Origin of the sequence: Pseudarthrobacter sp. NPDC055928, from assembly GCF_042270935.1 — a bacterium.
Lineage (GTDB): Bacteria > Actinomycetota > Actinomycetes > Actinomycetales > Micrococcaceae > Arthrobacter.
The window spans coordinates 115,343-172,404 of the sequence record NZ_JBHJZH010000009.1 but is presented as its reverse complement, the minus strand read 5'-3'; the positions used below and the strand labels follow the sequence as shown (position 1 = coordinate 172,404).

Annotated in this window: 56 protein-coding genes and 1 tRNA gene (2 of these 57 running past the window's edge); 36 read left to right on the top strand and 21 right to left on the bottom strand. The window is 63.8% G+C overall.

What is annotated here, in order from left to right; genetic code table 11:
• From ACFC25_RS13165 to ACFC25_RS13065, 21 genes are all read left to right on the top strand, one after another.
• A protein-coding gene (locus ACFC25_RS13165) for an organic hydroperoxide resistance protein (protein WP_376045756.1) crosses the window boundary here: on the top strand, nt 1–228 show its 3' portion. 204 nt of this gene lie to the left of the window's left edge; 228 of the gene's 432 nt are visible here — the last part of the coding sequence; its start codon lies beyond the left edge, outside the window; the stop codon is at nt 226–228.
• Nucleotides 225–1,247 carry an NADP-dependent oxidoreductase gene (locus tag ACFC25_RS13160; protein ID WP_337346673.1) on the top strand — a complete coding sequence of 341 codons (1,023 nt, stop codon included), beginning with the start codon at nt 225–227 and terminating at the stop codon, nt 1,245–1,247. The genes ACFC25_RS13165 and ACFC25_RS13160 overlap by 4 nt, the downstream gene beginning before the upstream one ends.
• A gap of 288 nt (nt 1,248–1,535) precedes the next feature.
• Complete coding sequence (locus ACFC25_RS13155; protein WP_337346672.1) at nt 1,536–2,642, top strand: BMP family ABC transporter substrate-binding protein; 1,107 nt, start codon at nt 1,536–1,538, stop codon at nt 2,640–2,642.
• A gap of 178 nt (nt 2,643–2,820) precedes the next feature.
• Nucleotides 2,821–4,446 carry an ABC transporter ATP-binding protein gene (locus ACFC25_RS13150; RefSeq protein ID WP_337346671.1) on the top strand — a complete coding sequence of 542 codons (1,626 nt, stop codon included), beginning with the start codon at nt 2,821–2,823 and terminating at the stop codon, nt 4,444–4,446.
• Nucleotides 4,439–5,812 carry an ABC transporter permease gene (locus ACFC25_RS13145; protein ID WP_376045751.1) on the top strand — a complete coding sequence of 458 codons (1,374 nt, stop codon included), beginning with the start codon at nt 4,439–4,441 and terminating at the stop codon, nt 5,810–5,812. The genes ACFC25_RS13150 and ACFC25_RS13145 overlap by 8 nt, the downstream gene beginning before the upstream one ends.
• Nucleotides 5,809–7,134: an ABC transporter permease gene (locus tag ACFC25_RS13140; protein WP_376045748.1), complete on the top strand. Its 1,326-nt coding sequence runs from the start codon at nt 5,809–5,811 to the stop codon at nt 7,132–7,134. Before ACFC25_RS13145 ends, ACFC25_RS13140 begins: the two co-directional genes overlap by 4 nt.
• 5 nt (nt 7,135–7,139) lie before the next feature.
• Nucleotides 7,140–7,559, top strand: a complete 420-nt coding sequence (locus tag ACFC25_RS13135; protein WP_337346668.1) for a cytidine deaminase — start codon at nt 7,140–7,142, stop codon at nt 7,557–7,559.
• The gene (locus tag ACFC25_RS13130; RefSeq protein WP_376045745.1) at nt 7,556–8,869 is read left to right on the top strand and encodes a thymidine phosphorylase; all 1,314 of its coding nucleotides are present in this window, start codon (nt 7,556–7,558) and stop codon (nt 8,867–8,869) included. The genes ACFC25_RS13135 and ACFC25_RS13130 overlap by 4 nt, the downstream gene beginning before the upstream one ends.
• A gap of 5 nt (nt 8,870–8,874) precedes the next feature.
• The gene (locus ACFC25_RS13125; RefSeq protein ID WP_337346666.1) at nt 8,875–9,534 is read left to right on the top strand and encodes a DedA family protein; all 660 of its coding nucleotides are present in this window, start codon (nt 8,875–8,877) and stop codon (nt 9,532–9,534) included.
• A gap of 179 nt (nt 9,535–9,713) precedes the next feature.
• Nucleotides 9,714–10,442 (top strand): DedA family protein, encoded by a 729-nt coding sequence (locus tag ACFC25_RS13120; RefSeq protein ID WP_337346665.1) that lies wholly within the window; start codon nt 9,714–9,716, stop codon nt 10,440–10,442.
• Between the two features lie 39 nt (nt 10,443–10,481).
• A complete protein-coding gene (locus ACFC25_RS13115) occupies nt 10,482–11,627 on the top strand; it encodes an adenosine deaminase (RefSeq protein ID WP_376045741.1) in 1,146 nt (381 codons plus the stop codon).
• 61 nt (nt 11,628–11,688) lie between these two features.
• Nucleotides 11,689–12,285 (top strand): MazG nucleotide pyrophosphohydrolase domain-containing protein, encoded by a 597-nt coding sequence (locus ACFC25_RS13110; protein ID WP_337346751.1) that lies wholly within the window; start codon nt 11,689–11,691, stop codon nt 12,283–12,285.
• A 130-nt stretch (nt 12,286–12,415) separates the two neighbouring features.
• Nucleotides 12,416–13,696, top strand: a complete 1,281-nt coding sequence (gene eno / locus ACFC25_RS13105; RefSeq protein WP_337346663.1) for a phosphopyruvate hydratase — start codon at nt 12,416–12,418, stop codon at nt 13,694–13,696.
• 156 nt (nt 13,697–13,852) lie between these two features.
• A complete protein-coding gene (locus tag ACFC25_RS13100) occupies nt 13,853–14,515 on the top strand; it encodes a septum formation initiator family protein (RefSeq protein WP_337346662.1) in 663 nt (220 codons plus the stop codon).
• Between the two features lie 27 nt (nt 14,516–14,542).
• Complete coding sequence (locus tag ACFC25_RS13095; protein WP_376045737.1) at nt 14,543–15,214, top strand: DUF501 domain-containing protein; 672 nt, start codon at nt 14,543–14,545, stop codon at nt 15,212–15,214.
• Nucleotides 15,211–16,158 carry an exopolyphosphatase gene (locus ACFC25_RS13090; RefSeq protein WP_376045735.1) on the top strand — a complete coding sequence of 316 codons (948 nt, stop codon included), beginning with the start codon at nt 15,211–15,213 and terminating at the stop codon, nt 16,156–16,158. The genes ACFC25_RS13095 and ACFC25_RS13090 overlap by 4 nt, the downstream gene beginning before the upstream one ends.
• Nucleotides 16,159–16,232: 74 nt before the next feature.
• Complete coding sequence (locus tag ACFC25_RS13085; protein WP_337346659.1) at nt 16,233–17,606, top strand: S8 family serine peptidase; 1,374 nt, start codon at nt 16,233–16,235, stop codon at nt 17,604–17,606.
• Between the two features lie 49 nt (nt 17,607–17,655).
• Nucleotides 17,656–19,152, top strand: a complete 1,497-nt coding sequence (locus tag ACFC25_RS13080; RefSeq protein WP_337346658.1) for an FAD-dependent oxidoreductase — start codon at nt 17,656–17,658, stop codon at nt 19,150–19,152.
• A 136-nt stretch (nt 19,153–19,288) separates the two neighbouring features.
• A complete protein-coding gene (locus ACFC25_RS13075; protein ID WP_337346657.1) occupies nt 19,289–20,233 on the top strand; it encodes an ACT domain-containing protein in 945 nt (314 codons plus the stop codon).
• 20 nt (nt 20,234–20,253) lie between these two features.
• A tRNA-Leu gene (locus tag ACFC25_RS13070) sits at nt 20,254–20,327 on the top strand.
• 224 nt (nt 20,328–20,551) lie between these two features.
• A complete protein-coding gene (locus ACFC25_RS13065) occupies nt 20,552–21,904 on the top strand; it encodes an ABC transporter substrate-binding protein (protein ID WP_337346656.1) in 1,353 nt (450 codons plus the stop codon).
• 135 nt (nt 21,905–22,039) lie between these two features.
• Here the strand turns inward: ACFC25_RS13065 and ACFC25_RS13060 are convergent, their stop codons facing one another.
• The 4 genes from ACFC25_RS13060 to ACFC25_RS13045 are packed head-to-tail and all read right to left on the bottom strand — an operon-like array spanning nt 22,040 to nt 26,261.
• Nucleotides 22,040–22,813 (bottom strand): ABC transporter ATP-binding protein, encoded by a 774-nt coding sequence (locus ACFC25_RS13060; RefSeq protein WP_337346655.1) that lies wholly within the window; start codon nt 22,811–22,813, stop codon nt 22,040–22,042.
• A complete protein-coding gene (locus ACFC25_RS13055) occupies nt 22,810–23,925 on the bottom strand; it encodes an ABC transporter ATP-binding protein (RefSeq protein ID WP_337350057.1) in 1,116 nt (371 codons plus the stop codon). The genes ACFC25_RS13060 and ACFC25_RS13055 overlap by 4 nt, the downstream gene beginning before the upstream one ends.
• 17 nt (nt 23,926–23,942) lie before the next feature.
• Nucleotides 23,943–24,911 (bottom strand): branched-chain amino acid ABC transporter permease, encoded by a 969-nt coding sequence (locus ACFC25_RS13050; RefSeq protein ID WP_337346653.1) that lies wholly within the window; start codon nt 24,909–24,911, stop codon nt 23,943–23,945.
• Between the two features lie 9 nt (nt 24,912–24,920).
• On the bottom strand, nt 24,921–26,261 hold the full coding sequence (locus ACFC25_RS13045) for a branched-chain amino acid ABC transporter permease (RefSeq protein ID WP_337346652.1): 1,341 nt from the start codon (nt 26,259–26,261) through the stop codon (nt 24,921–24,923).
• 444 nt (nt 26,262–26,705) lie between these two features.
• Between ACFC25_RS13045 and ACFC25_RS13040 the strand changes: the two genes are divergently transcribed.
• Nucleotides 26,706–27,626: a Bax inhibitor-1/YccA family protein gene (locus ACFC25_RS13040; protein WP_337346651.1), complete on the top strand. Its 921-nt coding sequence runs from the start codon at nt 26,706–26,708 to the stop codon at nt 27,624–27,626.
• Nucleotides 27,627–27,733: 107 nt separating this feature from the next.
• Here ACFC25_RS13040 and galK read toward each other — a convergent pair whose 3' ends face one another.
• The 3 genes from galK to ACFC25_RS13025 are packed head-to-tail and all read right to left on the bottom strand — an operon-like array spanning nt 27,734 to nt 30,974.
• Complete coding sequence (gene galK, locus ACFC25_RS13035) at nt 27,734–28,921, bottom strand: galactokinase (protein ID WP_376045727.1); 1,188 nt, start codon at nt 28,919–28,921, stop codon at nt 27,734–27,736.
• Nucleotides 28,918–30,090 (bottom strand): galactose-1-phosphate uridylyltransferase, encoded by a 1,173-nt coding sequence (galT, locus tag ACFC25_RS13030; RefSeq protein ID WP_376045724.1) that lies wholly within the window; start codon nt 30,088–30,090, stop codon nt 28,918–28,920. Before galT ends, galK begins: the two co-directional genes overlap by 4 nt.
• Nucleotides 30,087–30,974, bottom strand: coding sequence for a DeoR/GlpR family DNA-binding transcription regulator (locus ACFC25_RS13025; protein WP_376045721.1), 888 nt, complete (start codon nt 30,972–30,974; stop codon nt 30,087–30,089). Before ACFC25_RS13025 ends, galT begins: the two co-directional genes overlap by 4 nt.
• A gap of 137 nt (nt 30,975–31,111) precedes the next feature.
• On the opposite strand from ACFC25_RS13025, the gene ACFC25_RS13020 reads away from it, so the two are divergent.
• The 4 genes from ACFC25_RS13020 to ACFC25_RS13005 are packed head-to-tail and all read left to right on the top strand — an operon-like array spanning nt 31,112 to nt 35,329.
• On the top strand, nt 31,112–32,071 hold the full coding sequence (locus ACFC25_RS13020) for an aldose 1-epimerase family protein (RefSeq protein WP_337350052.1): 960 nt from the start codon (nt 31,112–31,114) through the stop codon (nt 32,069–32,071).
• A 39-nt stretch (nt 32,072–32,110) separates the two neighbouring features.
• Entirely contained in the window at nt 32,111–33,475 is a 1,365-nt protein-coding gene (locus ACFC25_RS13015) for an AI-2E family transporter (protein ID WP_376045718.1), read from the top strand.
• A gap of 3 nt (nt 33,476–33,478) precedes the next feature.
• Nucleotides 33,479–34,717 carry a threonine ammonia-lyase gene (ilvA, locus tag ACFC25_RS13010; RefSeq protein ID WP_337346645.1) on the top strand — a complete coding sequence of 413 codons (1,239 nt, stop codon included), beginning with the start codon at nt 33,479–33,481 and terminating at the stop codon, nt 34,715–34,717.
• A 6-nt stretch (nt 34,718–34,723) separates the two neighbouring features.
• The gene (locus tag ACFC25_RS13005; RefSeq protein ID WP_376045714.1) at nt 34,724–35,329 is read left to right on the top strand and encodes a rhomboid family intramembrane serine protease; all 606 of its coding nucleotides are present in this window, start codon (nt 34,724–34,726) and stop codon (nt 35,327–35,329) included.
• A gap of 65 nt (nt 35,330–35,394) precedes the next feature.
• Here ACFC25_RS13005 and greA read toward each other — a convergent pair whose 3' ends face one another.
• Complete coding sequence (greA, locus tag ACFC25_RS13000; RefSeq protein WP_337346643.1) at nt 35,395–35,889, bottom strand: transcription elongation factor GreA; 495 nt, start codon at nt 35,887–35,889, stop codon at nt 35,395–35,397.
• Between the two features lie 153 nt (nt 35,890–36,042).
• Nucleotides 36,043–36,501, bottom strand: coding sequence for a DUF4307 domain-containing protein (locus ACFC25_RS12995; protein ID WP_337346642.1), 459 nt, complete (start codon nt 36,499–36,501; stop codon nt 36,043–36,045).
• Between the two features lie 109 nt (nt 36,502–36,610).
• On the opposite strand from ACFC25_RS12995, the gene mca reads away from it, so the two are divergent.
• A complete protein-coding gene (gene mca, locus ACFC25_RS12990; RefSeq protein ID WP_376045711.1) occupies nt 36,611–37,516 on the top strand; it encodes a mycothiol conjugate amidase Mca in 906 nt (301 codons plus the stop codon).
• A gap of 102 nt (nt 37,517–37,618) precedes the next feature.
• Nucleotides 37,619–37,960, top strand: coding sequence for a hypothetical protein (locus ACFC25_RS12985; protein WP_376045708.1), 342 nt, complete (start codon nt 37,619–37,621; stop codon nt 37,958–37,960).
• A gap of 9 nt (nt 37,961–37,969) precedes the next feature.
• On the opposite strand, the gene ACFC25_RS12980 is transcribed toward ACFC25_RS12985, so the two are convergent.
• Nucleotides 37,970–38,692 (bottom strand): hemolysin III family protein, encoded by a 723-nt coding sequence (locus ACFC25_RS12980; RefSeq protein WP_376045705.1) that lies wholly within the window; start codon nt 38,690–38,692, stop codon nt 37,970–37,972.
• A gap of 151 nt (nt 38,693–38,843) precedes the next feature.
• On the opposite strand from ACFC25_RS12980, the gene ACFC25_RS12975 reads away from it, so the two are divergent.
• Nucleotides 38,844–39,605: an isoprenyl transferase gene (locus ACFC25_RS12975; protein WP_337346749.1), complete on the top strand. Its 762-nt coding sequence runs from the start codon at nt 38,844–38,846 to the stop codon at nt 39,603–39,605.
• A gap of 248 nt (nt 39,606–39,853) precedes the next feature.
• Nucleotides 39,854–41,284 carry a PhoH family protein gene (locus ACFC25_RS12970; RefSeq protein WP_376045702.1) on the top strand — a complete coding sequence of 477 codons (1,431 nt, stop codon included), beginning with the start codon at nt 39,854–39,856 and terminating at the stop codon, nt 41,282–41,284.
• Nucleotides 41,285–41,396: 112 nt separating this feature from the next.
• Here the strand turns inward: ACFC25_RS12970 and ACFC25_RS12965 are convergent, their stop codons facing one another.
• On the bottom strand, nt 41,397–42,044 hold the full coding sequence (locus tag ACFC25_RS12965) for a GNAT family N-acetyltransferase (protein WP_376045699.1): 648 nt from the start codon (nt 42,042–42,044) through the stop codon (nt 41,397–41,399).
• A 70-nt stretch (nt 42,045–42,114) separates the two neighbouring features.
• On the bottom strand, nt 42,115–42,909 hold the full coding sequence (locus ACFC25_RS12960) for a hypothetical protein (protein ID WP_376045697.1): 795 nt from the start codon (nt 42,907–42,909) through the stop codon (nt 42,115–42,117).
• 59 nt (nt 42,910–42,968) lie between these two features.
• Between ACFC25_RS12960 and ACFC25_RS12955 the strand changes: the two genes are divergently transcribed.
• The gene (locus tag ACFC25_RS12955) at nt 42,969–43,526 is read left to right on the top strand and encodes an A24 family peptidase (protein WP_337346636.1); all 558 of its coding nucleotides are present in this window, start codon (nt 42,969–42,971) and stop codon (nt 43,524–43,526) included.
• 94 nt (nt 43,527–43,620) lie between these two features.
• Nucleotides 43,621–44,091 carry an NUDIX domain-containing protein gene (locus tag ACFC25_RS12950; protein WP_337346635.1) on the top strand — a complete coding sequence of 157 codons (471 nt, stop codon included), beginning with the start codon at nt 43,621–43,623 and terminating at the stop codon, nt 44,089–44,091.
• A gap of 272 nt (nt 44,092–44,363) precedes the next feature.
• On the opposite strand, the gene ACFC25_RS12945 is transcribed toward ACFC25_RS12950, so the two are convergent.
• From ACFC25_RS12945 to ACFC25_RS12935, 3 genes are all read right to left on the bottom strand, one after another.
• Nucleotides 44,364–45,785 carry a class II fumarate hydratase gene (locus tag ACFC25_RS12945; protein WP_376045693.1) on the bottom strand — a complete coding sequence of 474 codons (1,422 nt, stop codon included), beginning with the start codon at nt 45,783–45,785 and terminating at the stop codon, nt 44,364–44,366.
• Between the two features lie 86 nt (nt 45,786–45,871).
• A complete protein-coding gene (locus ACFC25_RS12940) occupies nt 45,872–46,486 on the bottom strand; it encodes a carbonic anhydrase (RefSeq protein ID WP_337346633.1) in 615 nt (204 codons plus the stop codon).
• 9 nt (nt 46,487–46,495) lie between these two features.
• A complete protein-coding gene (locus ACFC25_RS12935) occupies nt 46,496–47,176 on the bottom strand; it encodes a DUF4245 domain-containing protein (protein WP_376045786.1) in 681 nt (226 codons plus the stop codon).
• 228 nt (nt 47,177–47,404) lie between these two features.
• Here ACFC25_RS12935 and glpX point away from each other — a divergent pair, with 228 nt between their 5' ends.
• On the top strand, nt 47,405–48,427 hold the full coding sequence (gene glpX / locus ACFC25_RS12930) for a class II fructose-bisphosphatase (RefSeq protein ID WP_181037131.1): 1,023 nt from the start codon (nt 47,405–47,407) through the stop codon (nt 48,425–48,427).
• 101 nt (nt 48,428–48,528) lie between these two features.
• Here glpX and ACFC25_RS12925 read toward each other — a convergent pair whose 3' ends face one another.
• From ACFC25_RS12925 to ACFC25_RS12905, 5 genes are all read right to left on the bottom strand, one after another.
• Entirely contained in the window at nt 48,529–49,497 is a 969-nt protein-coding gene (locus ACFC25_RS12925; RefSeq protein WP_376045690.1) for a lipid II:glycine glycyltransferase FemX, read from the bottom strand.
• 3 nt (nt 49,498–49,500) lie between these two features.
• Nucleotides 49,501–50,751, bottom strand: coding sequence for a mannose-6-phosphate isomerase, class I (gene manA / locus ACFC25_RS12920; RefSeq protein WP_337350045.1), 1,251 nt, complete (start codon nt 50,749–50,751; stop codon nt 49,501–49,503).
• Between the two features lie 63 nt (nt 50,752–50,814).
• The gene (locus ACFC25_RS12915; protein WP_376045687.1) at nt 50,815–52,461 is read right to left on the bottom strand and encodes an LCP family protein; all 1,647 of its coding nucleotides are present in this window, start codon (nt 52,459–52,461) and stop codon (nt 50,815–50,817) included.
• Nucleotides 52,462–52,472: 11 nt separating this feature from the next.
• Nucleotides 52,473–53,060 (bottom strand): 5-(carboxyamino)imidazole ribonucleotide mutase, encoded by a 588-nt coding sequence (gene purE / locus ACFC25_RS12910; RefSeq protein WP_337346629.1) that lies wholly within the window; start codon nt 53,058–53,060, stop codon nt 52,473–52,475.
• Complete coding sequence (locus tag ACFC25_RS12905) at nt 53,057–54,253, bottom strand: 5-(carboxyamino)imidazole ribonucleotide synthase (RefSeq protein WP_337346628.1); 1,197 nt, start codon at nt 54,251–54,253, stop codon at nt 53,057–53,059. The genes purE and ACFC25_RS12905 overlap by 4 nt, the downstream gene beginning before the upstream one ends.
• A gap of 174 nt (nt 54,254–54,427) precedes the next feature.
• Between ACFC25_RS12905 and ACFC25_RS12900 the strand changes: the two genes are divergently transcribed.
• The gene (locus ACFC25_RS12900; protein ID WP_337350043.1) at nt 54,428–55,000 is read left to right on the top strand and encodes a GtrA family protein; all 573 of its coding nucleotides are present in this window, start codon (nt 54,428–54,430) and stop codon (nt 54,998–55,000) included.
• Nucleotides 55,001–55,043: 43 nt separating this feature from the next.
• Here ACFC25_RS12900 and ACFC25_RS12895 read toward each other — a convergent pair whose 3' ends face one another.
• Complete coding sequence (locus tag ACFC25_RS12895) at nt 55,044–55,739, bottom strand: TIGR03089 family protein (protein ID WP_376045682.1); 696 nt, start codon at nt 55,737–55,739, stop codon at nt 55,044–55,046.
• 410 nt (nt 55,740–56,149) lie between these two features.
• On the opposite strand from ACFC25_RS12895, the gene ACFC25_RS12890 reads away from it, so the two are divergent.
• Complete coding sequence (locus ACFC25_RS12890; RefSeq protein WP_337350041.1) at nt 56,150–56,695, top strand: WhiB family transcriptional regulator; 546 nt, start codon at nt 56,150–56,152, stop codon at nt 56,693–56,695.
• Between the two features lie 11 nt (nt 56,696–56,706).
• Nucleotides 56,707–57,062 carry the 5' portion of a glycosyltransferase family 2 protein gene (locus ACFC25_RS12885; protein WP_376045679.1) on the top strand. 2,992 nt of this gene lie beyond the right edge of the window, so the window shows 356 of its 3,348 coding nt (coding positions 1–356); it begins with the start codon at nt 56,707–56,709; the stop codon falls past the right edge of the window.

The window sequence follows — 57,062 nt, the reverse complement described above, 5'->3', positions numbered from 1 at the left end:
GAGCGTGCCGATCTCACCGATTCGGCGGTGGCTGCCAAGATCCATTTCGGGGCACTGGAGGACGGCATTGGTTATGGCCTCGCAGCGGAACTGGAAATTGCTGTCCCTGCCGTTGACCTCGCCACGGCCGAAAGCCTGGTAGCCAAAGCGCACCAGATCTGCCCCTACTCCAACGCCACCCGCGGAAACATGACGGTGGACATCAAAATCCTGGAGTTCGCAGCATGAGCACAACAACTGCACTACCCACATCCACCCGTGAAATCCACCTGGCATCGCGCCCCGCCGGACGCCCCGTTCCGGAGAACTTCCGCTTGGCCGAGGCACCGCTGCCGGCGCTCAAGGAGGGCCAGATCCTGGTCCGGAACCTCTACATTTCGGTGGATCCCTACATGCGCGGACGCATGAATGACGTCAAGTCCTACTCCGCGCCTTTCGCACTGGATGCAGCGCTCGACGGCGGTGCCGTTGGTGAGGTCATCGCGTCCAGGGCCGAGGGACGGAAGGTGGGTGACGCCGTCGTCCATCAGCTGGGCTGGCGCGAATACGCCGTCCTGGACGCAGACAAAACATCCGTTGCCCGCACCGACCTCGCGCCGGCGTCGGCGTTCCTCGGGGCCCTGGGCATGACCGGCCTGACGGCGTATGCCGGACTCCTTAAGGTGGCGGACTTCAAAGCCGGGGATGCCGTGTTCGTTTCCGGTGCCGCTGGTGCTGTGGGGTCGCTCGTGGGTCAGATTGCCAAGGCGATGGGCGCTTCCCGGGTCATCGGCAGTGCGGGAACCCCCGAAAAGGTTGCACGGCTCCTGGAGCTGGGCTTCGATGCTGCGTTCAACTACCACGACGGGCCCGTGCGGGAGCAGCTCGAAATGGCCGCCGGAACTGCAGGCATCGACGTGTATTTCGATAACGTGGGCGGTGAGCACCTGGAGGCAGCGCTGGCGGTCCTGAATGTCGGCGGCCGCGTGGCCATGTGCGGCGCCATCGCCCAATACAACTCCACCGAGCCCACACCGGCTCCGCGCAACCTCATGCTCGCCATCGGCAAGCAGCTCACCTTGCGCGGGTTCCTGGTGGGCGGACAGCGCCAGCACGGACCGGAGTTCTTCGAGAAGATGTCGGCCTGGCTGGCGGACGGTTCGGTCCGCTACGACGAGACGGTGGTGGACGGACTGGAGAACGCTCCGCGGGCCTTCATGGACCTCCTGGACGGCGCGAACACCGGGAAGATGCTGGTTCGCCTCTAGCGCCGTCCTCCAGGACAGACGAACACTTGTGGCCCCGTTCCGACGGGGCCACAAGTGTTTCATCCGCCCCATATAGGCGTGGTACCTACTGCTTGGTAACAAAATCTCAACAATCTTCGGGATCGGCCCGGGATGTGTTACCGGTAGTGGCGCAGGCCACTAAAGTAGCTTTCATCAGAGCGCTTCGGCGCAGTGCTGCGGACCGTCAGTGAAAACAGAATTTCAGGGTTGAAACAGACACTCATTGAATTCCCGTCGTAGCGCATCTCTCTTCATCCTGGAGGAATCTTGAAGACATCACTGCGTGCACACCTCAAACGCGGTTCAGTCGCAGGCGTGGCCACTGTGGGTGCTACCGCACTCCTCTTGACCGGCTGCGGTGCGCCTCCCGAAGCCGGGAGCCCCACCGCGACGGCCAGTGACTACACCGGCTGCATCGTCTCGGACTCCGGCGGATTCGATGACCAGTCGTTCAACCAGTCCTCATACGAGGGCTTGAAGAAGGCACAAGCCGATCTGGGCATCAAGATCAACCAGGTCGAGTCCAAGACCAATAACGACTTCGAGCCGAACCTGCGGGCGATGGTTGCAGCCAACTGCGACCTCACCTTGACGGTCGGATTCCTGCTCGGCGATGCCACCAAGGCCCAGGCCGCGGCCAACCCGAACAGCCACTTCGCCATCATCGACTTCGGCTACGACCCGCCCATCAGCAACGTCAAGCCGATCATCTACGACACCGCCCAGGCAGCGTTCCTGTCCGGTTACTTGGCCGCAGGAACCACCAAGACCGGAAGCGTAGCCACTTTCGGGGGCCGGAAGATCCCCACCGTGACCATCTTTATGGACGGCTTTGCCGATGGCGTGAAGTACTACAACGAAAAGAAGGGCGCGGACGTCAAGGTCCTTGGCTGGGACAAAGCCACCCAGGACGGCAGCTTCACCGGCGACTTCGAAAAGCAGGACAAGGGCAAGCAGCTCACCCAGAACTTCCTGGACCAGGGAGCTGACATCGTTATGCCCGTCGCCGGTCCGGTAGGCAAGGGTGCGGGCGCGGCTCTCATGGAGGCTAAGGCTGCGGGCAAGGACGTCAAGCTTATCTGGGTTGACTCCGACGGCTTCCTGACCGCACCGGAATACAAGGACATCATGCTTTCCTCGGTCATGAAGCTAATGGGCGACGCCGTTGAAACCGTGGTTAAGGACGACAAGGACGGTAAGTTCACCAACACGCCCTATGTTGGCACCTTGGCGAACGACGGCGTCCAGCTGGCACCTTTCCACAACTTCGACGCCGAGGTCCCGGCTGAGCTGAAGTCCGAGCTGGACCAGCTCAAGAAGGACATCATCGACGGCAAGCTGAAGGTCGAGTCGGCGGCAAGCCCCAAGGCTTAGCCACCTTCACTGAGCGCCACCCCCGGATGGTCATCGACTGGCCGGGCGGTGGCGCTTTTTGTTGGAGTTCGCTGGTCCGCGAGACCGCCCACGCAGGACTGCACGCACTAGGCTGGTGCTGCAGCCACATATCCCGTCCGGTGGGGATTCACCGGACGCTTCGAGATTGGTCAGAGTTTTGAAACTTGAACTCAGAGGGATCACCAAACGTTTCGGCTCCCTGCTCGCCAACGATCACATCGACGTGGTGGTTGAACCCGGACAGATCCATTGTCTGCTGGGCGAGAACGGGGCCGGCAAGTCCACCCTGATGAATGTGCTGTACGGGCTCTACGAGCCCACCGAGGGCGAAATCCTCATTGACGACAAACCAGTTTCCTTCCGCGGCCCCGGCGACGCCATGGCTGCCGGCATCGGCATGGTGCACCAGCACTTTATGCTCGTTCCTGTCTTCACGGTTGCCGAGAATGTAGCCCTTGGCGCGGAATCCACCAAGGCGGGCGGCTTCCTTAACCTGGACGACACCCGGCGCAAGATCAGGGAGATCTCGGACCGCTACGGATTCGACGTCGATCCCGATGCCCTGGTGGAGGACCTCCCGGTGGGCGTGCAGCAGCGGGTGGAAATCATCAAGGCGCTGGTCCGCGACGCCAGGGTCCTCATCCTCGACGAACCGACGGCGGTGCTGACGCCACAGGACACCGATGAGCTGCTGGACATCATGCGCCAGCTCAAAAGCAGCGGAACCTCGATTGTCTTCATCTCGCACAAACTCCGTGAGGTCAAGGCGGTGTCCGATACCATCACCGTGATCCGGCGCGGCAAAGTTGTGGGCAGCGCTGACCCTGCGGCCCCCACGGCGGAATTGGCATCGATGATGGTCGGCCGGGCTGTCAGCCTCACCCTGGACAAGGCTCCCGCCAAGCCCCAGGAGAAGACCTTCCAGGTCAAGGACCTCACCGTCATTGCCCCGAGTGGCCAACACGTAGTAGACGGCATCAGCTTCGACATCGCCCGGGGCGAGATCCTGGCGCTGGCAGGGGTCCAGGGAAACGGGCAGACGGAACTGACCGAGGCCATCCTTGGCCTGCAAGATCGGGTTCACGGCTCGATCATGCTCGACGGTGAAGAACTCCTGGGCCGCAGCGTCAAAGATGTCCTCAACTCCGGCGTCGGTTTTGTTCCGGAGGACCGCTCGGTGGACGGCCTGATCGGAACGTTCTCCATCGCAGAGAACCTCGTCCTGGACCGTTACGACCAGCCCCCGTTCGCCAAGGGGATCAGCATGAGCCCGGCGAAAGTCCTAGAGAATGCGAAGACGCGGATTGGCGAGTTCGATGTCCGCACCGAGTCAGGGTCCCTGGCTGCAGGGACCCTGTCCGGAGGCAACCAGCAAAAAGTAGTCATGGCCAGGGAACTCTCCCGGCCTTTGCGATTGTTTATCGCCTCCCAACCCACACGCGGTGTTGATGTTGGTTCGATCGAGTTCCTGCACAAACGGATCGTTGCCGAACGCGACCACGGAACGCCTGTGCTGATCGTGTCCACGGAGCTGGACGAGGTCATGGAACTCGCCGACCGGATTGCGGTCGTTTATAAGGGCAAGCTCGTGGGCATAGTCCCTTCGGGCACAGGCAGGGACGTCCTCGGCCTCATGATGGCCGGGATATCGCCGGAGGACGCTACACCAACGGACACTGCGCTCGCAGGGAAGCTGCCCGCAGAAAACGGGCGCCGGGAAACAGGCACCACTGAGACCCCACCAACCTCCACCGCCAGCGCCGAAGGAGGCGACCATGTCTGAGAAGCACCCCCGCAAACACGCGGCTGACCGGCCTGCTGAGAAACCCCTTGAGGAAAGTCCCGCTGCCGAGGAAACTGCCGCGGTTGTCGCCCTGGATACTGCCGGGGGAGCCATGGAACCTTCGGCGGTTCCGGCCACGGCGCAGAGCGGCAAGCTGCCTGGCGGTCCCGAGACACTGGCCCGGCGGATCTTCACCGGCAGCGGCATGGTTTCCCTGCTGGCTGTGCTGCTTGCCCTCGTCATCGGCGGCCTGCTGATAGCAAGCACCGATGAGCGGGTGGGCGCGACCTCCACGTACCTGTTTGCCCGCCCCACGGATTTCCTCTCCGCTGTCTGGACCGCGGCCACTGGCTCCTATGTCGCCCTGTTCCAGGGGGCGATCTTCAACCCCATGGCTTCCAGCGTGGCTGTCCAGTTTGCCCCGCTGATGGAGACCCTCACCATTGCGACGCCCTTGATCACCGCTGGCCTGGGTGTAGCCCTGGCATTCCGCGCGGGCCTCTTTAACATCGGTGCCCAAGGCCAGATCGTCATGGCAGGCATCCTTGCCGCGTGGGTTGGCTTCGCGCTGCACCTCCCGGTGGGACTGCACCTGCTGCTGGTCCTCGTAGCCGGCATCGTGGGCGGCGCACTGTGGGGCGGGCTGGTGGGGCTCCTCAAGGCCCGGACAGGCGCCCACGAGGTCATCGTGACCATCATGTTCAACTATGTGGCGCTGTACTTCCTGGGATATCTGCTGAACACGCCGGCCTTCCAGCGACCGGGCGAATCCAACCCCATCTCGCCCATCTTGGACGCCACCGCGGTATACCCCCAAATCCTCGGCTCACAGTACCGGCTGCACCTGGGCTTCATCCTGGCCATCGCCGCAACCATCCTGGTCTGGTGGCTCCTCAACCGTTCCACGGTCGGCTTTGAATTCCGGGCCGTGGGGGCAAACCCCAAGGCGGCCCAGACAGCCGGCATCAACGTGTCGCGCTCCACCATCCTGGTGATGGCAATCGCGGGAGCCCTGGCCGGCATGTCAGGGGTCGCCCAGGTGGCAGGCACGGAAAAGGTCCTGACCGACGGGGTGGCTGCCACTTACGGCTTCGACGCGATCACCGTTGCGCTGCTGGGACGTTCGACGCCGTGGGGCACCTTCGCGGCGGGCTTGCTGTTCGGCGCCTTCCGCGCCGGCGCCGTGCAGATGCAGATCCAGACCGGAACCCCCATCGACATCGTCCTGGTGGTCCAGTCCCTGATCGTCCTCTTCATCGCGGCCCCGCCGCTGGTGCGGGCCGTCTTCGGGCTGAATCCACGGCGCAGGAAGCCGGCTAAAGCCGGCAGGTCCCAGCAGGCAGCAACCACCGGAGGCGCAGCATGAGCACAACAGCAACCTCGCCCCTGCCAGGAAAACGCGAGCCTGGAACCCCGCAGGCCGCCAACCGGTCCCAGAGAGTCTCGGCCAAGCCAGTGACATGGAAGACCCCCGTGATGCTGGCGCTCCTGGCACTCGTCGCCTTTGTCTTCTTTGGCCTCTTGGGACCCAACCAGACTGCCGAGTTTGGCATTTCCACCGGCAGTGACTTCTTCCAGCTACCGGCCCTCGAAGTGCCCGCGTTCCTTGGCGGCTTGGTGCTTTCGGTGATCCTGCTGGGGCTCGCGGCGTATGCGGTCTTCCTCAAAACGAAGGACCAGGCAGCACCGGCCTGGCTGCCCATCACCTTCACCGTACTCTTCGTGGCAGCCTTCCTGATCTGGGTGGTGGGCGGAGCCCGTACGCCCAGCATTTCGCTTGCGGGCCTGATCGCCGGATCCGTCACCCTTGCAGTACCGCTGGTGTTCGGATCCTTGTCGGGGGTCCTGTGCGAACGCGTCGGCGTGGTCAACATAGCCATCGAAGGGCAACTCCTCGGCGGTGCGTTCACGGCCGCCATGGTGGCGACGATGACCAGGAACCCCTTCCTGGGCCTACTGGCCGCAGCAGTGGCGGGTGCCGTCGTCTCCATGGTCCTGGCGCTCTTCAGCATCAAGTACCTGGTCAACCAGATCATTGTGGGTGTTGTCCTCAACGTCCTGGTGTCCGGCCTCACCGGCTTCCTGTTCAGTACCGTCATGCAGGCCAACAAGGCCCAGTTCAATTCGCCCGTGGGCCTGGACAACATCGAAATTCCGGTGCTGTCCGGTATCCCGATCATTGGGCCCATCCTGTTCAAGCAGACGCTGGTGGGCTACCTGATGTACGTCGCGGTCATCGTCGTCTGGCTTGGCCTCTTCAAGACCAAATGGGGGCTAAGGGTCCGTGCAGTGGGCGAACACCCGCAGGCGGCGGACACCCTTGGCATCAAGGTCAACGCCACGCGTTTCTGGAACGTCACCATCGGCGGCGCCATCGCGGGCATCGGCGGATCGTTCTTCACCCTGGTGGCGATCGACAGCTTCACTAAGGAGATCTCCGGCGGTCGCGGATTCATTGCCCTGGCCGCGTTGATCTTTGGCCGGTGGAACCCCATTGGAGCTTTCTTTGCCGCCCTGCTGTTCGGCTTCGCGGACAACCTCCAGAGCATCGTGACTATTATCGGGACCCCCGTGCCCAGCCAGTTCATGGCCATGCTGCCCTACCTGGTGACCGTCTTCGCCGTCGCCGGACTGGTGGGACGTTCCAGGCCGCCGGCGGCCAGCGGCATCCCGTACGTCAAGGGTTGACGGCCATGGAGACCCCTGCGAAGGGCACGAACCCCGTTGACTGGCCGGCGCTTGAAGCGGCCGCAGTGGCCGCCATGCACAACGCCTACGCGCCGTACTCGAAGTTCCATGTCGGGGCCGCGGCCCTTACCGACGACGGACGCATCGTCAGCGGCTGCAACGTGGAGAATGCCAGCTACGGACTGTCACTCTGCGCCGAATGCGCGCTGGTAGGCAACCTGCACATGACGGGAGGCGGTTTGCTTCGCGCCTTCTATTGCGTGGACGCCTCCGGCCACGTGCTGATGCCGTGCGGCCGCTGCCGCCAGTTGCTCTATGAGTTCCGCGCTCCCGGCATGGAGCTGATGACCACCCAAGGCATCAAGACGATGGACCAGGTGCTGCCCGATGCATTTGGCCCCCAAAACCTGGAGGACTGGACGTGACCGAAAGAACTGACGCGTTCGACGCCGTCGACATCATCCGCACCAAGCGGGATAAAGGCGTACTGAGCCCCGAGCAGATCGACTGGACGATCGACGCCTACACCCGCGGTGCAATAGCCGACGAACAGATGGCGGCACTGAACATGGCCATCCTGCTGAACGGCATGAACCGGGCGGAGATATCCCGCTGGACCGCTGCCATGATTGCCTCGGGGGAGCGGATGGACTTCTCCGGCCTGCGGCGGCCCGACGGCGGTGTGAAGGCTACGTCCGACAAGCACTCCACCGGCGGCGTGGGCGACAAGATCACCCTCCCGCTGGCGCCGCTCGTAGCCGTTTTTGGCGTGGCGGTACCACAGCTGTCCGGCCGCGGCCTGGGCCACACTGGCGGCACGCTGGACAAACTGGAGTCGATTCCCGGCTGGCGGGCAGACCTGAGTAACGACGAGATGATGGCCCAGCTCCAGGATGTAGGCGCCGTGATTTGCGCCGCAGGTGCCGGGCTGGCGCCTGCGGACAAAAAACTCTACGCCCTCCGGGACGTCACGGGCACCGTCGAAGCCATCCCGCTGATCGCCTCCTCGATCATGAGCAAGAAGATCGCCGAAGGCACGGGCTCGCTGGTCCTCGACGTCAAGGTGGGAAGCGGCGCGTTTATGAAGGACGAGGCCCAAGCCCGGGAACTGGCAGAGACCATGGTGGCCCTCGGGAAGGATGCCGGCGTCAATACCGTGGCGCTGCTCACCAACATGGGCACGCCCCTGGGCCTCACCGCCGGCAACGCCATCGAGGTGCAGGAATCCGTGGAGGTGCTGGCCGGCGGCGGGCCGGAAGACGTCGTCGAACTCACAGTCCGGCTGGCGGAGGAGATGCTGGCTTGCGCCGGCGTCCACGACGCCGACCCCCGGGCCGCGCTGAAGGATGGCCGGGCCATGGACGTCTGGGACCGCATGGTCCAGGCCCAAGGAGGGGATCCCCGGGCCAAGCTGCCGGTGGCCAAGGAATCGGAAGTCATCTACGCACCCGCGGACGGCGTGCTCGTTGAACTCGACGCACTGTCGGTGGGTGTTGCGGCCTGGCGCCTTGGCGCCGGACGTGCCCGCAAGGAGGACCTCGTCCAGGCCGGTGCCGGCGTCCGGATGCATGCCAAGCCGGGAGCCGTGGTGCGCGCAGGCGAACCGCTGATGACGCTGCTCACGGACACTCCGGAGAAGTTCGCGCGCGCCAAGGAAGCACTGGAGCACGCGGTGGTGATCGCTCCGGAGGGTTCCCGTCCGGCCCAACAGCTCATCATCGACCGAATAGCATAGGGACAATGCAGGCCATCAATGATTTCATCCTCGCCGCCGCCGGGCAGCCCTGGGTGCTGTTCCTCGTTCTGGCCTGCTGCGTCATTGATGGTTTCTTTCCCCCGATACCCAGTGAATCCGTAGTGGTGGGACTGGCAGCAGTGGCCGCCACCGCGGATGTCCCCAACCCCTGGCTGCTGATGCTGGTTGCAGGCCTCGGCGCCTTCTCGGGCGACAACATCGCCTACGCCATCGGGCGGAGGGTCGGGACACACCGCTGGTCCTGGATGCGCGGCCCCCGCATGCAAAGCGCCTTCCGCTGGGCAGGTGGGGAACTGCGGAAACGGCCTGCGTCGCTGATCCTGGTAGCCCGGTTCGTGCCGATCGGCCGCGTGGCAGTGAACCTCACCGCCGGCGTGACGCACTATCCGCGGCTGCGGTTCATCAGCCTGACCGTACTCTCGGCTACCCTGTGGGCCAGCTATTCGGTGGGCATCGGGCTGTTCTTCGGGCAGTGGTTCGAGGATAACCACCTGCTGGGCGCAGTCATCGCCATCGTCTGTGCCGTAGCACTCGGCATCGTTGTAGACCTCGTCATCAACCGCATCCGCGGGAGGGTGCCGGTGGTGGAACGGATGAAGGACCCCGAAGCCTCGGCCGACGGCGGGACTCCACCCAAGGACTGACGCGGCACCTTGCCGATATCAGCCCGCAGGACGACGACGGAACGGCCCGCCTGCCGCTAGGTTTGGAAGCGTACTTCCACGGCCGGGACGTAGCGAACGACGCCCTGGCCGTGGGACACTGAAGAGCGATTTCCGTCACTTTTGGCTGCGTCATTTTTTCGTCTAGGAGCAAGACCCGCGTGGAGTTTATCAATGAGGCCGTGCTCCATGCAGCGGGCCAGTGGTGGATTTACCCAGTTCTGCTGGTTTTCTTTTTTGTGGACGGCTTCGCGATGGTGGTCCCCAGTGAGACCCTCATCGTTGCGCTGGCAGCTTTTTCCCGCCACGGTGGGGAGCCCAACCTGTGGATCCTGGGCGTCACCGCACTGATCGGTGCCATCGCGGGGGACAACATGGCTTTCCTCCTGGGCCGCAGGATCGGCCTGGACCGCTGGAAATGGATGCGCCGCCCGAAGGTGCAGAAGGCTTTCGGCTGGGCGAGGTATGAACTCGAAAAGCGCGGGGCGGTCCTCATCTTCACGGCCCGGTACATCCCCTGGGGCCGTGTAGCCGTGAACTATGTGGCCGGGAGCACCGGTTTTGGGCACCGCCGGTTCTTCCTGCTGGATGCCTTCGCCTGCGTTACGTGGGTGGGCTATTCGATCGGCATCGGCCTCCTTGCCAGTTCGTTCCCGTGGCTCCACCACAACCCGCTGCTGAGTGCAGGCATCGCCGTGGTGTTCGCGATCGTCCTGGGCATCGTGATCGACCACGCCCTGCGCTGGTGGCACAAGCACCTTGCCCGCAACGACGCCGAAGTCGTGGATGAATGGCTCGACGGCGGACCGGACGGGGCGCAACCCCTGCCTGCAGGGTCTGCCCCGATCCTGGCCTCCTCGTCCGGGGACCCTGAGCCTGGCACCCAGTAGCGGCTGGCGTTGCGCGTCCGCCGACCCTAAGGTTGGTACGTGACTGAGCCCATTGTTGACGCTGCCCCTGCCATCGATTTCGACCTGAAGAGCCTGCCCAAGGTTTCCCTTCACGATCACCTGGACGGCGGCCTCCGCCCCGCCACCATCATCGAGCTCGCCGAGGCCGTTGGCCACACGCTTCCCTCCGATGACCCTGTGGCACTGGGCCAATGGTTCCGTGAGTCCGCCGACTCCGGCTCGCTGGTCCGCTACCTGGAGACGTTCGACCACACGGTGGCGGTGATGCAGACCAAGGAAGGCCTGTTCCGCGTCGCCATGGAGTTCGTTGAAGACTTGGCCGACGACGGCGTGGTCTACGGCGAGGTCCGTTGGGCTCCCGAACAGCATCTTCAGAAGGGCCTATCCCTGGACGAAGCGGTGGAGGCTGTGCAGGAAGGCCTCGAAGCGGGCGTCGACGCCGTGGCCGAGACCGGCCGGGAGATCCAGGTTGGCCAGCTGATCACGGCAATGCGGCACGCGGACCGCGGCCAGGAAATTGCCGAACTCGCTGTGCGCCACCGCAATAAGGGAGCGGTCGGCTTCGACATCGCCGGCGCCGAGGACGGCTTCCTGCCTTCCCGTTTCAAGGACGCGTTCACCTACCTGGCAGAGCACAACTTCCCCGCGACGGTGCACGCCGGCGAGGCCGCCGGACTGGAGAGCATCCAGTCCGCCCTGGTCGACGGCCGGGCTCTGCGCCTTGGCCACGGCGTCCGCATCGCTGAGGACATCATGGTGGAGTTCGACGACGAAGATGACGCTGAGAGCGATGAAGACAGCATCGGCCTGGTCACCCTGGGTGACCTCTCCAGCTGGATCCGGGACCGCGGCATCGCCCTGGAGATCTGCCCCTCCTCCAACCTCCAGACGGGGGCGATTGCCGGCTTCGGCGACGGCATCGAGAGCCACCCGCTGGACATGCTCTACCAGCTCGGGTTCAACGTGACCATCAACACCGACAACCGGCTGATGAGCGGCGTCACCCTGACTGACGAGTTCGAGCTCCTGGTGGAAACCTTCGACTACGACCTCGACGACCTCCTCGAGCTCACCCTCAACGCGGCGGAGGCGTCCTTCCTGCCCCTTGAGGAGAAGGAAGCGCTAGTGGAGTACATCAACGACGCCTACGCAAACCTTGGCTGACCAGACCCCCGTTGAACGGCTGCTGATTGTCATAGCCCAGCTGCGCGAACACTGCCCGTGGATGGGCGCGCTCACCCACAGGTCCCTGGTGGAGTACCTCCTGGAGGAGTCGTTCGAGGTCGCCGAGACCATCGAGACCGGCGCAGACGACTCCGAACTCCAGGGCGAGCTCGGCGATGTGCTGCTCCAGGTGGTGCTGCACGCCCGGCTCGCCCAGGAGCGGGGAAGCTTTACGTTCGACGACGTTGCCCGCGGGCTGACGGCCAAAATGGTCCGGCGCAACCCGCACGTATTCCGGCCCGACGGCTCCCTGCAGGACAGCTTTCCGGCAACTGTCGAGGAGATTGTGCAGAAATGGGATGCCGTCAAGAGGGCTGAACGGCCAGAACGCAAGGACCCCTTCGAGGGTATTCCGCACGCGCTGCCGGCCTTGGCCAAGGCGCAGAAGGCGCTGGACCGGGCAGCCCGATCCGGGTCTCCACATGCTCGATCCCCGGAAGTCGAAACCCCCTCCGTGCAAACAGAAGAGGAGCTGGGCGAGTTGCTGCTCGCCGTTGTCGGCTCCGCACGCAGTCAGGGATTCGACGCCGAACGTGCCCTTCGGGGCGCTGTCCGGCGCTACCAGGCCGCTTATGAGGGCAGCAACGCGCCTTCATGACGTCCGGGGGTTGGATAGGTTTCCGTAACCTCCACCACTCTCGACTACTCTTGTCCCTGACGAGGACGTCGAGTTTTCCGCTAATTTTCCGCTGTCAGACTCCCAGTTATCGCCCATAAGGAGCATATTCATGGCGCTTATCGATGCCATCCACGCCCGCGAGATCCTCGATTCCCGTGGCAACCCGACCGTAGAAGTTGAAGTCCTGCTTTCCGATGGCCAGATCGGCCGCGCGGCAGTTCCCTCCGGTGCCTCCACCGGTGAGCACGAGGCTGTTGAGCTCCGTGACGGAGACAAAGGCCGTTACCTCGGCAAGGGTGTCCAGAAGGCCGTTGACGCCGTTATCGACCAGATCGCTCCGGCCCTGACCGGCTTCGACGCCACTGACCAGCGCAGCATCGACCAGGCCATGATCGACCTGGACGGCACCGCCAACAAGGGCAAGCTGGGCGCCAACGCCATCCTCGGCGTCTCCCTCGCCGTCGCGAACGCAGCTGCAGCCTCCGCTGACCTGCCGCTGTACAAGTACCTGGGCGGTCCGAACGCCCACGTGCTGCCCGTGCCGCTGATGAACATCCTCAACGGTGGCTCACACGCCGACTCCGACGTCGACATCCAGGAATTCATGGTTGTCCCGCTGGGTGCCGAAACCTTCTCCGAGGGGCTCCGCTGGGGCGTTGAGGTCTACCACGCCCTCAAGGCCGTCCTGCAGGAAAAGGGCCTCTCCACCGGCCTCGGCGACGAGGGTGGCTTCGCACCGAACCTGCCGTCCAACCGTGCAGCGCTGGACCTGATCCAGGAAGCCATCAAGAACGCCGGCTACACCCCGGGCCAGGACATCGCCCTGGCACTGGACGTCGCCTCCTCCGAGTTCTTCACCGACGGTGCTTACCAGTTCGAAGGCAAGGCACTGTCCGCCACCGAGATGAGCGCCTACTACGCCGAGCTCGTCGCCGACTACCCGTTGGTTTCCATCGAGGACCCGCTTGACGAGAACGACTGGGAAGGCTGGAAGACCCTCACCGACACCATCGGTGACAAGGTCCAGCTCGTTGGCGATGACCTCTTCGTCACCAACCCGTCCATCCTGCAGCGTGGCATCGACACCAAGACGGCTAACTCGCTGCTGGTGAAGGTCAACCAGATCGGTTCACTGACCGAGACGCTGGACGCCGTCAGCCTGGCCCAGCGCGCCGGTTACACCACCATCACCTCGCACCGCTCCGGCGAGACCGAGGACACCACCATCGCTGACATCTCGGTGGCCACCAATGCAGGCCAGATCAAGACCGGCGCTCCGGCCCGCTCCGAGCGTGTGGCCAAGTACAACCAGCTGCTGCGCATCGAAGAAGAACTCGACGACGCTGCCCGCTACGCCGGCCGCAGCGCGTTCCCGCGTTTCAAGGGCTAGTAGCCGCATAAACAACTGACCGGTGGTTATGGTTGAAAGACCATAGCCACCGGTTTTTGTTTCGCCGGGCTGTCCACCCGGCATAGTTTTGTTCAGCCGCGGGTTGTCCCGCGCAGACAGTTGCTGCCGCAGCAGGCCGCACGTTTCAGGAGTGTCATGGCTACCCGCCGTCCCAAAGTTCCCAGGGCCGCCACTCGGCCGCCAGCCACCACGGAGCCAGCCAAGGAAGCCGCGGGGAAAGCTGAGGTCATCCGGGCCGATTTCGGCGGGACCAAGGACAAAGTGGCCTCTGCCAAAAGCGCCGCCCCAGCAAACAGGGACACTCAGGCGCCGGCGACGAAGACGCGGGGGAGCGGCGTCCACCTTCCTGGCAAGGGCGGAACGCGGAAGGGCGGCCCCGCCAGGGATGCGGCACACGACGACGGCCATCCGGTCCCGGCCAAGGCCTTCTCCGGGCGGATGCTCGCGCTGGCCGTGGTCATGATTGCGATCACCATCATGCTGGCGCCCACGGTGAAGATCTTCTTCGACAAAAGGGCCGAAATCGCCGCCCTGAATGCCGACATTGCGGCCAGCCAGGCACAGCAGGACACCCTCCGGCAACAGGTTTCGCGGTGGCAGGACCCCAACTACGTGAAACAACAGGCCCGCGACCGCATTAACATGGTTATGCCGGGTGAGACCGGCTACTGGGTATTCGGCAGCGACTTGCCGGCCGGTAGCAGCAGCAGCCAGTCCGCTGCTGCAGCACAAGACCCCGCCGATCTGCCGTGGGTGGATTCCCTGTGGGAGTCCATCAGGCGTGCGGCCACAGACTGAACCAATAGAGGAAGGATGGCCGCGCCAGTGGAAGAAAACACGGCAACTGCGCCGGAGAAGTCCCGCCAGCCATCAGCGCACGATCTCGAAGTGCTTAGCCGCCAGCTGGGCAGGCCCGTCCGCGATGTTGTGGAGATCCCGGCGCGCTGCGTCTGCGGGAACCCGCTCGTGGCCGCCACCGCCCCACGGCTGGGCAACGGCACACCGTTCCCCACCACTTTCTACCTGACGCATCCCGTGATCACCTCAGCGGTCTCCCGGCTGGAGGCCGCCGGACTGATGAACGACATGAATGAGCGGCTGGCTGCCGATGAGTCGCTTGCCGCTGCCTACCGGTCGGCGCACGAAGAGTACCTGGCATCCAGGGCCGCAATTGGGGAACGCTCAGGAGTGGGCGCAGTCCCGGAGATTGACGGTATCTCCGCCGGAGGCATGCCCACCCGCGTCAAATGCCTGCACGTCCTCGTGGGGCACTCGCTGGCGGCCGGTCCGGGAGTCAACCCTCTCGGTGATGAGGCCATCGCGGACATCAGCGAATGGTGGACAGCGGACCGTTGCTATTGCGACGGCGCCTGGGACACCGCGGGCGAGGCCCCGGCCAAGGACCTGAGCAGGCACGGACCCCAAGGTCTGCCCGATATCGTTGGCCGTCCCGCACCGGTCCGCAAGTCCGCCAGCACTACGGAGGCAACACCATGAGCCGCGTCGCGGCCATCGACTGCGGGACGAATTCCATCCGCTTGCTGATCGCTGACATCGACCGCAGCAACGGGGCGGTGAAACTGGCCGATGTGGTCCGCGAGATGCGCGGTGTCCGACTGGGTGAAGGCGTGGACGCCACCGGTGAGCTCGCTCCCGCAGCCCTGGAACGCACCTTCGCGGCCACAGCTGACTATGCCCGGCTGATCCGCGACCACGGCGCCGGGAAAGTCCGCTTCGTCGCCACCTCCGCCAGCCGGGACGCGCGTAACCGCCAGGTCTTTGTGGACGGAATCCGTGACCTCCTCGGAGTCGAACCCGAGGTGATCACCGGCGATGAGGAAGCGGCGCTCTCCTTCGCCGGTGCCAGCAGTGTCCTGCCCATCCTCGACGGGGCCCAGGTATTGGTGGTTGATCTTGGCGGCGGAAGCACCGAATTCGTGCTCGGCACCGCCGACGGCGTCACCGCCGCCAAATCGGTGGATATCGGCTGCGTCAGGCTGACTGAACGCCACCTGAGGGAAGACCCGCCCACTGCTGAACAGATCGCCGCCGCGGAAGCCGACGTTGATGCCGCCATTACCAAGGCGGGACTGGATGTTCCGCTGGAACGTGCCACCGCCGTCGTCGGGGTGGCCGGATCGATCACCACCATCACAGCCCACGCGATGCGCCTGCCGGAATATTCGCCGGACGCGATCCACGGCACCGAACTGCCCATCGACGACATCCGCGGGGCGGCTACCGACCTGTTGGAGATGCCCAGGGCGCAGCGTGCCGCACTGCCGTACATGCATCCGGGCCGGGTGGACGTCATCGGCGCCGGCGGCCTTGTCTGGCGGCGCATCCTGGAACGGCTTCGCGGGCTCAGCGGCGGCCGGATCGTCACGGCCACTGCCAGCGAACACGATATTCTTGACGGTATTGCCCTGAGCATCAGCTGAGCGGCAGCAGCCAGGCAGTGTCAGTCCGACGCAGCCAGCGGCCCGAGTTCATGTCACCGACCATGGGACCCCAAATGACCAGAGCAACAGCCCGGCTCCGCCGGACCGCCTCCGCTCTCCTGGCGATGACCCTGGCAGGAGCCAGCCTGGCTGCAGGACTTGCGGTTGCGCCTGCAGCGCAGGCCGACGCCGAGCGCGACAAACAATACTGGCTGGCCGAGTCCGGCATCACGAAGGCCTGGGAGGTCTCGAAGGGTTCCGGCGTGAAGGTCGCTGTGATCGACAGCGGCGTGGACGGCCAACATCCCGACCTCAAGGGAGCCGTCGCCGGGGGCTACGATGCATCGGGGGCCGGAAATCCGGACGGGCAGAAGAGCATCGGCGCCAAGCCGGAACACGGGACGCTGGTAGCCACGATGCTGGCCGGCCGCGGCCATCAGCCGGCAGGCTCCACCGCCAGTCCAAGCCCTGCCCCCTCCGGTGCCGGACCGGCCGGAATCGTGGGCGTTGCCCCTGAGGCGCAGATCCTGTCAGTGTCCACCTGGCTGGGTTCCGCCAACCCTGCCGGGAAGAGCGATCAGGACCAGATCCCCGAAGCCGTCCGCTGGGCCGTGGACAACGGCGCCAAGGTCATCAATATTTCCCTGGGCAGCACCACGCCCCAGTGGCCACAGAGCTGGGATGCGGCGTTCCTGTATGCGGAGCAGAAGGATGTCGTTATCGTGGCCGCCGCCGGAAACCGGGTGGGCGGTAACCTCCAGGTCGGTGCACCGGCAACTATTCCGGGCGTGCTAACGGTGGCCGGGCTGGACCGCAAGGGTGTGGCAAGCGTCGACTCGTCCTCGCAGGGGATCAGCATCGGTGTGGCGGCCCCGGCGGAAAACCTGCTCGGGGGGATGCCCGGCGGCGGCTACGCCGAATGGGCAGGCACCTCCGGCGCGACTCCCATTGTGGCCGGAGTCGCTGCCCTGATCCGGTCGAAGTGGCCGGAGATGAGCGCAAAACAAGTCATCAACCGGATCGTCACCACCGCGAAGGACGCCGGCGCACCGGGCAAGGACCCGCTGTACGGGTTCGGCGTCCTCAACGCCGAGGCCGCGTTGAAGGATTCAGTTCCCGAAGCCGCCAGCAACCCGCTGGGCTCCATCTCGGACTGGATCCGTGTGCATCGCCGCGGCAACCTGTCAACGCCCGCGCCAGTGCCCACCACCGACGTCCCCAGCGCAGTACCCACCTTGCCCGAGGCCACAGTGCCCGCCGCAGAGGCTCCGTCGCAGCGTGACTCCGCCCTCGGCGCCGCCGTCGTTATTGGGTTCGCCGTGCTTTTTGTGGTCATCATCGCGGCAGCCGCGATCCAGCTGCGGAGGGCCGCCCGCAATCCCCGCCTGGCCCATGAAGAACCCGATACCGGGGTCCTGGACGCCGTCGATTCGGGAGGCAAGCCATAGCCGGGCGGTAGTTAGTGAAGATTTTCACAAAGTACTGTATTCTTAAACCATGGCAACCACCCCAGAGCTCCAGGACCGTCCCAGGGTACTCGTCGTCGGCGGCGGGTACGTCGGCCTGTACGTAGCACTCAAACTGCAGAAGAAGATCGCGAATGCCGGTGGCATCGTCACCCTCGTTGATCCACTGCCCTACATGACCTACCAGCCGTTCCTCCCCGAGGTAGCAGGCGGCAACATCGAAGCCCGCCACGCCGTGGTCTCCCACCGCCAGCACCTCAAGCAGACTGAACTGATTCAGGGCCGCGTCACCTCGATCGACCACGCCAACCGCACCGCCGTTGTGGCTCCCACGGACGGCGGCGAGAACTTCGAGGTTCCCTACTTCGACGTCGTCATGGCCGCAGGCGCCATCACCCGCACCTTCCCCATCAAGGGCCTCGCGGACAAGGGCATCGGCCTGAAGACCATCGAAGAGGCTGTGGCCCTTCGCAACAAGGTGCTGGAGCGCATTGAAGCAGCATCCACCATCACCGATCCCGCAGCACGCGCCAAGGCACTGACCTTCGTGGTGGTGGGCGGCGGCTTTGCCGGTATCGAGTGCATCACCGAGATGGAAGACCTCGCCCGCGCGGCGGTCAGGAACAACCCCCGCATCAAGCAGGAGGAAATCCGCTTCGTCCTGGTCGAGGCCATGGGACGCATCATGCCCGAGGTAACGGCCAAGCAGGCCGAATGGGTTGTGGAGCACCTCCGCAGCCGCGGCATCGAGGTCCTGCTGAACACCTCCCTGGACAATGCCGAGGGCTCCATCAAGCTCATCAACCTCCCGGACAAGACGCCGGCGCAGGACTTCGAAGCAGACACCCTGGTCTGGACTGCCGGCGTGCAGGCCAACCCGATGGTCCGCTCCACCGACTTCCCGCTCGAGCCGCGCGGCCGCGTCCGCACCCTTCCTGACCTGCGCATCGGTGGGGACGAGGGAATCGTCGAGAACGCCTGGGCCGCCGGCGACATCGCAGCCGTACCGGACCTCACGGGCAGTGGCCTGCCGGACGGTACGTGCGTTCCGAACGCCCAGCACGCCCTTCGCCAGGCCAAGCGACTCGCGAAGAACCTGTGGGCTTCCCGCTGGGACAAGCCGCTGAAGGACTACAAGCACAAGAACCTCGGTGCCGTGGCCGGCTTCGGCGAATGGAAGGGTGTTGCGAACATCAACCTCGTCGGCAGCATCGGCCTCAAGGGCGGTCTGGCCTGGCTCGCCCACCGTGGATACCACGGCATGGCAATGCCCACGTTCGAGCGCAAGTTCCGGGTGATCTTCAACTGGATCATCAGCTTCTTCGCGGGCCGCGACACCACGCAGCTGATCGACCTCGACAACCCCCGTGGCGCCTTCGTCGCAGCGGCCACACCGGCCCCCAAGCCAGCCGCAGCCCCTGCTGCGCCTGCTGGTTCGCCGGCTGACGCGCCGCTGCCCGGTGCCCCAGGATCCGCGGAGAAGACCAAGGTCGACCCCCAGAAACCAGTCACTGCTGACGCCAAGTAGCTCGCGCGTCCCGGGCCACACGGTCCAACGCCCGACGGCGGCTGTCCCCAGCGAGGGGATGGCCGCCGTTTGCGTTGGTGGGCACTCCCGGAGTGCCCTGGCCGTCCGGACGGTCCGTCCTCATAGACTGGGCACCATGACTGGTGAAATGAACCTCCAGACCCTGCTGGCCTCCCTTCACCCGGTGGTACGCCAGGGGGAGTATGTCTACGTCCTGTGGCCCCACGGCAGGCCACTCGCCGCCGGAATCGAAGCCGCGGTGCGTGAGGCTGAAGGACTCACAGTGGTCCTTCCCCGGGAAGAGGCGGACCGCCTGGGCCTGGCCTATGACTTCGTGGCGGCGTGGATCACCCTGGAGGTGCATTCAGAGCTTGAGGCAGTGGGCCTGACTGCCGCCGTCGGAAAGGCACTGACCGAGGCGCGGATCAGCTGCAACGTGCTCGCCGGGTTCCATCATGACCACCTGCTGGTACCGGTCGCCGACGCGGCCCGTGCTCTCGAAGTCGTGGCCGAGCTGTCTGCAGAGAGCCGCCACCAGCCCAGACCGGAGCTTGTGCTGCGCAACGAAACGGAGGCTGACCGGGCCGCGATCCTGGCATTGACGGCAGAGGCCTTCGCCGTCTCGCCGGCCACCGGCCTGCCTGCGGAGGGAGAACCTGTTGAAGTGGAACTGCTCCGCCAGTTGTTCAAATGCGAGGAGTACCTGCCGGAATTCAGCATTGTGGGCGTCCTGGACGGCGAGGTTGTTGGCCACGTTATCAGTACGCGTGGATGGGTGGCCGGGCATGAGCTGCTGGGGCTCGGGCCGATTGGGGTGACGCCCAGGCTTCAGCGGCACGGCATTGGGAGCGCACTGATGAATGAGACCATCGCGCGGGCCAACGCTGCGGGGGAGAGCGGCATCGCGCTGCTTGGCAGCACCGACTACTACCCACGCTTCGGCTTTGTGCCGGCTACTTCCCTCGGTGTCCTGCCTCCCGAAGAGGCTTGGGCGGACAACTTCCAGCTCCTGCCGCTGGCGGTGTGGCCGGGGGGAGTTCATGGCACGTTCCGGTATGCCGCGCCCTTCGACCGGATGTGACGAGATACCATTGACCGGGCGCCCCAGTAGCCCAATTGGCAGAGGCAGCGGACTTAAAATCCGCGTGTTGCGAGTTCGAGTCTCGCCTGGGGCACAACTTCTCCCAATATCGCCGTCATTCTGCGCTGCGTAGCGTGTCTTCCTTGACCTCTGCGGACTGCCCGGTCCGGAGATTTCGCATATGCAACGACTGTTATAAGGATGTGACCTCAGTCACTTATATCCGCCTTGGATATGCACTAGCTTGAAAGTTAAATCAGGAACACCTGATCATCCGCATCAAAGGCCGTTCGCACCTTTCGATCCAGGAGATTGTCAATGATTTCACTTTCCCCGGCGGCACCCCGTATCGCAAAGCTCACAGCGCTTAGCGTCGGCGTCGCCTTTCTGGCTACAGCTTGTGGTGGTACCTCCACGCCGAGCTCGACGGAAACCACCACCGCACCTCAGGGCGCAATCTCTTGCCCGGCGGGTTCCGGTGCTGGCGCCAGCACCTCAGCCGCGGCAGCTCCCACGGGCGCTGTTCCGCCTTCCACAACCACCACGGACGCGCCGTTGAAGCTCGGCTCGCTCCTGCCCACGACCGGCAACCTGGCATACCTTGGCCCCCCCGAAATCGCTGGTGTTAACCTCGGCGTTCAGGAGGTCAACGCAGCAGGCGGTGTTCTGGGTAAGCCAGTGGAAGTTATCCATCGCGACTCCGGCGACACCAAAACCGACATCGCCACGCAGTCCACTACGGCGCTGCTTGGTCAGGGAGTCAGCGCGGTTATTGGCGCAGCTTCCTCTTCTGTATCCAAGACCGTGATCGGCCAGATCACCGGGGCCGGCGTGCTTCACTTCTCTCCGGCAAACACCTCGCCGGACTTCACCACCTGGGATGACAAGGGCCTGTACTGGCGCACCGCACCCTCAGACGTGGTGCAGGGCAAGGTCCTGGGCAACTACATCGCTGCCTGTGGAGCACAGACAGTCGGAATGATCGTCCTGAACGACGCCTATGGAACAGGTCTCCAGAAGAACGTCAAGGAGGCCTTCGAAGGTGCTGGCGGCAAGGTCGTTGAAGAGCAGCTGTATAACACCGGCGACTCCCAGTTCAGCGCCCAGGTGGACAAAGTCATTGCTGCCAAGCCGGACGCTATCGCCCTGATCACCTTTGACGAGGCCAAGAGCATCATTCCATTGCTGACGGGCAAGGGGATCAAGCCAACGCAGCTGTTCCTGGTGGACGGCAACACATCCGACTACAGCAAGGACTTCCAGCCCGGCACCTTGAAGGGCGCGCAGGGCACCCAGCCCGGAACGTTCGCCAAGGCGGACTTCAAGAAGTCACTTCAGGCCATCGATCCGGCGCTGAAGGACTACAACTACGCCGGCGAGTCCTACGACGCCGTCAACCTGATTGCCCTGGCCTCGGAAGCGGCTAAGAGCACCAAGGGTGCCGACATTGCCAAGCAACTGAAGGGTGTCTCCGAGGTCGGTGAGAAGTGCAACACCTTCGCTTCGTGCGTCACGTTGCTCCGCAACGGCAAGGATATTGACTACGACGGCCAGTCGGGTCCGGTAACCTTCTCCGATGCCGGTGATCCGACCGAAGCCTACATCGGTATCTACCAGTACGATGACACGAACAAGCCGCAGCCAGTCAAGGAAGAATTCGGCAAGCTGTAAGCCGAGCCTTAACTGACGCTACAACGAAGGCCCCCGTCCACGGACGGGGGCCTTCGTTGTAGCCGGGCTGAGTCGGTCACAAAGAGGAGGGCCCTCGTTCAGAAAGCTCTGAACGAGGGCCCTCCGCTGTGCGCTTTACTCCACCGTGTCGGCGAGGGTGCCCAGGTAGAGTTGGATGACCTTGGGATCCTTCATGAGCTCCCGTCCAGTGCCCGTGTAGGCATCCCTGCCCTGGTCCAGGACGTAGCCCCGGTCGCAGATCTGAAGGCATCGCCGGGCGTTCTGTTCCACCATAATGACGGAGACGCCTGCCCTGTTGATCTCATGGACCCGCAGGAACGTCTCATCCTGCTTGACGGGGGAGAGGCCGGCGGATGGCTCGTCGAGCAGCAGGACGGCCGGTTCCATCATCAGTGCCCGTCCCATGGCCACCATTTGGCGTTCACCACCGGAGAGGGACCCTGCACGCTGGGCCCGCCGCTTGCCAAGCTCCGGAAACAGGCTGACGACGAACTCAAACCGTTTGGAGAAGTCCTTGGGCCGCTGGAACATCCCCATCTGCATGTTTTCCTCGATGGTGAGGGTGGCAAAGACGTTGTTGTTCTGCGGCACGAAGCCCACGCCCTGGGTGACCAGCTTGTTGGCTTTTAGCCCTGTGATGTCCTTCCCGCGGACAACTACGTTGCCGGAATGGACTTTCACCAAGCCGAACATGGCCTTGAGCAGCGTCGACTTGCCTGCCCCGTTGGGTCCGATGATGCCGATCAGTTCGCCCTTCCGGGCTTCGATGCTGCAACCATTGAGGATGTTCACACCCGGAAGGTAACCGGCCACAAGGTCGGTTACCCTGACGACGACGTCATCCGCCGGCGCTGTCGTGGTGGAAGGGGCAGCGCTGGTGGCACTCATTCTTTGTCCTTGTCTGTGGTGCCAGCTTCTCTCAGGCCGGACTCGGGCGAAAGGGGTTCATCGGCGGCCGGAGCCTGGTGGGCTTCCGGGCTGAGGTCGGGTTGCTTAAGGTCTGCGTCTTTGGCCTCGGTGGTCACTGCATCAACAGCGATGATGCCAGCGTTTTCCGTACCCACAATCGATTCCTCGTCGGCTTCAAGTACTGCTTCGAGTTCCCTGATGCCTTCAGTGTCACCAAGATCGACGTCGTGGTGGGCTCCCAGGTAAGCGTCAATAACAGCAGGGTTCTTCATAACATCGGCAGGGGGACCCTCCGCCACAATCTTCCCCTCGGCCATGACAACAACCCAGTCGGCAATGTGCCTGACCATGTTCATATCGTGTTCCACGAACAACACGGTCATACCTTCAGCCTTGAGGTTCTTGATGTGGTCCAGCAGCGACTGCGTCAAAGCCGGGTTGACGCCGGCCATCGGTTCGTCCAGCATCACCAGCTTGGGCCGGACCATCAGGGCACGCGCCATTTCGAGCAGCTTGCGCTGGCCGCCTGACAGTGAAGCCGCGTAGTCATCTTTCTTGACGTCGAGCTTGAACTTCTCCAGCAGGACGTCCGCCTGGGCCGTAATTTCCTTCTCCCGGCCGCCCCAAATCCCCTTGAACAGTGCCTTCGACAGCCGTTCGCCGGGCTGGCTGGAGCCGCCAAGGCGCATGTTTTCCATAACGGTGAGCTTGCCCATGACTTTGGTGAGCTGGAAAGTGCGCACCATGCCCATGCGGGCCAGCTTGTACGAGGAGACACCCTCGATGTTCTTTCCTTCAAACTGCCATTTGCCGGAGTTGGGCGTATCGAAGCCGGTAAGGAGGTTAAAGAGGGTCGTTTTGCCTGCCCCGTTGGGGCCGATCAGCGCGGTGATTTTGTGCCGTGGGATCTCCAGGTACTGGACGTCGACGGCGTTGATGCCGCCGAAGGTTCGGGTGACGTTCTCGGCCACCACGATGGGGTCCCTCTTCTTGCAGCCCGGGGCTATGTCCCCGGCGGCAATCGGACTGGTGTCAGTCATATAGTCGATGGCTGCGTCGTTGTGTGCTGTGCTGTGTACATTTTCATTCATTGAATGTGCACCGTGACTCATGCGAATGCCAGCTCCTTCTTATTGCCAAAGACGCCCTGCGGCCTGAAGATCATCAACAGCATCAGGGCGATGCCAACAAGGATAAAGCGCAGCTGGCCCGCCTGGACTGTGGTCAGCCAGGTCACCGCGCCGGATTCAATAAGGCCGGACAGGATGCCCTGTGTCAGGGACAAGACCACCCAGAAGATCATGGCGCCGATAACAGGCCCCAGGACGGTGGCCATGCCGCCCAGCAGGAGGCATGTCCAGAGGAAAAACGTCAGCTCGGTGCCATAGTTCGCGGGCTGGACTGCGCCGCGCGGAAGTGTGAACACCATGCCGGCGAGGGCGCCGAGGACACCGCCGATGATCAGCGCCTGCATCTTGTAGGCATAGACGTTCTTGCCAAGGGAACGGACAGCGTTCTCGTCTTCCCGGATGCCCTTGAGCACACGCCCCCAGGGGCTGCGCATCAACAGCCAGATGACAAGGCAGCATACGACCACCAAGGTCCAGGCCACGACCCGGATGAAGAAGTCGCGGTTATTCATGCCCAGGTAGGACCCTTCGGGGAAAGGGTTCATGGAATAGAACCCACCCTCAAAGGCACCCAGGCCGTCTGCCGAACCTGTCACTGCATCCATCTGGTTGGTGGTTACGACGTAGCGGACAATTTCGGCTGCGGCGATAGTAACGATGGCCAAGTAGTCAGCCCTTAGCCGCAGGGTGGGGATCCCCAGCAGCAGGGCAAACAGACAGGAACTGACGACCGCGATGAGCAGACCAACAAAGAATGGCACCCCGAAAGACAACGTCGAGATGGCAAAGCCATAGGCGCCCACTGCCATGAAGCCGGCCTGCCCAAAGTTCAGCAGGCCGGAGTAGCCGAAGTGAACGGCCAGTCCGAGGGCTGCAAGGGCATAGGCAGCCGTTGTCGGGCTGAATATTTCGCTGGCAGCGCTGGAGAAAACGAATCCGTAGTCCATGGCGGCCTCCTAACCCACACGCTCACGACGGCCCAGGATGCCCTGGGGACGAAACAAGAGGACAACAATCATGATGAACAGTGCTCCCACGAATTTCAGATCGGCGGCGAGGCCGAAGACGGTGGTCAGTTCCACGAAAATACCGACGATGAGTGACCCGATCAGGGCCCCGAATACAGTCCCGAGGCCACCCAGGGTGACGCCGGCGAAGATCAACAGCAGGATTTGCGAGCCCATGTCGAACGTCACGCCGGGCCGGTAGTACGCCCACAGGATGCCGCCAAGCGACGCCAGCATTCCGCCTGCTACCCAGACGATGCGGATCACGGAGTCGACGTCGATGCCCGATGCGGCCGCCAACGCCGGGTTATCTGCCACCGCGCGCGTGGCCTTTCCCAAGCGGGTTTTGAGCAGGATGACGCCGATCAGACCTATGACAATGGCGCTAATGACGAGGGACCACAGGTTATTGGGCGAGATGGACACAGGCCCAAGCTGGATCTCGCTCGACTGGGCAAATGGCAGTTGCTGGGTGGCACCACCGAAGTAGAACTGGATGACATAGCGGGCGGCCAACGCAAGGCCGATGCTGACGATCATCATGGGGACAAGGCCCGTCCCGCGGGCGCGCAGTGGCTTCCACAGGCCTGCGTCCTGGATAAAGCCGGACAGGCCACCGATCAAGAGCGCCAGGATTCCGGCGAGCCAGAAGGGCAAGTTCATCGCGCTGAGGCCAAACATAGCTACGGCGCCCAGCGTGACCATTTCACCGTGGGCAAAGTTCGTCAGGCCTGTAGTACCGAAAATTAGTGATAGTCCCACGGACGCCAACGCCAGCAGGAGGCCGAAGCTCAGGCCAGCCACCAGGCGGTTGAGCAGGTTCTGGGCGAAGTTCTGCTCCTGGACCACAATTCCCTCGCCAAAAGTGAAGATCACCGAGAGATTGGAAGTCTGGCTGAACGAGACGTTGCGGGGGTTCTCCTGGCCCTCGGCCAGCTTGATTCCCTCGGGAAGCGTGGACTCATCCAGCTCTATTTCATAGGTGCCTTGGACGGGCACTCCGATAGTCCACGCGCCATTGGCGCCGGATTTTGTGGTTCCGGTGAAATCTCCGCTTTTGGCAGTGATGGTGACATCTGCGATGGGTGCACGTTCGTCATCCCGAAGGAATCCGCTGATGCTGTTCTGGAATACCGTCGGTGACGGGGATGGTGTCGGTGACGGTGTAGTGGCTTGCGACGCGGGCGCGACGACGAGCAGGATTGTGACAATGGCCGCGAAGATCGCGCCCACAGCCTTGAGCAATCTGCCCCGCCGCTGGTGCAACAGGCCTCTCGGTGTGCTTTTCAAAATAGAAAACCTCCGCTTGGGGGTGGTCTCGGCTGCGCCTTTGCAACCGCTGCGAACGAAGCCGGGCAGACGATGATGCGGTGCTGATATCAGCAATCGCTGCAAATCTGTGATTTTCGTCACCCGGCTTGGCCTTATGTTACAGCGCTGCAGGGACGAAAAATGCCGCCCGAAGCGGCCTTCGGGTAGCGATCAGATAACAACTGTGTAGCAGGACCTGTCTCTATCGTTAGGCTGACTAAAGAAACTTTTGTTGATCCCCGGTATTTCTTAACATTCGGTCTGCCGTGCCGGGATTGTCGTCACCGGCTTCGGACCACGTCCCATGTCACAGTTAGGTTGCTTCCCTCAAGGGCCGGGAACTTTCGGCGGCGGTGAGGCGTGGAAATTGGTAACGTGAATCATAAGGTTCAGCACCCACCCCTTACTTGGAGGACACCAGCAATGGCACTTGGCGGAAACCCGATCTTCAACGGAAAGAATTTCCGTGAAGCGACGCAGGCGCCGCCTGTCCCGCAGGCGCCTTACGGGCAGGCACCTTACGGCCAGCAGCCCTACGGCCAGCCTTATGGACAGCAGGCGTACGGCCGCGCCCCCGGCCAGGTCATGGACGGTCAGGGCGGCTACGCTGCTCAAAACATGACCAACGAGCAGCTGCAGCAGATGTACAACCAGCCGGCCGCGGGTCCCGCGGACACTGGCCGGATGACCTACGACGACGTCATCGTCAAGACGGCCGCCTGCCTTGGAGTGCTTCTCGTCGGCGCAGCGGTGACAATGTTCGTCAGCATGGGCCTCGCGAGCATGCTGATGATCGTGGGTGCCCTCGGCGGCTTCGTGCTGGCACTCGTCAACACCTTCAAGAAGCAGCCGTCACCTGCGCTGATTCTCGCGTATGCCGGCCTTGAGGGTCTCTTCCTCGGCGGTCTCACCCGCGTACTGGACACCATGTACCCGGGCGTTGGCCTCCAGGCTGTCATCGGCACCTTGTCCGTCTTCACCGTGACGCTGCTCCTGTTCAAGAGCGGCAAGGTACGGGCCACACCCAAGGCCATGAAGTTCTTCATGATCGCCCTGGTTGGCTACGCACTGTTCTCGGTGGTCAACCTCGTCATGATGATGACCGGTCTGACGACTGAGCCCTTCGGTCTGCGCAGCGGCATCATTGGTGTCGTCATCGGCATCCTGGCCATCGGCCTGGCTGCGTTCTCCCTGGTTATGGACTTCACCAGCATCGAGGCAGGGGTCCAGAGCGGCGCTCCGCAGCGCTTCTCCTGGACGGCAGCGTTCGGCCTCACGGTCACGCTGGTCTGGCTTTACGTGGAAATCATCCGCTTGCTCGCTATCCTCCGGGGCGACGACTAGCACCCAAGCCGGCAGCCGCCGTCGTACGTTAAACCTAAAAGGAGAGGGTCCCCGCCTGGTGCATATAGCACTGGCGGGGACCCTCTCCTGTTGTGTCTCTGAGCGCCTTACGAAAGGCGCATCGCTCCGGCGGCCGGGGTGACGGTAAAGATGTCGGGAGCCTTGTGCCCGGCCTCGGAAAAGGCGCGTTCGACGGCGGCGCGCACCTGCTGCTCCACCTCTGCCGGGGTGAGGGCAATGGCGGCCCCGCCGAAACCGCCCCCGGTCATCCGGGCTCCGATAGCCCCGTTGGCGCGGGAGATGTCCACGGCCAGATCCAGTTCCGGGCAAGAGATCTCGAAATCGTCCCGCATGGAGGCGTGGCTGGCGTCCAGCAGGGCGCCGATGGAACCCGGGCCCTCGCTGGCCAGCAGCTCGACGGTCTGCAGCACACGGTCGTTCTCGGTGACCACGTGGCGCACGCGCCGGTAGGTGACCTCGTCCAGAAGCCCGGCTGCTTCCTCAAGGTCCGCCACGTGGACGTCCCGGAGCGCTTTGACGCCCAAGACCTGAGCACCCAATTCGCAGGAGGCCCGGCGTGAGGCGTAACCGCCGTCGGCGTGGGAGTGGGAAACTTTGGTGTCGATCACCAGCATCACCAGCCCGGATTGCTCGGCTTCAAAAGGAACCAGCTGGACGCTCTGGTCGCGGCAGTCCAGAAAGACGGCGTGGCCCTTGGATCCGCGCAGGGACGCAGACTGGTCCATGATGCCCGTGGGGGCGCCCACAAAGTCGTTCTCTGCGCGCTGGGTGGCGAGGACCATCTCCTCCGGTTCCAGTCCGGCTCCCGTGATGTCGTTGAGCGCTGAGATGACTGCGCACTCGATCGCGTGCGACGAGGACAGGCCTGCGCCGAGCGGAACGTTGGAATCGAGGAGCAGGTCCAGTCCCGGGACCGCGATGCCGCGCTGCTGAAGGGCCCAGATGACACCGAGGGGATACTTCGTCCAGCCCTTGGCCGAGGCGGCTGCGATGGTGCCAAGATCGGCATTGACTACGCCCTGGTCACCGTACGTGGACAGGAGCCGGATGGCGCTGTCCGGCCGGACTGCCACGGCCACCCTGGCAGTCTTGTCGATGGCGAAAGGAAGCACGAAGCCCTCGTTGTAGTCGGTGTGCTCGCCGATCAGGTTGACGCGGCCCGGCGCCTGCCAGACGCCGTCGGGAAGCCTGCCGAACTCCCGCTCAAAGCGGGCGGCAAGGTCCGCGGCAGTGGGCGGTGCCTGGGTGGTCAGCGGGTCAGGGGCGGCGCTCACGCATGTGCTCCTTCAGGTAGGGCCCCCAGAGGGACGGCGGTAGTGGCTGCGGGCGAGGGGGTGGACGCCGGGACGGTAACGGCGCGGAGCCGCTCCGCCACGCTTTCGGGCGAGGTGTCGTTGATGAACGCGCCCATCGCGGCTTCGGAGCCTGCCAAGTACTTGAGTTTGTCGGCTGCCCTGCGCGGTGACGTCAACTGCAGGTGCAGGTAGCTGGCCGGCCGCAAAAGGTCGTCCAAGGGGGCTTGGTGCCAGGCGGAAATGTACGGGGTGGGCGTGGGGTAGAGGGCGTCGAGCCGTTTGAGCAGGTCCAGGTAAACATGCGCCAGCTCATCCTTTTCCTCGCCGCTCAAAGCTGCCAGGTCGGGTACCTGCCGGTGCGGTACCAGATGGATCTCCAACGGCCAGCGGGCAGCGAAAGGCACGTAGGCGCTGAAGTTCTCGCCCTCCATCACCATCCTGCTTCCGTCCTCCCGTTCAGCCCGAAGCAGCGACCCGGTGAGGGTCTGCCGGCCGTCGGACCCATCGTAGAACTTGCGTGCCGCCGCGCCCAGGACCCCGGCCCTCGGAGTGATGTACGGGTAGGCATATATCTGTCCGTGCGGATGGTGGAGGGTGACGCCGATGTCGGCCCCCCGGTTCTCGAACGGGAAAACCTGTTTGATTCCCGCCATCTTGCTGAGCGCCTCAGTTCGGTGCGCCCAGGCCTCCACGACTGTGCGGGCCCGCTCCTCGCCCAACCCGCTGAACGACCCCGTGTGCTCAGGGGTAAAGGACACCACCTCACAGCGTCCATACGCCGGGCCGGTGGTTCCCCATTCCGGGGCGGCCGGTATGGGACCCAGGTCCGGGCCCAGTGAAGGGAAGCGGTTTTCAAACACCACCACGTCGTAGTCCGGCGCGGGGATCTCGGAGGGGTTATTCGGTGTGGTGGGGCAGATGGGGCACTGATCTGCCGGGGGCAGGTGCGTACGCGACTGCCGGTGGGCCGCAACGGCGACCCACTCGTCCGTGAGGGCATCGAACCGTACTTCGCCTGGCTCGCCCCGCTCCGGCAGCGGCCGGTGGTCCGTGGTGGTTTCCGCCGTGCGCGGCTTCGGTGTTGCGGCGTCGTCGAAATAGATCAGCTCCCGGCCGTCGGCGAGCTTCGTACTGGTGATACCTGTCATGGGGCTTTTCCTTTGGGTACTGGTGGCTGGTACTGCCGGGGATTAGGGCTGATAACGCTGGCCGGTTCCGCATGGCCGTTACGGCTGTTCGGAAGCCGTACTGTCCGAACCTCGGAAACGGCTTTTCGGAGGGCGGCAAGGGCTCCGGTGGATGCGGCGCGGATTCCGCTGTCGGTGACCAGGATGTGCACCGCGGACAAGGGGCAGATGCCAGCCAGGCCGACGACGCCGTACTTGCTTGAGTCTGCGAGGACCACCAGGCGCGAGGACGCCCTGACCATGGCGGCATTGACCTCGGCTTCGAGAATGTTGGGCGAGGTGATCCCCGCCTGGAGATCCAGTCCGTGCGCGCCCATAAAACAGAGATCGGCGGCAATGGTGCTGACGGCCTGAACGGTCAGCGGACCAACGAGGGCCTCTGACGGTGTCCGCTCTCCGCCCAGCACGAGGGTCCGGATGCCGCTGTCCTCTCCCGTTCCTTCCCGGGCAGCAAGCGAACTGGCCACCATAACCGAGTTGGTGGCAACGGTGAGATCGAAGTTCCGGGGCAGCATCCTTGCCAGCTCAAACGTTGTGGTTCCGCCCGAAATGAGCAGCGTCATGCCGGGCCGGACCAACTTGAGTGCCTCGGCCGCGATGGCTGCCTTAGCAGGCTGGGCGAAGGCGGACTTGTTGGCGAACCCGGGTTCGAGCGCGCTGAAGCTGTCCGTTCGAGCGGCTCCTCCGTGGACCCGCAGGACCAGGCCGCCGGCATCGAGGGCGTCGATGTCGCGGCGGATGGTCATTTCCGAAACGTCGAAACGTGCGGCGAGGGTGGCCACCCGCACGGTTCCCTCGTTGTGAACCTCTTGGAGGATCAGATGCTGCCGTTGTGCTGCAAGCATCACATCCCCTTCCAAGATGGCCCGCTCAATGTCATCATCATTGTCGCATATTTAGCTCAAAAAAGAATAGTTTCAAACAAAATATAACATGGGGCGCTGTTGGGACGGCTGGCGCCATGCAATGTACGGTGGTGCCCATGACTTCACCTTCTCTGCCGGAAACCAGCGTCCCTTCCGGCTTCCGGTCCTACGCCAGCGGGCGGCAGTACGAACTCCGGCGGGGGGATGCGCTCGCAGTTGTTACAGAGCTGGCCGCAGGCCTTCGCCTCTACAGCCGGGGCGGCGTGCAACTCACCGAGACTTACGGCGATGCTGAAATTTCTCCCGGTGCGGCAGGTATCACCCTGGCGCCTTGGGCGAACAGGGTGGAGGACGGCGTCTGGTACCTCGATGGCAAGAAGCAGCAACTGGACATCACCGAAGTGTCCCGGAACAACGCCAGCCACGGACTGCTGCGGAACGCCTCCTACAGCTTGGTGGACGAGTCGCAGTTCTCCGTCACCCTCGAAGCGACCGTTTTCCCCCAGCATGGATACCCGTTCCTGCTGCGCCACCGGGTGCAGTATCTGCTGGCGGAGGACCTGGGCCTTGAGGTCCGGCAGACCCTGGTCAACGACTCCAAGGCGCCGGCACCGTTTGTCCTGGGCGCCCACCCGTACCTGCGGCTCGGCGATACGGAGCTCGACGACCTGCTACTGACCGTCTCCGCCGACACCCGGCTCGTTGCCGACAAGCGGCTGATTCCGCGCAGCTCTGAACCGGTTGGTGGCGATACGGACCTCCGCTCGGGCCGGCGTGTGGGAAGCCTGGACATCGACGTCGCACTGACGGACATAACGTTCGACGGCGGCACGGCCCGCCACACTCTGTCCGCTCCGGACGGCCGCAGCGTCAGCCTGTGGCAGGACGAGGCATGCGCCTACGTCCATGTGTTCGTCACCACCGAATTTCCCGGCAGAGCGCGGGCGGTGGCCATCGAGCCAATGACGGGACCAGCCAATGCCTTCAACTCCGGGGACGGGCTCCGCTGGCTTTCGCCGGGGGACAGCTTCACCATGACCTGGGGGATCGACGCCACCCTCAACGAAGCCGGGTAGCGGTTTCCCATAAGCCCGCAGCTGGGGAAGTATTAGGCTATGACGCCAGCTGAGGACGCCAAACCGACCGACCCTTCCACCCTCCCGCAACCAAGCGGGCGTGCGGACGACACTGCAGGCCGTGCTGCCCCGCCACTGCGGGTCCTGGCGGACCGTGAACTGGACCGCGACATCCCCTACGGTGTCCGCATAGCGGCGTCATGGGCTTGGCGTCTGGGACTCATCCTGTTGGTGGGAGGCGCCCTGATCTGGCTCCTCAGCCGGATTAGCTTCCTTATCATTCCCGTCATGGTGGCAGCGCTGCTGGCTGGCCTGCTCAGCCCCATCGTGGGCTGGCTCAGGAATCATCGGCTGCCCAACGGCGCCGCCGTGGCGGTCACCGTGCTGGGGTTCCTCGGTCTGATTGGCGGTTCCCTGGCGCTCGTGGGACGGCAGCTTGTTGCTGGTTTCAGCGAGCTGTGGAGCGAGGCACTGGCCGGGATACAGCAAATCCAGGGCTGGCTGGCGGAAGGGCCGCTTCACTTGTCGGCGGCCCAGATCGACCAGTACCTGCAGGAGGCAACAGCCGCGCTGCAGAACAACAGCAGCAGCATCCTGAGCGGAGCCCTTTCTTTTGGAAGTACGGCAGGCCATTTTGCCGCAGGACTTGTCCTCGCGCTGTTTGTCCTGATTTTCTTCCTCCTGGAAGGTGACCGCATCTGGGCGTTCCTGGTCCGGCTGCTGCCAAAAAAGGCCCGCGCCGCCACGTTCGGGGCAGGCCGCAAGGGCTGGGCATCCATGGTCAGCTACGCCCGCATCCAAATGTTCGTGGCTTTTGTGGACGCCGTGGGAATCGGCGTGGGTGCCGCCATTATCGGTGTCCCACTTGCGCTTCCGCTGGGCGTGCTGGTCTTCATGGGTTCCTTCATCCCCATCGTCGGCGCACTCGTCACCGGGGCTGTGGCTGTGCTGCTGGCGCTCGTGGCAAATGGTTGGGTCAACGCGCTCATCATGTTGGGGATCGTGCTGCTGGTCCAGCAGCTGGAAAGCCACATCCTGCAGCCACTCGTGATGGGAAAGGCAGTCGCGCTGCACCCGGTGGCGGTGATCCTGGCTGTGGCGGCCGGTTCATACCTTGCCGGAATTCCCGGCGCGCTGTTTTCTGTTCCCATCCTCGCTGTAGCAAACTCGGCGATTCGCTACATCGCCGGCAGAACATGGGAACATGAACAGGTGCTGGCTACCCCCGGAGGGCCGGTGATGGTTGGCTCAGGCCAGGATGACACGATTAAGGACGTCAGACTGCCCGGCTGGAAACCCAGGGACAGCAAAGAAGCTGTGACCAGCACAAACGCACACAATCCGGAAACCCAGGCCGGCACCGCAGGCCAGGGCACCGGAGCAGAATCTGCCAAAGGAGAATAGTCCGTGAACATCCTCGAAACCCTTCCCGTGTCGCTGGACGATGTCCTGGAGGCGCAGAAGCTGCTTGAGGGGATTATTGCCCGGACACCAGTGGAGTCGTCGCGGGCCCTCGGCAGCATGGTGGGCGGGGACGTCTTCTTCAAGTGCGAGAACCTGCAGCGGGCAGGATCATTCAAGGTCCGGGGCGCCTATGTCCGGATGGCCCGGCTGTCGCCAGAGGAAAAGAAGCGCGGCGTTGTTGCCGCGTCCGCCGGAAACCACGCGCAGGGTGTGGCTGTTGCCGCGAAGAGCCTCGGCATCAAGGCACGCATCTACATGCCCCTGGGCGTGGCCCTTCCCAAACTGGCAGCCACCCGCAGCCATGGTGCGGAGGTGGTCCTCCACGGCCACAACGTTGACGAGGCGCTGGCTGAAGCGCAGCGCTACGCCAACGAGTCCGGGACCGTTTTTGTCCACCCCTTTGACAACGTGGACGTGGTGGCCGGCCAAGGCACCATCGGCCTCGAGATACTCGAGCAGATCCCCAATGTCGACACCATCCTGATGGGTGTTGGCGGCGGCGGCCTCCTGGCAGGGGTTGCGGTGGCCGTCAAGGCCCGTGCACGGGAGTTGGGACGGGAAATCCGCATCATCGGCGTCCAGGCGGAGAACGCGGCCGCCTACCCGCCTTCACTCGCCGCAGATGCACTGGTTCCCTTGAAGAAGGTATCCACCATGGCCGACGGCATCGCCGTGGGCCGCCCTGGCCAGCTGCCATTCAGCATCATCCGTGAGCTCGTGGACGATGTTGTTACCGTCAGCGAGGATTCCTTGGCCCGTGCGCTGATCTTCCTGCTGGAACGGGCCAAGCTGGTAGTGGAGCCTGCCGGTGCCGTGGGCGTTGCCGCACTCATGGACGGAAAGATTGAGAATCCCGGCACCACAGCGGTGATCCTGTCCGGCGGCAACATCGATCCCATGCTGATGCTCAAAGTCATCCAGCGTGGCCTGTCCGCCGCCGGGCGCTACATGACCGTGCGCATGATGCTGGATGACCGGCCGGGCTCCCTTGCCACTATTGCCCGGATCATTGCCGAGAACGATGCCAACGTGACTGGGCTGGACCACACAAGGGTGGGCGGTTCCATTAGCATGGGAGACGTGTCCATCACCGTGAATCTTGAAACCAAGGGACATGAGCACTGCGAGCAAGTGCTTGGGGCCCTCCGTGCTGAGGGCTTCCAGCCCATAGTGGTGCACTAGGCAGCCATGCTGGATGCGCTGGGGGACGGGCAGCCGCGGAGCCGGGAAACAACCGCCTCCCGCGCTAAAGGCGGGTTGCTGGTGGTGGGCGGGTTCGCCGTCGTCCTCTTTGTTATCGAGATCGTCAACATGCTCACCCTCCATTCATTGAACAGGACCTTTGGCCTGCGGCCACGGAGCTTGGACGGGGTCCTGGACATCTTCACTTTCCCACTGCTCCATGCGAGCCTGAACCACCTGCTCTCGAACGCCCTGCCTCTGATCATTTTCGGATTTCTGGTGTTCCTGTCCGGGCTCCGGGTGTTCCTGACGGCGCTGGCGTTCAGTTGGCTGGGTTCCGGGCTGACAGTGTGGCTCATCGGTAACGGCGGCGTGACCGTGGGCGCGTCCGGACTGGTCTTTGGACTCTTCGCGTTCCTGCTGGTGCGGGGCTTCGTCAATCACAGTTGGCGCCAAATCCTGCTGGCCGTCGTACTGTTCATGGCCTACGGCAGCCTCCTGCTCGGCGTGCTGCCCTTTGTGGCGGGATACATTTCCTGGCAGGCGCACCTGGGCGGTGCGGTGGGTGGAGTCGCCGCTGCCCTGCTGATGCGGCCCCGGCAAGGGACCTAGGCACCGGTCACAGGCACAAAAGAGCCGGCCACCTGCGGGTGGCCGGCTCTTTCCTTCAAAAACTATTACGCGGCGTAAGGCTTGGCAGAGAGGATCTCCACCGTGATGTCCTTGCCGTTAGGCGCCGTGTAGCTCAGGGTGTCGCCCTCTTTGTGGCCAACAATTGCTGCACCCAGCGGTGACTTTTCGCTGAAGACATCAATATCGGAGTCGCCGGCGATTTCGCGGGAGCCGAGCAGGAAGGTCTCTTCGTCACCGGCGATCTTGGCAACAACGATCATGCCGGGTTCGACGATTCCGTCGTCGGCGGGAGCTTCCCCCACATGGGCATCACGCAGCAGCGCCGTGAGCTGGCGGATGCGGGCTTCGATCTTGCCCTGTTCTTCCTTGGCTGCATGGTAGCCGCCGTTTTCCTTCAGGTCACCCTCCTGGCGGGCAGCTTCAATCTTCTGGACAATTTCTGCCCGGCCAGCGCCGGAAAGGTGGTCCAGCTCTGCCTTCAGGCGGTCATAAGCTTCCTGTGTGAGCCAGGCTGCAGGCGCGCTGTTGGTGGTCGACACGGACTTCTCCTCTTCGGTCATACATGCAAAAGACCCCGCCACGGTGGCCACTTGTGGAACTCAGTAACCAGCTCAGCGGGGTAAAGGTATTGCTCCATTGTAGTCAATCCTCTGGACATAACCCAATAAGCAAGCGGCGTAGATCACATTCTGCTAATTGCCGCCGTCCGGAATCCAGCAGCTGTCCACTACTCCGGACACGGACAGTGACTCGGTCTTCACCACGATGCGCTGGGAAATGGTCCGCCCGCCGTCGGCTGTCTGGTCAGCCTCACCGGGCGGGATGTCCACCACTTTCCAACCCACCACGGCAAACTTTGAATCCAATGCTTTGACGGCACATTTCACGGCTGTCCCAGGCTCCCGGGTGACCTGGAAATCCACTTCTGCCTGGGTGGCGTCGGTGGTGCTGTAACCGATGTCCTTGAACGTCACGCTGGAGACGGCTGAGGACGTGGAAACCCAGGCCATGAAGCCGATTCCGCCCGCCAGCGCCCCCGCGCCGATGATTCGCTTCGCCATGGGGGAGAGCCCGCGCTTTTGACGGCCATAACGATTGGCTAGGCTAGTGTCTGCTGGCGCGGAAACGGCGGGCTGATCCTGGGAAGTCACCAGTCCAGTTTAGTGCGGATCCGGGCCCCGGATTTCCGGAACCAGCCAGCCTCACCCCAGTTCAAGCGGCCAGCACAACGGCTACAGAAGATGAAGGAGCCGTCCACCCATGACAGCGTCCAGCTCCACCCCGGCCACGCTCCGCCTGCTCGCCGTCCATGCCCACCCGGATGACGAGTCCAGCAAGGGCGCTGCAACCATGGCCATGTACGCGGCCTCAGGCGTGGACGTCATGGTGGCCACGTGCACGGACGGGTCCAGGGGAGATATCCAGAACCCGGCAGTGGAAGGCGAACCCCACCCGAAAAGGGACATGGCGGGGGCGCGGCGCCTTGAGATGGAGCGCGCGGCCAAGGTACTGGGCATCCGTCAACGTTGGCTGGGTTTCGTGGACTCCGGCCTCCCCGAGGGTGATCCGCTTCCGCCCCTCCCGCCTGGCTCGTTTGCCACGCAACCGTTGGAGCGCGCTGCTGCGCCACTGGTGCGGCTGGTCCGGGAATTCAAGCCCCAGGTAATCATCAGCTACGACGAAAACGGCGGTTATCCCCACCCGGACCACATCATGGCGCACAAGGTGGCTGTGGAAGCCTTCGAAGCTGCCGGTGATCCTGACCGCTACCCGGACACCGGCGAGGCTTGGGTGCCCAGCAAGCTTTACTACGACCGGGCGTTCAGCCCTGAGCGGTTCCGGGCGTTGCATTTTGCCTTGGAGGAAGCTGGCCTGCAGTCTCCCTATGCCGAACGGCTCGCCGCCTGGCTGGAAACGGACGCAGAAGGCCACACTCCACCGCCTGCAGGACATCCCACCACCACGCAGATTGACTGCGGTGACTACTTCGAAGCCCGCGACGATGCCCTCCGGGCCCACAGGACGCAGGTGGACCCGCTGGGCTTCTTCTTCGCCGTCGCCCCTGAGATGCAGCGACGCGCCTGGCCGTGGGAAGACTACTCGCTGATCCAGTCCCGGATCCCCGCGAAGCTGCCGGAGAGGGATCTTTTCGCGGGGCTAAGATAGAGGCAGCAGGCAATTTCTATGCCGCGTAGAAGAGCGCCCCGCCGTGGCTGGATCCTCAGTCCACGGCCGGACGCCTGTCAGTTTCCATAGAAGGTTTATACCGTGCACCACTTGCTCCTGGCCCTGGCCACCACACCGTCCCCGCTGCCCACACCTTCTTTGCGTGAGGGCGTGTCGGAGGACCAAATCACCCCGGGCCTGTGGGGCTTCATCATGACTGCCTTCTTTGTGCTGGCAACCACCTTGCTCATCGTGGATATGGTGCGCCGTATCCGCCGGGTCCGCTACCGGGCGCAGGTGGAGGAGGAGCGCATGGCGGCAGCAGCAGCAGCGGACGTCGACGCTGCCGATGCCCATGACGGTACGGGTACGCCGGACTATGATGCCGAAGGTGACGAAAGCGGGACGGGCGCCGCTCCCGACCGTTCCCAGCCTCGGGATTAGGGCGGGCCGTCAGCCGAGGACGGCGATAGCGATCGCCGCAAAGTGGGCGGCAAAGGCCAGCACGGTGAGGGCGTGGAACAGTTCGTGGAAGCCGAAGTGCTCATAGCTGAAGTTGGGCTTCTTGAGCGCGTAGAAGACGGCACCGGTAATGTACAGGATGCCGCCGACGCAGATCAGGACGGCGGCCGGGACACTGGCGGCGAAGAACTCGGGCAGGTAGAACAGCGCACCGCAGCCCAGGGCGATGTAGATCGGCACGTATAACCAGCGCGGGGCATGCGTCCATAGCAGCCGGAAAAGTACACCCAGGATGGCCCCGGTCCAGATGACCCAAAGCAGCAGCACGGCCTTCGGGCGTTCCAGGAGGGACCATGCCAGCGGCGTGTAGCTGCCCGCGATGACCAGCATGATGTTGGTGTGGTCCAGCCGCTTCAGGACAATCCTTACTCCGGGAGACCAGTTGCCGCGGTGGTAGACGGCGCTGATGCCGAAGAGCAGAACTCCGGTAGCCGCGTAGATGGCGGAGGCGATTCTCAGGTCCGCCGCAGGGGCGAGCAGTACAAGTACAACCCCTGCAATGAGGGCCAGCGGCGCCGTGACGGTGTGGATCCAGCCGCGCCACTTGGGTTTGATCATGAGCAGTTCCGCCAGCCGGACGGCGGCATCATCGACGGGACCCGAATTTCCCTCCGTCCCCTTGCCGGGCTGGCCGTTTGAAGTCTCGCTGTTCATTGCTCCAGAATAACCTACGCTCCAGTAAGTTACCCATCGGTAACATTTGGCATGCCGTTTACATGGAGTCCGGCTCCATCCTCCCGCCTGCGGACGGTAGCCTAGGAGGTGCAAGGCGTCGTACAGCAAGGGAAGTCAGGTGAGTCTCCGCGTGGAATTGCCCGGGTTCCTCTATGGCTTCTATGAGCGCAGGCTACTTAGGGACCTCGCCGGGGACCGTATCCCGAGGCATATCGGAGTGATGGTGGATGGCAACCGGCGTTGGGCGAAACAGTTCAATGCGCCCACCAGCCAGGGCCACCAGGCAGGAGCGGATAAGATTCACGAGTTCCTCGGCTGGTGCCAGGAACTCGGTGTCAAAGTAGTCACCCTTTACATGCTTTCCACCGACAATATGAGCCGGTCCAGCGAAGAACTGGACCTGCTGATGGGGATTATCGCCAACACCCTGGACCGCCTGGATGAGGACGCGAACATCTCGGTCCATGCGATGGGCGCACCGGAACTGCTGCCTGATTACCTCGCTGAACGGCTAAACAAACTAACAGCACGGACGCCCGTGCGTGAAAAGATCCACGTTAACGTGGCAGTGGGTTATGGCGGACGCAGGGAGATCGTGGATGCCGTCCGTGAGTTGCTCCATGATGCAGTTGCGAACGGCGCGGACATCTCGAAGCTGGCCGACAGCCTGAGCGTTGATGACATTTCGCGTTTTCTGTACACCCGCGGCCAGCCCGACCCCGACCTCGTGATCAGGACCTCCGGGGAACAGCGTTTGTCCGGGTTCCTGATGTGGCAGAGCGCCTACAGTGAGTTCTATTTCTGTGAAGCGCTATGGCCGGCCTTCCGAAAAGTGGACTTCCTCCGCGCACTTCGCGACTACGCAGGCAGGCAGCGGCGCTTCGGCACCTGACCGTTGCGGCAGGGGCGTCGTTCACGCGGAATTCACATGGCCGCAACAGGAATCGCCGACGGATGAAGTCGGAAATTACTGGCGATGGATTTACGTTGTAACCATCAGCAGGCAAAACCGCCGGCTGATCGGGGAGGCCAGTACATGGAGCGATGTTTCGCACCGGTTGTATGGGAGGCCGAGTCCGGCCTCCAGGCCGAGCCGCCTCACCAATAACAATTCCGGGCACGCCCGGGGCTGGAGTCGATGTGGCTATTTCTGAACAACTGCCCGAGGTCGTTTTTGATCAGGGACAGAAAGCTACCTCTCGCGCCACGCGAGCAACCTCAACAGCCGGTGCAGCAGACGAAAAGCCTGCGGCCGGTTTTGCTGTCTCCGGAAGGGATGCCACCATCAGCAGCTTCGTCATTGACACGTCCGTCCTGCTCTCTGACCCCCGCGCACTGCTGCGTTTCGCTGAGCACGAGGTCATTGTTCCGATCGTGGTCATCAGCGAGCTGGAGGCCAAGCGGCACGATCCCGAACTCGGATACTTTGCCCGCAAAGCCCTACGGCTGCTCGACGACCTCCGCGTCAAACACGGGGGCCTCAGCCGGCCCATTCCGATAGGCGACGACGGCGGGACGCTCATGGTGGAAATGAACCACATTTCCGCTGAGGTGCTTCCCATGGGCTTCCGCAGTGGTGACAACGACAGCAGGATCCTGGCTGTAGCCAAAAACCTCGCCAACGAAGGCCGGAACGTCACGGTGGTCTCAAAGGACCTTCCCATGCGCGTCAAAGCCTCGGCCATGGGGCTGACCGCAGACGAGTACCGCAACGAATTGGTGAAAGACTCGGGCTGGACCGGCGTCGCGGAGGTGGAGGCCAGCGAAGAGGAAATCTCCACCCTGTATGGCCACGAACCCGTCTTCATCCCCGCGGCCGCTGAAATGCCGGTCAACACCGGCCTGGTGCTTCTGTCGAACAGGGGCTCGGCCCTGGGCCGCGTGGGCTCCGACAAACAGGTTCGGCTCGTCAAGGGGGACCGCGACGTCTTCGGGCTCCACGGACGCTCGGCGGAGCAGCGGCTGGCCATCGACATGCTGATGGATCCCGCCGTCGGGATTGTATCCATCGGTGGGCGGGCCGGAACCGGCAAGTCGGCGCTGGCCCTGTGCGCAGGCCTGGAAGCGGTCCTGGAACGACGAGAGCACCGGAAAGTCATTGTGTTCCGGCCTCTCTACGCGGTGGGCGGGCAGGAGCTCGGTTACTTGCCCGGCTCCGAGTCGGAAAAGATGAACCCGTGGGCGCAGGCCGTCTTTGACACCTTGGGCGCTTTGGTCAGCCAGGAAGTCGTGGAAGAGGTCATGGACCGGGGAATGCTGGAAGTCATGCCCCTGACCCACATCCGCGGTCGGTCCCTGCATGACGCCTTCGTGATCGTCGACGAGGCCCAGTCCCTGGAGAAGAACGTGCTCCTCACAGTGATGAGCCGCATCGGCCAGAACTCCAAGATTGTCCTCACCCACGACATCGCCCAGCGCGACAACCTGCGTGTTGGCCGGCACGACGGCATCGCCGCCGTCGTCGAAACCTTGAAAGGCCATCCACTGTTCGGCCACATCACGCTCACCCGCTCCGAACGCTCACCGATCGCAGCCCTGGTCACAGAACTGCTCGAAGGGGCAGAGATCTAGCCACTTACGGTAAGTGCGGGGCCGTGGTCCAGTTCATCGGGCCACGGCCCTTCTTCGGTCAGCCTTGAGTGATTTTGTTATGGTCTGCGCCGGGACCCATCGCTGCCCGGCACTAACCGATGCCGAGGAACTTTGCGGCGGGCTCGTGGCCCTCTACTTTCAGGGTCCAATCGGGGCGCTTGAAGGTCGCCGGGGTGAGGCGGACTTTTTGGACTTCCTCCATTTTGCTGCCCCAGGACATCCGTGCGACGCCGTTGAGTTCGTAGCCGAGCGCGCGGGACACGCCCAGGGAGGCTGCGTTCCAGGCTGCGGCCTCGGACTCTGCCACCTCGGCGTTGAGCCAGTCGAAGGCGTAGAGTGCGACGGCGGCGCGCATCTCCTTGCCGAGCCCCCGCCCGTGGACGGACTGCTTGAGCCAGGAGCCGGTGCTGACGGTCTTGAGGGCGGCGAAGTCCTTGGCGCCGATGTCCTGGCATCCGATGAACTCGCCTTCGTGCCAAATGCCCAGGAGCAGGGTCCAGGACTCTACAGTGGCCTCGCTCCGGCACCGCCAATAGAACTGCGCCATTTTCGGCCCCAGTTCCTCCGCAGGGAGCTCGGCCCAGGGGGTGCTGAACGGATTCCTGCCTGGTTCGTGCACGCCGCTGCGGGCCGCCGCTACCGCGGCTGGAATGTCATCATCCGTGATGGGACGCAACATCAGGCGTGGTGTGCTCAGCGTGAGGCCGAAAAGAGGCCAGAGGGAAGAAAGCGCGGTCATCAGCGAAGCCTAGCCCAAGGCCCGCCGTGGGGCGTGTCAAGCAGTGGCCTGGCGCGGTGTCCCGCCCCGATCAGGCGGAGATATCCCAAGTGATGTGTCGACGGACATCTGTAAGGTTCATGGACTCCGCGAGGAACAGATCATCGAGCATGTACTCGTCAACTGCGATGATCCGAAGCCAGTGGCCGTAGTCAGGGGTGGCGGCTTCCAATGACTGGCTGGACACGCAGACGCCTGTTTCCAGGTCTATCCGCACCCGGTTGCGGCCGGGCATGCACAGCGGTGCGGCAGGATCTGCGGCGTGATAGGCGGCGGATGGGGTGACAATGGCCTCAAGGGCCGCTCGCCCGTCGTGGTCGACCCGGCGTATGTCAGTGACGTCTACGGCGTTACTGCCCGGAAATTCCAGGGGTACCGGGGCGTTGCCTGCCAGCTCAACGGGATCAAGGGCGGCGGAAAAGCGGCCGTTGCCAAAGCCGGGTTCACCGTAGGCGGCTTCCGGCCGGCGCCGCACCAGGCCGCCGTCGTCGTAAACGGGCGCCACGAGGTGCGGCGGCAGGAGCCAGGACTTCCGGGTGGCGCTGACGTAGAACCCGTCTTTGGAGTCGTTGATCCCTGTTGTGCTGTGGAGGACCAGTCCGTCGGCGGTTTCGAGGCGCAGGGCACCGGGCCGGCGCAGCCAGGCTCGCACGAACGGCGCCGCAGGGTCCGGGGCCTCGGCAAAGGGCTCGTCCCAGTACTCAAAGCGCAGGCTCTGCCATTTCCAGGGTGAAGACCGGCAGAGGTTCCGGAACACCGTTGTCAGGTCAGCGGGAGAATCGCCGCGTTCCGGATTTGGCCGGCGCCTGGTGTCCCATGTCGACATATCCACAGTTTACGCGTGGGCCCTCCGGCAGGAAGCGAAAATCCAGTAGCATCCGAGGGGTGATCCGACGACTGGACGAACTTTGGGAAGCAGCCCCGCTGGCCTTCTGGCTGGTCCTGGCGGCGTGCGCGTATTTCGTGGTGATGGCGGTACGCCTGACCGTGATCGACGTGCGCCACCATTTGTTGCCTAACCGTATTGTCTTTCCGTCCTATGTCGTGGCAGGTGTCCTTCTGGCGGCGGCTGCGGTGGTCCCCGTAGTCTCCGGTGCCTGGGCGCTGCCGGACGGGCCCGATGGCGCTGCGGCCTTGTTCGGGCTGCCGGCCCTCCGGATCCTGGCCGGGGGTGCAGTTCTTTGGTGCTTCTATTTTGTGTTGCGGCTGGTCTATCCGCCCGGGATGGGATTCGGAGATGTAAAGCTCGCGGGCGTCCTGGGGATGTACCTGGGGTATCTGGGATGGGCACACGTTTTCGCCGGGACTTTTGGGGCGTTCCTGCTGGGCGGACTCTGGAGCCTGGCCCTGCTGGCCGCCCGCCGGGGCACATTGAAATCCTCCATCCCATTCGGCCCGTTCATGCTGGCAGGCGCTGCCGCCGCCATGCTTTTGCCTGCCTGACCCAATCCCGCCTGACCCCGGTTCCGGGTGTCCCACTACACCCAAGCGCCGCAGCCTCCGCCCGTCGCCCGCCGTCGGCCGTTAGGCTGGCAGCATGCCTGCACCTGACTACATCCTCAAGCTCCGCGAGAAGGTCGGCCACGACTCCCTGTGGGTACCCGGTGTCCGCGGCGTTGTCCTTGATCACTCCGGCCGTATACTCCTGACCCGGCGTGCCGACAACGGTCACTGGGCGCTCATCAGCGGCATGCTGGATCCAGGCGAACCTCCCGCGAGGGGCCTCGTGCGCGAAATCTTCGAGGAAACCGCAGTGGTGGCGGAAGCCGAGCGGGTTGTCTCGGTGGGCGCTGTCGGCCCATTCACGTATCCGAACGGCGACGTCTGCGAATTCCTGGATGTGGTCTTCCTCTGCCGTTACGTTTCAGGGACGGCACGGGTTAACGATGACGAGTCGCTCGACGTCGGCTGGTTCAGCCCGGCTGACCTGCCAGAGCTGATGCCGGGCCACCTTACGAGCATCCGCCGTGCCCTCTCTCCGACGGAGGCCGCCCACTTCGAGCCTTGACCCGCGCACAGCCGCGGTCAGCGACGCTGGGAGACCAGTTCGCCGTCGTCGTCCTTGATACCCGCTGTTCACCCTGGCCGCCGACATGCCCGAGGACCTCAACCACGTCGCCCAGGAACTCAACGGACGGCCACGCAAAACGCTCGGCTGGGATACCCCAGCCGAGCGTTTTGCGTGATTTACTCTTGGCGAACTAACCGCCAACGGTGTTGCAACGACCCCTGAATCCGCCAGTCGAGCGGCCGACGTCGTTCGTTATGGAGCCGGGGGAGCTATGCCTTGTGCGGCGGGCGCGTCATGGACATAACGTCCAGGGCGGTATCCAGCTGCTCCTCGGTGACCTCGCCGCGCTCCAGGAAGCCCATGGCCACGACGGTCTCGCGGATGGTGAGGCCCTCGGCGACGGCCTTCTTGGCGATCTTCGCTGCGTTCTCGTAGCCGATGTACTTGTTAAGCGGCGTGACGATGGACGGTGATGCCTCTGCGAGGAAGCGTGCGCGCTCAACGTTTGCCGTGATCCCGTCGATCATCTTGTCGGCCATGACGCGGCTGGTGTTGGCCAGCAGGCGGACGGACTCCAGCAGGTTGGCAGCCATGACGGGGATGCCGACGTTCAATTCGAAGGCGCCGTTGGTGCCGGACCACGCGATGGCGGTGTCGTTGCCGATGACCTGCGCGGCAACCATGATGGACGCCTCGCAGATGACCGGGTTGACCTTGCCTGGCATAATCGAGGACCCGGGCTGCAGGTCAGGGATGGCGATTTCGCCCAGGCCGGTGTTGGGGCCGGAGCCCATCCAGCGGAGGTCGTTGTTGATCTTCATGAAGGAGATCGCAATGTTGCGCAGCTGGCTGGATGCTTCGATCAGGCCGTCGCGGTTGGCTTGGGCTTCGAAGTGGTCGCGGGCCTCGGTCAGCGGCAGGCCGGTATCGGTCGCGAGCAGTTCGATGACCCGCTCCGGGAACCCAGCCGGGGTATTGATGCCGGTGCCCACGGCCGTGCCGCCGAGCGGAACTTCAGCCACGCGGGGGAGCGAGGCGTTGATGCGCTCGATGCCGTAGCGGACCTGGGCAGCGTAACCGCCGAACTCCTGGCCCAGCGTGACCGGGGTGGCGTCCATCAGGTGGGTACGGCCGGACTTGACGACGTCCTTGAACTCCACGGCCTTACGCTCCAGCGACTCTGCCAGGTAGCTGAGGGCGGGAATGAGGTCGTTGATCAGGGCCGAGGTGGCGGCAACGTGCACGGACGTGGGGAAGACGTCATTGGAGGACTGCGAGGCGTTGACGTGGTCGTTCGGGTGGACGACTTTATCGCTGCCAGCGGCCTTGAGGGCGCGGGTGGCCAGTTCGGCGATGACCTCGTTTGTGTTCATGTTCGAGGAGGTGCCGGAGCCGGTCTGGAAAACGTCGATCGGGAAATCGCCGTCGTACTTGCCGGCAGCTACCTCATCGGCGGCCTCTGCAATCGCCTTGGCCAGCTCGCCGTCGAGCACCCCAAGTTCTGCGTTAGCCTGGGCGGCCGCCTTCTTGACCCGGGCGAGGGCTTCGATGTGGGCGCGTTCCAGGGTCTTGCCGGAGATGGGGAAGTTTTCAACTGCACGCTGCGTCTGTGCACGGTACAGCGCGTTCACGGGGACGCGGACTTCGCCCATCGTGTCGTGTTCAATACGGAATTCTTCAGTGGAAGTCATGGGGCTAGCTTAGGACGCGCAGAGGCCGCATCGAAAACCGTGAACGGCATGCTACGGGTGCAGCGAAACCGCCTCAGGGCGTCCGATCAGAGCTCTCCGATTCCGGAAACAAGGTCCGCGTGGCCATCAGCGAGGCTGTAGGAAAGGCCGATGACCGCTGCCCGGCCGGTCTCGATTGCGTCCGAAATCACACGGGAGCTGTCCACGAGGCGGTGCGAGGTCTGCTTGACGTGCTCCACCACCATGTCGTTGACCTCCGGTTTGTTGTTGCGCAGCGACGTCAGGACGGACGGCGTGATGCGCTCGACGAGGTCCCGGATGAAGCCCACCGGCATCTGGCCGGTTTCGACGGCGGACTTTGTGGCACTGACGGCACCGCAGCTGTCATGTCCCAGCACCACGATCAGCGGCACCCCCAGCACGCCGATGCTGTATTCGAGTGAGCCAAGGACGGCGTCGTCAATGACCTGGCCGGCTGTCCGCACCACAAAAACGTCACCGAGTCCGACGTCGAAGATAATTTCGGCCGCGAGGCGGGAGTCGGAGCAGCCGAAGATCACGGCGAACGGATGCTGGTTCTCCACGAGCGAAGACCGCCGGGATGCATCCTGGTTGGGGTGGGAGGATTCGCCGTTGACGAAGCGTTCGTTGCCTTCGCGGAGTCGTCGCCAGGCCAGGGCCGGAGTCAGGTAGGTTGCCACGGCCCTACCTTACGATGTGGGAACCGCAGAGGGTGAAACCGTGACGGCGGGGTTACTTTCCATGGACTTCACGACGGCGTCCGCCAGGACCACAAACTCGTCCAACTTAGCCGGTCCAGTGAGGACAACGGTGGTGCCCCGGTACGTGAGGACCATGCTCCGCTCGCCCTTGCCCGTATCCCGAAGCTCCCACTCCTGGCCCCCTGCGCTGCGGCTTCCTGTGACGGGAGCGTTTCCCGTTTCCTGGAGGAGCCAGGTGGGATTGGCCTGCCGGGTCTGGACCAAGCCGATGAAGGAGTCGTTGGGTGTCAGGAACCCTACTTCCCAGGTGGGGACGCCGCTGCCACTGCCGGACTCCCAGCGGGCGTAGTTGGACGTGAATGTGTCGCCGGTCTCCGGCGCGACGGGTGTGAATCCTGCCACATCTGTGGCGTTCCGGGCCACCTCGCTGACGTTAATGTCAGGCCGGAAGCCGTCACTTTTCGGAAACGGGTTCATCAGCACGATCGGCAGGAACGCGGCGATACTGACCAGCAGCGCAATGACCATGCCGATCACCGAGGCGTTGGCACGCTTGGCTGCGGCAGCCGGGATAACGGGCTTGACGGGCTGCTGCCCGTCACCCTCCGGGGCTTTGCCGGCGCTCCCGGAACCGGAGGCGTCCTGGCCGGGGCTGGTCTTTTCCTGCATATCACTCACCCCTCTATAGTCGCCCATCCTGGCGTCCAACTCACACTCGAGGCGCTGCTGATGCACTGACATCCCGGCAGCGCACATTGCGGGGCAGCGTCATGCCACGACTGAGAGGCGGCGCCCCGACTATGATCGGTAGCAGAGGAATCACCGTATCCGCCGGAACAGGCGGAGCGGGTCCAATGATCGCCACTCGAAGAAGAGGTTCACGTGTCACCTTCGCCCATGACCCAGCAGTACTCCACCATTTCGCCGTCCCTGGCTGTGGGGATCGACGAGCCGGACCGCAACCTCGCCCTGGAACTTGTCCGCGTCACCGAGGCCGCGGCTATTGCCGGTGGCCACTGGGTTGGCTTCGGGGACAAGAACAAAGCCGACGGCGCGGCCGTTGACGCCATGCGCTCCTTCCTTCACACGGTCCACTTCAACGGTGTTGTGGTTATCGGCGAAGGCGAGAAGGACGAAGCCCCGATGCTCTTCAACGGAGAGCATGTTGGCGATGGCACCGGCCCTGAATGCGACGTCGCCGTAGACCCCATCGATGGCACTCGCCTGACCGCGCTGGGCATCAACAACGCCCTCGCAGTGCTGGCCGTAGCCGAGCGTGGGTCCATGTTCGACCCCTCCGCCGTGTTCTACATGGAAAAGCTCGTCACCGGACCGGAGGCCGCTGACATGGTTGACCTGCGGCTGCCGGTCAAGCAGAACCTGCACCTGATTGCCAAGGCAAAGGGCGTGAAGGTCAACCAGCTCAACGTCATGATCCTTGACCGTGACCGCCACCGCCCCCTGGTCGAGGAGATCCGGGAAGCCGGCGCGCGCACGAAGTTCATCATGGACGGCGACGTCGCCGGTGCCATCGCCGCGGCCCGCTCCGGTACCGGCGTTGACGCACTGATGGGCATCGGTGGCACTCCCGAAGGCATCGTTGCTGCTTGTGCCATCAAGTCCCTGGGTGGCGTCATCCAGGGCCGGCTGTGGCCCACCAGCGACGACGAGAAGCAGAAGGCAATCGACGCCGGCCATGACCTGGACCGCGTGCTGTCCACCAATGACCTCGTGTCCAGTGACAACTGCTACTTCGCGGCCACCGGCATCACGGATGGCGACCTCCTCAAGGGCGTCCGCTACTCCAAGGACAAGGTCCTCACCCAGTCCATCGTGATGCGCTCCAAGTCCGGCACCATCCGCTTCGTTGATGGCGAGCACCAGGCCAGCAAGTGGGAAGGCTACGCCCGCAAGAACTAGGTTCGTCGCCCGCGCCCCAGGGTGCGTGGGCATACAGTTGAGGCCCCGGATCCGCTTGGATCCGGGGCCTCAACTGTATGTCCGCGTCGAACTAGAGGGGCTTAGGCCTTGGTTCGGGCCAACGGGGAGCGCAGGGTCCGCAGCTTGTCCCGCAAGTGCCGCGCCACTTGGTAGGCGTTGTAACGCAGCTTCTTCACCGGGAGGTCCCAGGCGCCGGGATAGGCGATTTCGCGGCCACCGAATGACCTCTTGAAGGCGCTGAACCCTGCCCATTTGTGGCCGGGCTGGTCAGCAGGTGCCACGCCCCAGAGGTCGACGTGCTTGAGGCCCCGGTCCTTTGCATCGGCCATCAGGGTCACGAGGAGCGGGATTCCCGCGCTGAGCTTCCGGTGGGTGTCGTCCAGGGCTGCATGGGCGTACGTACGGGTATCCGCGGAATCGTAGGCCAGGGCTGCGGCGATGGGCTCCCCGTGCAGCTCGGCGATGAAGAGGGTGGCGGCGCCCGCCGGCATCAGCGAAGCAGCCACCCGGGTCAGGTAGTCGTCGCTCTGCGGCTTGAATCCGTTGCGCCGCGCCGTCATATGAAGGAACTCCAGCAGGATGCTGATGTCCTTCGGGTCCTGTGACGTCCGGAACGTAACGCCCTTCTTGTGGATGTTCCGGTAGAGGTTCCGGTTCACGGGCTTCATGGCGGCCAGGACGTCCTTGAAGTCACCGTCCAGGTCCACGATCCAGCTGAGTTCAGGCTGCGGGTTGCTTGGTGCGGGCTGGAGGCCCCTGCGCCGGAGTTCGTCCGCTGCCGCGGAAAGGGACAGCCCGGCGGTTACCGGTTCGATCCGGACAAACACAGCGCCGCAGGAACGGGCCAGCTCCACCAAGGCGGCGAGGGCGGCGTCGAACGCTTCAGTGGAGGATGCAACCGGGCCGTAAGGGGCGTAGAGCACCTTGCCGGCAGGGTTCTTCTCTTCAACGGCCAGGAAGCTCCAACCCGGGCCGGATTGCTGATGGACCGTACGGCCGAGCGAGGACAGGACGTCGGCCCAGGCGGGAGTCTGGAGGAAATACTCCACGGATCAGGCCTTCATGGACGTGGTGACGGCGAAGGCTACTGCCGCCTCCTCGGCCCCGGCAGCCACGTGGACATTAACCGGCGCATCGGCGGCAGCGAGGAATGCACTCCCGCCGCGGGCGAGCTGCAGATCGCCCTTGGGTGAGTCGAGGTACACCGATCCCTCGACCACAATCACCACGGCCGCTCCCGACTGGGCGAGCGGAACGGGCGACGCCCCGGGCACCAGTTCGATCCGCTGCAGCTGGAACTCGCGGAACGGCGGCTGGTACAGCTCCTGGCCGAGTTCGGAAACTTCCGGGTTGAGCATGGGGACCTGGACGGACTTGAACTCAATGGTGCGCAGGAGTTCGGGGACATCAATGAACTTCGGAGTCAATCCGCCACGGAGCACGTTGTCCGAGGAAGCCATGACTTCCACGCCCATGCCATGGAGGTAGGCGTGCACGTTGCCGGCAGGGAGATAGACCGCCTCACCCGGCGCCAGCGAAATCCGGTTCAGAAGCAGCGATATCAGCACACCAGGATCACCCGGGTATTTTTCGTTGAGGCTGACCACCGTCGAGAGCTCGGACTTGTACGGTTCGAGGGAAGCGCCGGAAACGAGCACACCGGCGACCAGCGCCGTGGCCTCGGCAACGTCGGTACCGCCTGCGATCAGGCGCTCGAAGGCCTTCCGGAGGCCCGCACTCTCGTTGGAGTCTCCGAGGTCTTCCACGAGCTCAGACAGCACCCGTGGCTGGTCTGCTTCGACGGCGTCGAACGCGGCGGCCAGGTGCAGCAGGATGTTGCGCGTTTGTGCCGCCGGCCGGAACCCGCACAGCGCCTCGAACGGCGTAAGGGCGAAGACCATCTCGGGCTTGTGGTTGTCATCCCGGTAGTTCCGATGTGCAGCATCGGGTGCAACGCCGTCGGCATTCTCCCGCGCGAAACCCTCCCGCGCCTGTTCGATGCTCGGATGGACCTGCAGCGAGAGGGGCTGCGCCGCCGCGAGGACCTTGGCCAGGAAGGGAAGTCTCGGCCCAAATCCGGCGACCCCTTCAGCCCCAAGAAAATGCTCGGGATCCTCGGAAATCATCTGATCGAGGGGAACCGTTGACCCATCCGGGCGGCGCGCGACGGAAGGGGAATCCGGGTGGGCTCCGATCCAGAGTTCGGCTTCTGGACGGCCGGATTCGGTGCGGCCAAGGAGTCCGGCAATCGCCGTCGTGGATCCCCACGCGTAATCGCGGAGGACGTTCTCAATTTCGTACACAGCCGGTATCCATTTCTTGGTCTTCAGGTCTACGGGGGCATGCGGTCTGCGGGGAGTCGGCGCCTACAAGGGTGCGCAGAGGCCGTTTGAGGCAACGAGCTCACGGAGCGCCTGCTCGTTGCCCTCGCTCTTGAGCTGGTTCAGCATCGCCTCGGTGATCGGCTCACCGTCTGGGGTTGTGGTCACCGGGGTGAAGTCCGACGACGGCGGCGTTGACTGCTGCGCCAACGCGCCGCCTGCCAGGACGGTGGGTCGCAGCGGGGCGGACGCCTGCAGCCGGCCGCTGGCTGCGGAGTATTGCACCATGCCGTCGACAGGTGCGGCAGCCTGCGGGCCGGATGCGGAAGCGAGCAACTGGTCAACTTTGTCGTGGATGACATCGAAGTCGGGCACGGTGGAAAAAGACGCGTCGAAGTCGGGCGGACCGATGGTGAGCCGCTTGACTTCCTGGCCCTTGGCCTTCATGGCAAGGTCCACAAAACTGCCCAGCTGGGTCGATGAGATGTTTGAGTCCACAACCTTGGTGCCGGCGTTTGCGATGTCCTCGAACTTGGACAGCAGCGTAGCCGGATCCAGTTGCTTCAGCATTGCCTGCTGAACGCATTGCTGGCGCTGGATTCGGGCGTAGTCGTCGACGAATTCGCGGGAGCGTCCGTACCAAAGTGCGTGGTAGCCGTTCAGATGCTGTTCCCCCGCGGGGATCCAACCGAGGGGCATGCCGTGGATGCCGTTTGCCTCGTCGATCATGTCCCCGCTCATAGGGACCCAGCCGCCGGCCTTGATCCTGATACCGCCCATGGCGTCGATCAGCTTGGCGAAGCCTTCCATGTCCACCAATACGTAGGCCTGGACGGTGATGCCGAGCGTGCCTGACACGGCTTCAAGGGTGGCCTGGGCACCGGGGTCTTCCACACCGGGGTAGAGGTCTGAGTGCTCGTTGGTGACTTCGGTGTTGATGGCGTTGATGAGGCATTCGTCGCCGCAGTCGTAGCCGTCGGGATAGATCTTGCGCATCGGGGAGCCCTCGCTGAACTGGGCGTTCTGAAGGTTGCGCGGTACGGAGATGATGGCAGTCTGGCCAGTCTTGGCATCGACGCTGAGCACTGACAGGCTGTCCGGGCGCCGGCCAGTGCGGTCGTCGCCCGCGTCGCCGCCCATCATCAGGAAGTTGTAGCGGCCTTCCACAGGATCGATGGCCGGGCCGGCCGAGAAGATACTGCCGATGGCGTTGCGGCCTACGTTCAGCAGGTAGGCGGCGTAACCCAGGGATCCGCTGCTCAGGACCAGGGCAAGTACCAAGGCAATTCCGACGGCGGGACGCGCCCCCGGTGCCAGCAGCACGGGGCGGATCAGCCGCAGGGTGTTGATGAAGAGAAGCGCCCACCCGAGGGCAAGGGCCACCAGGACTACAACGATCAGCAGCGAAGCGAACGGATTGGTGATGATGTTGATGAGCAGCGACCTGTTGAGGACCAGCAGCAGCACGGTGGCAACCAGCAATGCCCATACACAGAGGGTGACCCGCAGCGCTATACGGCCGAGCTTACGGTCGCCTGCCACAATTTGGGCACTGCCCGGGACCAGGAGGGTCATCAGCAGCAGGACAAAGGCCCTTTTGGTTCGGACGGGGGCCGAGGCGTTGGACGGATACCGGACAGGATCAGTCATGACTGTTCCGGCGGAGGGCTGCTGCGTTTCGCTTCTGGACATCTTCGGGTACCTTAGCGGCTGCCCCGGAGGACACCATTGCCGTCGGCGAAGACTTCGCTGACCTTTTGCCGAAGGTTGGCTCCCTTACGCGTGGCAACGTCATTGAGCTCCTGGGCGAAATCCAGGAGGTCGGCGCGGAGGGACGCGGCCAGCTGGTCCGTGCCCGAGGCCAGGATACGAACGGCAAGCAGGCCTGCGTTGCGGGCACCGGCGATGGATACCGTGGCCACGGGAACGCCGGCCGGCATCTGCACGATCGACAGCAGGGAATCCATTCCATCCAGGGTCTTCAGCGGGACGGGGACACCGATGACGGGCAGGGGCGTCACGCTCGCCAGCATGCCGGGGAGGTGTGCGGCGCCACCCGCGCCGGCGATGATGACCCGCAATCCGCGCTCATGGGCGCTCTGGCCATAGCGGATCATCTCAGCAGGCATCCTGTGCGCGGAGACGACGTCAGCTTCAAAAGGTATGCCAAATTCAGCCAACGCGTCAGCGGCGGCTTCCATGACCGGCCAATCCGAGTCCGAGCCCATCACCAGGCCCACAATGGGACTGACTTCGGTGGCGCTGGTCTCTGGTGTGGTTTCAGTGGTCATGCGTTCTCCTCGGAAATCCGTGCTGTTTCTTCGGCCGGAACGCGGCCGTCGCGGATGATTGCGGCCACCCTCGCTGCGCGCTGCCGTACTGAGTCCACCTCATCCGTGGAGGCTCCCGCGAGGTTGACATGGCCGATCTTGCGCCCGGGGCGCACCGACTTGCCATAGCAGTGGACCTTTGCCGCCGGTTCGCTGGCCAAGGCGGCCGGAAAGGCGGAGAAGAGATCCTGGTTGTCTCCGCCGAGGAAGTTCTTCATCACGATGACCGGGCCAAGGACATCGGTGGCGCCCAACGGGAGGTTCAAGACGGCCCGGAGGTGCTGTTCAAACTGGCTGGTCACTGAACCGTCCTGGGTCCAGTGCCCGGTGTTGTGGGGCCTCATGGCCAGTTCGTTGATGAGGAAACCGGCGCCGGATCCCGGCGTTTCGAAAAGCTCTACAGCCATCACACCGGTAACGCCGAGTTCGCCCGCGATGCGCAAGGCCGCTTCTTCGGCCGCAGCCGCGACGTCCAGTGCGATGTCCAGGGCGGGCGCGATGACCTCGTCGCAGACGCCGTCGACCTGAATAGTGTGGGCCACGGGCCACGCGCGGGCTTGGCCATCAGGGGTGCGCGCGACCAGGGCGGACAGCTCACGGCTGAAATCGACCTTGGCTTCGGCCAGTAGCGGGCTCATGGCTTCGAACCACGGAGCGGCATCGGCGGCCTCGTCCGGGGAGTCAATGATCCGCACGCCCTTGCCGTCGTAGCCGCCGCGAGGCATCTTGAGGACTACCGGCCAGCCGATCTCGTCGCCGAAGTCCACCAACCCTGCCACGTCCGTGACAGCGGCCCAGGCCGGGTTCGGAAGCTCAAGCCTGTCGATTGCGGCCCGCATCACCAGCTTGTCCTGCGCATTGACCAGGGCGTCCGGGCCGGGCTGGACGTTGACGCCCGCGGAAATCAGCTCGCGGAGGTGGTCCGTGGGCACGTGTTCGTGGTCAAAGGTCATGACATCCAGGCCTTCCGCGAAGTCGAGGAGGGTCTGGAGATCCTTGTAGTCACCTACTGGCGAGGTGGCAACGGCTGAAACTGCTGAAACGTCCTCCGCCTCAGCCAGGACGCGGAGTTCAAAGCCTAGGGCGGTGGCGGCTGGGGCCATCATACGCGCGAGCTGGCCGCCGCCAACCACGCCGATTACTGGAAAAGTCACAAGTGCCAGCCTACAGAAAAGCGCGCCGGATCCCGGCTTCCGGACGGCACGGGAAGCGAATTTAGGGGAATTTGGCCTCCGCGTTCCCCATAGGTGGAGGTGGTGTGGGGCAATTCGGCGCTAAAATAGGCTTTTGGCCGTGTGGCCCACAGTTTCTGACGGCCATGGAGGGTCATGTTTAGTTCACTTGCAGATCGTATCCGGGGGCTCGCCTCGCTGTTTTGGCGTGAAGTGGCCAAGTTCGGTGCGGTGGGCGGTGTGGCCTTTGTCATTGATAACGGACTGACCTACTACCTGATGCACGGTCCGATGACTGACAGCGAAGCCAAAGCGCGCTTCGTAGGCGCAAGCATCGCGACGATTTTCTCCTGGATCGCCAACCGGCTGTGGACTTTCCGGCATCGGCGGCAATCCAACGTTGTCCGCGAGTTCTTGATGTTCATTCTCATCAACGGCATTGGGATTGGGATTTCCACAGGATTTACTGCCCTGGCCAAGTACTCGTTCAATGTGACGGATAAGAACATGCTGTTCGCCGCCGGGGTTGTGGGGATTTTGGTAGCGACGGTTGTCCGCTTCTTCGCCTACCGGTTCCTTGTGTTCAATGAGGAACTGGACCAGGAGCCGGAGTTCTCCCACGACCACGAGCTCATCGAGCTGCACCACCACGAGAAGGCCGCAGCGGCCGCAGCCCAGCGCGGAGAGCACCTGGAGGAAGAAGCTCCCGGGGCTCCCCGGGAGTCCTAGCCGGCCGGGTTTCCGGCGCGGCCAAGATCGGCGCCCGGCAACGCTATTTGCCGCGGATGCGTTCAGCCGCCAGGAGCTTGTCCGTCAGGTCCACGTCCGGATGCGCCAGCAGCACTGACCCGCCACTGTGCCAGGCGCCCAGGGAGTTCGACAAGGCCGCTTCCAGGCCGTCTGCAGCTGCCACCAGCAGGCGGACTCCCTCTTCGTGCGGGGCTGCAAAGCCGGTGAGCAGTCCCTCATGGAGGTGGCGCCGGCCGTCGCTGCCGCGAACGGCGCATCCTGAAGCCGAAGGATCGGTGTGGGCCATAAACACGTCACCGTGTGAGCGGACTTCGGAGGCGTAATCGATGAAGCCACCAGGCAGCTCACCCGGCCACCGCATTGCCAGCGCCGGAAGGGCAACGGCAACGACGGCGTCGTACGGGCCGGTTGAATCCGGCCGATCCGTCACAAGGTAATTGGCTTCACCGCCGTCCAGCACGGTTTCCATTCCGAGCTGCCAGGCGGCAAGGGCCCAAATGACCGACTTCCAGTGTGCCGGAAGGTCAAGGTTCACCCGCATCCCTGGCTCGGCGTCGAGTTCGTCCTGCAGCAGGTTGCTGGTCTTGGCAACCCAGTTATCCAGCACCCGCCCGGAAAGTTCGACCCGCTCTGAGTCCGGTCCGTACCAGGTCAGGCGCGGCGATGTGGAATGTCCGGAGCGCAGGGTTGTCATCAGTTCGATCGCTGGGATGCTCATTGCTACATCTTGGCACGGCAGCCTGAGCCAGTCACCGGCTTCGTGGGCCCCGGACGGGACTCAAGCTGAGCGGCGAACCTGCGCGGAGTCTGTGATTTTACTCACATCAATTTCTCATTTCGCTTGCGTTATTCACGCTCACGCTGTATTTTTTGCCCGAATTCCATGGGTTTTGGCAGGAAAGTCGAAGCTCCTTGAGTGACTGGGCTTCCCGGGCGGGCGTGTCGGCAAAAATTCCCGGGCGTGGCGTGACCCGAGTTGTCCGGGATTGTTGATTATTATCCCTCCGCGGCTTGACTCGCCTGTAGTTACACGCGTGTAATTAGATATCGAACGCCATTGCGCGAGTACCGGCACACAACCGAGTGTCCAAGTATCCAGGCAGGGGCAGCAACATCAGGAGGGTCGCCGTGGGGCAAGCAGAGCGTATCCATGAAGATGCAGTCGTCGCCGGTCAGGCGACGGTGAAATACCGTTCACGAGGCGTGCCGAGCGACTGGTACGTGGATCCTGCGGATCCGGACGCCGCTGAGCGTTACAACCGCAACACCAAAGAGTCTTTTGAGGATCAGGCAACTGCATTCCTCGCAGCCCATGAAGCGCTGCTGGACGGCGGACACGACCAGGACGATGACGACCTGGATCCGCCCATGGAACTCCAGGTCCCTGCCGGCGGAAGTACTACGCAGCCGGTATGGATCGGGCTGCCCTTCCAGCAGGACTTCGACGACGAGGGCGAACTGGGCTGGCAGACTGACGCTCTGTGCGCCCAGACGGATCCTGAAGCATTCTTCCCTGAAAAGGGAGGATCGACCCGCGATGCCAAGAAGGTCTGTGGCGCATGCAACGTGCGGTCCCAATGCCTTGAATACGCGCTGGCTAACGACGAACGGTTTGGCATTTGGGGAGGCCTTTCCGAGCGTGAGCGCCGGCGGCTAAGGAAGCGAGCAATCTAATTCTTCAGGAAGTGCATGTCACTGCCGTTGTGGTGTCCCACAACGGCAGTGCCTATCTCCCCAGAACCCTGGCTGCCTTGGCTGACCAGACCCGGCCTGTCGATTCAGCCATTGGTGTCGACACAGGCTCCAGGGACGACTCCGAAACCCTTTTGGCTGGGGCCCTCGGCGAACCCAATGTCATCAACTTTCCGCACTCCAAAACCGGCATGGGCGGCGCCGTCCGTGCCGGACTCGAAGCCCTGTCGCCTTGGGCCGGACATCCCGAAAGCGCGTCCACGGAGTGGATCTGGCTGCTTCACGACGACGCCGCGCCGTGCCCGGAAGCGCTGGCCGAACTGCTGGGCGCAGTCGAACGCGCACCCTC

Coding starts and splice junctions, on each gene's coding strand:
- ACFC25_RS13125 (WP_337346666.1), top strand. CDS start 8,875: ATGCAGGCCATCAATGATTTCATCCTCGCCGCCGCCGGGCAGCCCTGG.
- ACFC25_RS13085 (WP_337346659.1), top strand. CDS start 16,233: ATGACCAGAGCAACAGCCCGGCTCCGCCGGACCGCCTCCGCTCTCCTG.
- ACFC25_RS12935 (WP_376045786.1), bottom strand. CDS start 47,176: ATGCAGGAAAAGACCAGCCCCGGCCAGGACGCCTCCGGTTCCGGGAGC.
- ACFC25_RS13050 (WP_337346653.1), bottom strand. CDS start 24,911: ATGGACTACGGATTCGTTTTCTCCAGCGCTGCCAGCGAAATATTCAGC.
- ACFC25_RS13075 (WP_337346657.1), top strand. CDS start 19,289: ATGACTGGTGAAATGAACCTCCAGACCCTGCTGGCCTCCCTTCACCCG.
- ACFC25_RS13145 (WP_376045751.1), top strand. CDS start 4,439: ATGTCTGAGAAGCACCCCCGCAAACACGCGGCTGACCGGCCTGCTGAG.
- ACFC25_RS13015 (WP_376045718.1), top strand. CDS start 32,111: ATGACGCCAGCTGAGGACGCCAAACCGACCGACCCTTCCACCCTCCCG.
- ACFC25_RS12895 (WP_376045682.1), bottom strand. CDS start 55,739: ATGAGCATCCCAGCGATCGAACTGATGACAACCCTGCGCTCCGGACAT.
- ACFC25_RS12960 (WP_376045697.1), bottom strand. CDS start 42,909: ATGTCGACATGGGACACCAGGCGCCGGCCAAATCCGGAACGCGGCGAT.
- mca (WP_376045711.1), top strand. CDS start 36,611: ATGACAGCGTCCAGCTCCACCCCGGCCACGCTCCGCCTGCTCGCCGTC.
- ACFC25_RS12915 (WP_376045687.1), bottom strand. CDS start 52,461: ATGTCCAGAAGCGAAACGCAGCAGCCCTCCGCCGGAACAGTCATGACT.
- ACFC25_RS13135 (WP_337346668.1), top strand. CDS start 7,140: ATGGAGACCCCTGCGAAGGGCACGAACCCCGTTGACTGGCCGGCGCTT.
- ACFC25_RS12950 (WP_337346635.1), top strand. CDS start 43,621: ATGCCTGCACCTGACTACATCCTCAAGCTCCGCGAGAAGGTCGGCCAC.
- galT (WP_376045724.1), bottom strand. CDS start 30,090: ATGACAGGTATCACCAGTACGAAGCTCGCCGACGGCCGGGAGCTGATC.
- ACFC25_RS13025 (WP_376045721.1), bottom strand. CDS start 30,974: ATGCTTGCAGCACAACGGCAGCATCTGATCCTCCAAGAGGTTCACAAC.
- ACFC25_RS13060 (WP_337346655.1), bottom strand. CDS start 22,813: ATGAGTGCCACCAGCGCTGCCCCTTCCACCACGACAGCGCCGGCGGAT.
- ACFC25_RS13100 (WP_337346662.1), top strand. CDS start 13,853: ATGGCTACCCGCCGTCCCAAAGTTCCCAGGGCCGCCACTCGGCCGCCA.
- ACFC25_RS12900 (WP_337350043.1), top strand. CDS start 54,428: ATGTTTAGTTCACTTGCAGATCGTATCCGGGGGCTCGCCTCGCTGTTT.
- ACFC25_RS12965 (WP_376045699.1), bottom strand. CDS start 42,044: ATGACCGCGCTTTCTTCCCTCTGGCCTCTTTTCGGCCTCACGCTGAGC.
- ACFC25_RS13110 (WP_337346751.1), top strand. CDS start 11,689: ATGGGCGCGCTCACCCACAGGTCCCTGGTGGAGTACCTCCTGGAGGAG.
- ACFC25_RS13005 (WP_376045714.1), top strand. CDS start 34,724: ATGCTGGATGCGCTGGGGGACGGGCAGCCGCGGAGCCGGGAAACAACC.
- ACFC25_RS13040 (WP_337346651.1), top strand. CDS start 26,706: ATGGCACTTGGCGGAAACCCGATCTTCAACGGAAAGAATTTCCGTGAA.
- ACFC25_RS13020 (WP_337350052.1), top strand. CDS start 31,112: ATGACTTCACCTTCTCTGCCGGAAACCAGCGTCCCTTCCGGCTTCCGG.
- ACFC25_RS12945 (WP_376045693.1), bottom strand. CDS start 45,785: ATGACTTCCACTGAAGAATTCCGTATTGAACACGACACGATGGGCGAA.
- ACFC25_RS13090 (WP_376045735.1), top strand. CDS start 15,211: ATGAGCCGCGTCGCGGCCATCGACTGCGGGACGAATTCCATCCGCTTG.
- ACFC25_RS12980 (WP_376045705.1), bottom strand. CDS start 38,692: ATGAACAGCGAGACTTCAAACGGCCAGCCCGGCAAGGGGACGGAGGGA.
- purE (WP_337346629.1), bottom strand. CDS start 53,060: ATGACCACTGAAACCACACCAGAGACCAGCGCCACCGAAGTCAGTCCC.
- glpX (WP_181037131.1), top strand. CDS start 47,405: ATGACCCAGCAGTACTCCACCATTTCGCCGTCCCTGGCTGTGGGGATC.
- ACFC25_RS13160 (WP_337346673.1), top strand. CDS start 225: ATGAGCACAACAACTGCACTACCCACATCCACCCGTGAAATCCACCTG.
- ACFC25_RS13080 (WP_337346658.1), top strand. CDS start 17,656: ATGGCAACCACCCCAGAGCTCCAGGACCGTCCCAGGGTACTCGTCGTC.
- eno (WP_337346663.1), top strand. CDS start 12,416: ATGGCGCTTATCGATGCCATCCACGCCCGCGAGATCCTCGATTCCCGT.
- ACFC25_RS13140 (WP_376045748.1), top strand. CDS start 5,809: ATGAGCACAACAGCAACCTCGCCCCTGCCAGGAAAACGCGAGCCTGGA.
- ACFC25_RS13065 (WP_337346656.1), top strand. CDS start 20,552: ATGATTTCACTTTCCCCGGCGGCACCCCGTATCGCAAAGCTCACAGCG.
- ACFC25_RS13055 (WP_337350057.1), bottom strand. CDS start 23,925: ATGAATGAAAATGTACACAGCACAGCACACAACGACGCAGCCATCGAC.